The following is a 57,671-nucleotide window of genomic DNA, read 5'->3' on the forward strand; positions in this document are numbered from 1 at the left end:
TTACAGAATCAAAAAATCAACGTTAATTTTGTGCAAATTTCCGGGAAAGATATCAAAAAGAAAATTACGCCTACTCAAACCGAATTGGAAGATTATCTGAAGCGTAACAGCAATCTATTTCGTGTCGCTGAACAGATGAAGATTAAATATATATTTTTCGCGGGAAATTCTTTTCCTGTGGATATCAATGATGCCGACATCAGAAGCTATTACAGCAGCTACAAAGATAAATATAAGACTAAAGACGGCAAACAATTATCATTGGACAATGTTAAGGGAGATATAGTTAAGGAATTAAAGCAGTCAAGGGGTACGCAAAAAGCTTATGTAGAGGCGAAAAAGGCCCATGACATTATTTATCAAGAAGATAATATGGAGGCCTACGGTAATAAAAATAATATTAAAGTCAGCAATGTAGACTTTTTCCCGATTAACAAGACACCTCAGGAACTTGCATCTATTAAAAATTTTGCCACTATAGTTCTGGATTTGCAGAAAGGCGATATCAGCAAGGTTATCCAGACTGAAAACGGTTGTTATCTTTTGCAAGTTGTTGACAAGAAATCCTCTTACGTGCCGAAACTAAGCACCATAGAAAACGAAGTCAGGAACCGCTACATAGAAAACGAAGCGCAAATTCTTGCCGGAAAAGAAGCGCAGTTAATTTTAGAGAAAATAAAGTCAGGAGAAACTCTGGATAAAATCGCCAAAGAAAATGGTTTGAAAGTTAACGAAACAGGATTCTTCCAGCCCGGCAATACTATTCCCAAGTTGGGATCTAGCGAAAATGCGGCTGATGTTCTTTTTCAGCTCTCCGCCCAAAAACCCTATGCGGAAAAGCCGCTTCTCATCAACAATGCCTATGTAATATTAAAACTTAAGGATGTGAGCAAGCTGGACGAGAAAGATTTTGAAACAAAAAAAATTATGTACCAAAAAATACTGATTTCCATCAAAAGAGAAGAGGCCATACAGACGTGGCTGGAAGGCAATAAAACAGCCATGATCAAGGAAAAAAGGATTAAGATTAAAAAACAAATAGAAGATTTATAATGTAAAAAGGGGATGATTTTCACCAAACCATCCCCTTTAATTTTTTGGTGGAGCTGAGGAGGATCGAACTCCTGACCTCTTGAATGCCATTCAAGCGCTCTCCCAGCTGAGCTACAACCCCAGTAAACTATTGACTAATTGTGTAGCCCATTAACACAGGCCATAATTGATTGTCAACAGATTTTAACTTGACATTTTGTATCCCGTCTATATAATCGCGCCCGTGCCGGAGTGGTGAAACTGGTAGACGCAGGGGACTCAAAATCCCCCGTTCGCAAGGACATCTCGGTTCGATTCCGAGCTCCGGCACCAATTTAAAATACCATAACCAGAGAAATTATCCCTTTTATTTTCCCGCGGATTAATAATTATTTCAAGAACATGAAGAAAAGAATTTTTTTTAATCTACTCATCCCGTTGCTTCTTTGCAATTACAAGACTTGTATTTAAATGATTCACTTGTTGTTTAAGTTCATTAATTTGCTTTTGTAAATCACTAATTTGCTCCTGACATAATTGTAATGCCTGACCAGTTTCCAACGCTGTGGCGAATTGTTGAATGTTCATGTACAAAGCAACTGACAGAGATGTACCTGCATTTAAAACTTTATAAGCTTTGCCTATTGCTTCCTCAATATTTATTTTTTGCGTATCCGAGCCATAGGAATCCATAGCTTCACATACCACACCTGGTTCTGTCGGGCCGCAGATTTCCTCATACATTTTACGCGCTCCCCGGAATGGTTCACCTTGACCGGAAAGAAACCAAGCCTCACTGAAATCAAAGTGATTGCAAAACACTTTCATAAATTCAGCGCTGGGACGTATTCTTTTAGCTCGATATTGACTAATATTACTGGTGTTTATCTTTAAAAGACCACTCAAAGACTCGTTAGTTAACTTATCCATTTGGCAAACATAATTTATTGCCCATCTAGTGCGATTTTTTAATTCATCATCTACCATAGATTACCTAAATTTTCCATTATTTTGCTGTAATAAAACTGTTAATCTACTTTATTTTAAATATTTTCAATAACTTATATTTAACAAAACACACTCACAAAAATATTTAACTGTTAAGCTTAAAATTTACTTGACTTAATTAAATATTCTATTTATAATCACATTCAATATTGTAATTTTTAAGTCAAAAAAAGGAGTTTTTAACAATGAAAAAAATTCCCCCAAACATGAAACCCAACGATATCCGGAAGGCTTTGTTGGATGCCAACGTCAAGCAAGCATCTATTGCCCGCGACCTCGGAGTATCCAATGAAACTGTTTATAGCGTAATTGAGGGTCGCGCATCTCATCGCGTCCGGGAACACATCGCCAAAAAAATTGGAATTGACATTAAACGCATTTGGCCAAACCCTTATCTTTTGGGCGGTCCACGCAAAGCAGGAAGACCCTTTTGCCAAGGCCATCGCAAGGAAACATAAACCAATTCTTAAGAATTGCGTTTTCATGACCACTTTATAACTTAATCAAAAAGGCTTTTCAATGACTAAAAACAGAAAACCAGACTGATCAGCGCAAACGACTATTTTTAAAGAGATGGAGGACCTGGTTATGAATGAGAATCTAAACTTTGCAATTGAGTTAGTAGAGGGAAAGAAAAGAGAATACAATAATATGAAAAGAAATTCAGAGGGGTTTTGTACGGGAGTAAAAGAAGCCATTAATGCGCAAATTCAGAAATGCGACACTTGTCTTGAGTATCTAAAATCAATTAACGAAAGCATAACGACGTGAATACAAACTCACAATCAAGCATCCAAATGTCTGCCGCTGGCAAAAAAACTTTCCTTAAATCTTAGCAAAAGACCATAATCGATGGAGAAGATTTCGTGGAAAATTGCATATAACCATGTCTTGAATCAGCAGTCCTCAAGATCTGTCTTCCCGATATCACTCATTTGAATTTCTTCTCATTTAATATTCTAAGCTGTCAATTCCTCCTTCTTTTCTGAATGCTGAAAGGATGGATGCGATCGCTTCCTTCTTTGATTGAAGGCGACAATGATTGCTTCAGTTGCTCCTTCTATTGATATTCTCTCCGTATTGATGACCATATCATAGTGTGCGGGATCGGTGAGATCGGCATTAAAATACTTTCTTACGAACGCCCTGCGGTTACTCTCAGTTTTAACGATATATTGTTCCGCCTCGGCTTTTGTATATCCTCTGTCATCCATAAAATGTCTGATTCTTAATTCTATAGGAGCAATTATTCTGACCTTGAATGTCCTTTCCCGAGGCAAAACATAACTTGCTCCCCTGCCGACCATAATTACATTGCCGAATGCTCCAATAGTTCCCACTACTTTAGTCAGATGCTGCAAATATTCCCCCGGCCATGGACGATTTTCTCCAAATAAAGACGACAGAAGCGTTTCCCTGAATGTTACTTCTCTTTCATCAAGAGATTGTATTACCTTCCTGCTCATCTTGGCACTATCAGCAACGTGTTGGATAATCTGGCCGCCTATCAGATCCAAGCTTAGAGCCTTAGATAGTCTTCTGGCAATCTCACTTCCACCGCTTCCCGGTTCCCTCGATATAGTAATTACCGGTCCACCTTTGAAATTCTCTATCTTGACTCCCTGTTTTAAGACTTTGTCCAGCAGTTTACGCCACTTATCCAATTGCTGCGAAACCATCTGGTCCATGATTGTTTTTTTATCTTCCCCTTCATCAGAAACCTTTGTTTTAATAGATAAGTCCCTTGTGTAATCGGGACAATGGCTTCCAATCAAGGAGTCCTTTTCTAATTTAAACCTTTTTTGACACTCCCTGCGCCAGGCGCAAATACCGCAAATGTGCATTTCTACTGTCATGGCGATCACCTTCCTTCTTGTCGACAATAGCTTTTCGTTTGTTAACTCAATGCCTCAAAGCCAGCAACAATATCCAGCAGTTCTTCGGTAATTGTCATCTGACGCGTACGGTGAAACTGCACGTGCAGATCCATCATTTGTTCTTCAATATTCTTTTCCGCGTTCTGCATCGAAGCCAGGCGACTGGCATTCTCACTGGCCAGTGATTCGGCAAACGCGCGGTAAAGCGAAACGAAAAGATACTCTCTGATCAGCGAAGAAAAAATTTTATCGCCGTCCATACGGTAAATGGGCAAGCTCTTGGAATCCCATTTTTTACGGGCTATCTCTTTAAGCCAATCGCGATTTACAGGCAGAAGTTGAACTTTGTAAGGACGATAGTTGGAGCCGCTGATATAATCGTTGTAGAACAACATAAAATGATCAACATTCTGCTTAAAATGCCACTCTTCAATAATCATGATAATTTCCTGAACCAGCGGTGTTATGCCCGCCGTGGAACTGGGAGTGGCCAGTAATTCATCTATAGGTTGTCCGGCATCCTCTACATAATCCGCCACGCGCGCACCCACAGCCAGCACTTTGCGGTTTTCTTTTTTCACACCTGCTTCTTTGATGTTATCCAGCGCGAAAACGGAAATCTGTTCGTTTAGTTGTCCGCACAAACCCTGATCGGAACCGAAAACTATGGCGCCCATGCGCTTAACAACCGCGTCCTTGCTTTGCATCATAGCGCCCATGCGTTCCTTGAGCACTATTTGCAGCCCCATCTCTACAGCCCGATTATAGTCCTCAAGAGACTCCACCGCTTTTTGATATTGCCGGATACTCACGGCGGCCAGGGCTTTCATCGTTTTGACCACCGATAAAAGATCACCAGCGCTTTTAATCCTTCTTTTCAGGGACTCAGTTGTTTGCATTTGCTTCCTCAGCCTCTTCAAACGGCGCTATAGTCGGTTTGATTTTATTCATAATACTGTCGCGATCAGCCAGTTCCAGTTTTTTGCCAGCTTCAATGCGCCCGCACAATTCCGGCAATTGTTCATTGACGGTTTGCAACAGGTGATTCTCAACTTCGCGGACATTCTCTGTCGGCACCTTATCCAACGCTCCACCGGTCACGGAAAGCAAAGAGGCGATCTGTTCGGAGGCGCGCAGAGGCTTGTATTGACCCTGTTTGAGAATTTCACGCACACGCCAACCTCTCTCCAGGATTCGCTTCGTGCTTTCGTCAAGCCTGGTGCCGAAACGGGAAAATGATTCCAACTCTTCAAATTGCGAGTAGGAGAGCCTCAAGTCGCCCGCAACTGATCGATAAGCGGGCAACTGTGTTTTGCCGCCGACGCGCGAAACGGATTTTCCTACATCCACCGCCGGTAGAATACCTTTGCTGAAAAGAACCGGCGACAGGTAAATCTGACCATCCGTAATGGAAATCAGATTAGTCGGAATGTAAGACGACATGTCCTGCGCTTCCGTTTCCACAATAGGCAGAGAGGTGAGAGACCCGCCGCCTAATTCCGGCCGCATATGTGTGGAACGTTCCAACAGACGGGAATGGATATAGAATATATCTCCGGGGAAGGCTTCGCGTCCGGGCGGCCGCCTCAACAGAAGCGACACTTCCCTGTAAGCACGGGCATGCGATGTCAGATCGTCATAGATAATCAAAACATCACGTCCCTGTTCAACAAAATACTCTCCCATGCTCGTTGCTGCGTAAGGCGCGATAAACTGCAGGCCCGGCGTGTCTTCACCGGTAGCCACGACGACAATACATGACCCCATTACGCCGTGATCGCGCAGATCGGCAATCACTTTAGCCACATCGGCACTTTTTTTGCCTACGGCGCAGTAAATGGAAATAATCCCCGTTTCTTTTTGATTGATGATTGTATCAACGGCAATGGCAGTTTTGCCGGTCATTCTGTCGCCTAAGATAAGTTCGCGCTGGCCGCGTCCAATGGGAATAAGTGCGTCAACCACCTTCAGGCCGGTCTGCAGAGGAACTGTCACCGGTGAGCGATCCATAACTGCCGGCGCTGGTCTTTCCACCGGAAGGCGCATGACTGTATTGACCTCGCCCAAACCATCAAGCGGACGCCCAAGGGGATCGACCACCCGTCCCAGAAGCCCGTCTCCCACCGGCACATCCAGAACGCGCTTGGTGCGGTGCACCTCCGATCCCACCTGCAGGTTTTCACTGGGGTCCAGAAGGATGACACCGATTTCCGTCAGGTCTATATTAAAAACAAGGCCCATATAGTTTCCCGCAAAGCGAACCAGTTCTTCCGCGCGGATATGCGGCAGACCCCCGACTCTGGCAATATCGCGGCCGACAAATTGCACCGTGCCGATTTCTAATTGTCTCAGTTCAGGATTCTGCTCGTCCAGAACCTTTTCCATGGTATCAAATGTATCATCCAGGAAAGTTTTTAATTCCTTACTTTCCAATGGGCTAGACTCTTGATTCATTCTTCGCCTCCTGACCTCTTTGCCATTCTATGGATTCCCGCCTACGCGGGAATGACAGGGGAGAGATTTCTGCACCCTCCGCCATCCCCATGCTGTTAACCTTGAACTTAGAACTTTGAACGATGTTTTTCTCTTCACTCTTCACCATTCACATTCTTTACGCCGCGTGTGCCTCTTTCTGGAGCGTTTCCGTTAAACTTTCCACCAGCGTCTCCAGATACTCATTTAGACTCCAGGCGATCTTATGTCCGTTCACCCGTAATTCAATGCCCGAGACAATCTCCGGCTGCCTGATATACCGCAAAGTAAATCCGTTGGTTATCTGCTTTTTCAGAACCTCTTCAATTTGAGCCTGCCGGGACGCGGAAATGCTGAAAGCACTCTGGATGATAACTTTATTGCCGCCGCCTCTGATGGCATTGCGTATCTGAATGCTTTTTTCCTCATCGAGCGCTTTAACCCGGCGGATGAATTCGTCCACAATCCGTTCCTCCAGATCGGCGTCCGCCAGATCGCTCAAGGCTTTACGCGCCGTGGCATATAATTGCTTGGCCGCGCGCTGGCGCAAATCATAGAAAAAAGCGTCCTGTTCGCGAACCAGCATATCCTGCCAACGTGCTTTGACCTGATCAACTTCCACACGGACTTTTTCCATCAGTTCTTTTCGCTTGGCATCAGCGGCCATTGTCGCCTCATTGAGCATCTTTTCTTTTGCTTCGTTGAGCAACTGGTTGCGCTTTTCATAAAGCCCGGCAGCCTCGGTTGCCTTGACTTTCAACTCTTCGGCTTCGGCAAACCGCGCAGCAATCTTCGCTTCTCTATCGTCCATCGCTTTGATAATCCGCCCGAAAAGAAATCGCTTCAGCAGATAGACAAGCAAAAGAAAATTGAAGATCTGGCAAAATAAAACAAACCAGTCGATATGCATAAATTATCCCCCTGCCTTTACAAAATGACCCCAGAAAGGATTGGCAAAGATCAGAATCATGGAGATAACGAAGCAGTAAATAGCGATAGATTCAATCATGGCCAGTCCGACAAAAAGCGTCCGGGTCAGAGAATTTCTTTCATCCGGCTGCTGCGCGATAGCGGCCAAAGCCTGCGCGATGGCCTGTCCCATGCCCAGAGCCGGTCCGATAGATCCGATCCCCATTGCCAATCCCGCGGCGAATATTGATGCCAACGCGACGATGCTTACACTATCCATAAAAACTCCTCCTTTATAAAAAAGTTTTTTAAACTGTTGTAACGCTTTGTTGTTTTACTTCAACATGAGCATGATGTTCATCTTCCGCCAGAGCTGACGCGATATAAACCATGGAAAGAATCGCGAAAATATAAGCCTGAATTACGCCGATTAAGAGCCCCAGCGCCTGCATAACAACCGGAAACAAAAGCGGAGTAACGGCCAGTAGAATGCCGATGACTTTTTCATGGCTCATAATGTTGCCGAAAAGTCGAACCGTCAGCGCAAGAGTCCTGGATAGTTCCCCCATTACGTGGAAAGGGAAAAATATGAAATTAGGCTGAAAATATTCCTTCAAATAATGGAAAAGACCATTGCGCGAAATGCCGAAATAAGGAACAGCGATGAATACACACAGCGCCAGAGAAGCGGTAGTAGTAATGGAAGACGTCGGCGCGACAAATCCCGGCACGATAACCAGCACGTTGGAAGTGCAGATGAATAAGAAGAGCGTCCCGATAAGGGGCACGTAATTATCCGCTCCTTTTTTCGTCATCTCGGATATTTCACCGCGAACGACAGAGATAACTACTTCCAGAAAATGCTGCCATCTGGACACATTCATTTCCGAAGAAAGGTTGCGGGTAGCCAGCCAGGAAATGACCATCAGGATAGCCATCACCAGCCACGTATAGAGAATTGTCACGTTCAGCTTGATAAATCCCCAGGTAAAGATAATTACCTGATCGGGGCTGATCTGATTAAGAGATACAATTTCCATATAGAATCCTTTGCCTGTGTTCTTATCTATCTGCCCAAGTTTATGCAGCTAATTTCCTCACCTACTTTTTGTGGCCCCAAAAGGTACGTGAGAATTTTTCTCATGATAATAAAACCCAACATGGCCGCGGCCAGCCTCTCCCAATGTTCTCCACCCATAATCAAATAAAATCCAGCCAGCACCACCGCCATACGCAGAACAAAACTGACCAGCATTAGGCGCGCGGGTCCATGAGCTGCCGGCAAGCGCTGAACGGTATGCCACAACGCTATAAAATAAAACGCTCCCAGGGCCAGACCTGCAGCAAATGCCGCAACCATAACAAATATAAAATTCGCATCAAGACTGCGGTTCATCATCTTCATCTTCCTCAATAATTCTACTGCGGACTTTTCTCACCCAATACGCGGCGTTAATACATCCTACAAGCACTCCGAAAATAAGAAACATCAGCGCCCACGAGTACTGGCTGGGCCAAGTGCGGTCAATCCAAAGACCAATAGCTATTCCAACCAGAGTGGGAATGGCTACCGCCCAGCCGACAATTCCGAACATGCCCAGACCGAACCAGACTGTCTCGTCCTTGTGTCGAAGCGCCTTCCGCCGCAAAGCTTCTTTTTTGGCCACCTGCTCGGTGAAATGATTCGCCATTTTCCGGCGGCGCGTACTGGGTGTTCGTCTTATTTCAACCATATTCAATCCTTTTAAGTTCAACGTTCTAAAAAACCTGTGAATGGTGAATAGAAAAGTCTCTTTTTTGTTTTACACTTCACTCTTCACCTTTCACCCTTCACTACTTAAGCTCCACAAAACGTCTTATTAGACTCGCTTCCAACCTGGCCGACGCGGATCGAACCATTTTTTCCCGCTCATCCAGAACGTCATATTGCTGCACAACGACCTCTTTTAGTTTTCCCAGGTCGGGCGCACGCACGGCGTTGCGCGTGGATACCAGAACATCCGGCCCTTTTTTCACCAGCGTACCCACATCCATCGCCAGTAATTCCTGCCCGCCGCCGATCGGCTCATACGTAAAAATGCCGGGGGCAAGGGTGGCCACAAAATCAATATGATTCGGCATCAGACAGAAAGATCCGTTTTCCGCCTCGGCGATAATCTTTTTTACTTCCTGCTTCAGCATTACTTCCGCCGGTAATAAAATTTTAAGCATCATGGGAAATCTTCGCCTCATCAATTGAACCGATCATATAAAGAGCGCGTTCCGGATACTCGGCAAACTCATCGTTGAGTATCCGCTCGCAACCGATTAACGTTTCTTCACGCGTGACCATCTTACCCGCCGTTCCTGTAAACTGCTCCGTCACAAAGAAAGGCTGAGTAAAAAATCTCTCCAGTCGGCGGGCACGGAATACTGTACGCTGGTCCTCGCGGGAGAGCTCGGAAATACCGAGCATGGCAATAATATCCTTGAGATCTTCATAAATCGCGAGCGTCTTGCGAATTTCCTGCGCGATTTTGTAATGACGTTCGCCGGCAATGTTCGGCATCAGCATTTTGGAGCCGGACTGAAGGAGGTCAATCGCCGGATACAAACCTTCGCTGGCCCGCTTTCTAGACAACGCGATGGTCGCGGAAAGATGTCCAAACGTATGCACGGCGGAAGGATCGGTAAAATCGTCCGCGGGAACATAGACAGCTTGAATGGAGGTAATAGCGCCGGTCTTGGTATTACATATACGTTCTTCAAGCTCGGCCAGTTCCGTGGCCAGTGTCGGCTGATAACCAAGACGTGATGGCAGTTGTCCCAGAAGACCGGAAACTTCCATGCCCGCTTGAATAAAACGGAAAATGTTGTCAATCATAAGGAGCACATCCTGTTTGGCGTCATCGCGGAAATATTCCGCCATCGTTAGTGCCGAGTGGCCGACGCGAAAACGCGCACCCGGCGGCTCGTTCATCTGACCGAAAACCATCACGGTATTGCCCAAAACTCCGCTTTCTTCCATTTCACGGTAAAGTTCCTCACCTTCGCGGCAGCGCTCGCCGATACCGCAGAAGATGCTCATGCCTTCATGCGCGCTAACTGTGTTGTGAATCATTTCCGTAATCAAAACTGTCTTGCCAACGCCCGCTCCACCGAAGAGGCCCGCTTTGCCTCCTCTCTCCAACGGAGCCAGAACGTCAATAGCCTTGATGCCCGTTTCAAAAATTTCAGACACGGTGGATTGATCACGTAGAGGAATCGGCTCACGATGAATGGAGCGTATTTCTCCAGCTTCAACCTTACCTTTCTTATCAATTGTTTGACCGAAAACATTGAAAACCCTTCCCAGAAGCTCTTTGCCCACAGGAACCTCAAATGGTTTGCCTGTGTCAATTACCTTAGAACCTCTGGCGAGACCCTGGGTGGGCGTCAGGGCGACACCCCGAACAGTATTGTTGTCGAGTTGGGTAAAAACTTCGATGATTACCTGTTCGTTATCGCCGGCCTTGAGAACATTGCGGATCGCAGGCGCCGTCGGAAAGTGGACATCAACAACGCTGCTGCGGACGGATAAAACCTTTCCCTGATTGATTTGCTCGCTTTCCACGTTAATCTCCTCTTTTATTCTGTAAAAATTAATACATCTCTTCCACTTTTCTAATGCCTTCCATTAACCAACCGATAACACTGCCTATAACAATAAACATACCCGCCCGAATAACATCGGCTGATATGTTCATTCCCGTCAGGAAGAGCAGATGACTGGCTAAAATCAGAACACTCAGGAAAATTGCTACAAAAATTCCTCTTTTACCCCACCATATCGATGCTAAAATGATCGGAATGTAGAAGAGGTGGGTGAAAAGCCCTTCCGTTTTAAGGGTTGCATGATTATGATAGGTGAGAATACAGGCGAGAAGGATAAAGATAGCCATCAATCCGAATTTATAGATATTCTTTTTAGCGCCGATTGGCCCCTTCATCATCAGTGTTTTTATAGCGCCAATCCTTCTTTCCACACTGCCAATGATTAAATCCTGATATCTTTCTATGACCTGGTAGGATACATAATCGAACATCAATATAGTTCTGTTCAGACTTTCCACTGCCTGCGTTTTTTCCAAGGCAGTCACGAAAGTCCCCTGAAATTCAGCGTAAAGCCAGAGATGCCGTCTCATTAACATCAGCGCGTAAACGGCTTCCTGAAGAGGTATTTTTTTTCTGTAGAGTTCTTCGGCATATTTCCAAGAAAATGATTTTGCTTCCTCATAAGAATTTTCGGCCAACGACATCCGGCGAAAGAGCCTGTAAAAATCGGTCCCCTGCTCTATGACCATTTCTTTAGGCAGACGGTGATAGGAGGGCGTTCTGTTATGTTTCATAACATCATCAGCCCATTGTCTGGCAATATTCTCAGCCTTGCTTTCTATAAGATCAATAAGTTTCGCGGCATAAGCTTGCATTTTTCATCTCTCTTTTAATAAAGTTGTTATGTTAAAAAATTGACTTGCTTATATTCACCCCGCCAAATTACTTTGTTTTGTTTGTCTTCGATCCCTCCAGTTTCATCATCTCCCAGAATTTTCTGGCAACAACATATATAATGTAATCGAACATAAGAATTGTCCGGCTAAGACTTCCCACTGCCTGCTGATGCTCTACTTCGGTATTAAATAAGGATTGAAATTCCGCATACAACCACATGTGTCTTCTCATCAAGATCAGGGCATACAACGCTTCATGCAAAGGAATTCCTTCTTTATATCTTTCTTCCGCATAATTTTCGAAAATTTCCTTAGCCTGTTCATATGGTGACTCATTAAAAAACATCAGTTGAAAATTATTGTAGAAATATTTTGCCTGAAGGATGATTTCTTCTTCGGATGCGTTATGGTAGGTATAGGTTTTTAGGTTAGTTTTAATATCCTTAGCCCACTGCCGGGCGATTGTATCCGCGTTTTTCTGGGTCAAATCGACAAGTTTTGCGGTAAAAGCTTTCATGAAGGCTCCTTCCCTTAACTAAGAGGAAAGAGCAATGGCCATGCCATAAAAATAATTTTTGTATTTTAGTTCCTTCCGGCATCTTAATAAAATATAATTTAGTTTCCATCTGTCATTCCCGCGAAGGCGGTAATCCAGTTTTTTTAAATGGTTATGGATTTCAATTTACAGGGAATGATTCAATTAAAAAATGAACAAAGCCATTTTTTATTATCGGACAATCACGAATTATCAAGAGAGGAAATAAACGGAAATATGAAGTAAACGTCACTGTAAAAGTCACACAAAAAGATTTGCGGACATTAAAAATAATAATAGGCTTTAAATATATAGGTTTACGAATGGAGACATTTATGTCACCCCTGATGACCTAAATGTCGCGTAAAATTTCTTCCCATTGAGGATTTTTCTTCATGGCGGCGATTTTACGCTGCAGCTGCCGAACAGTTATTCCCAAAACTTGCGCAACCTTGCCGCGATCACCATTTACATTCTTTAAAACATACACCAGATGCGCTTCATCGTTTTCCTTTAATGTGCATAATTGCCGCGATAGGGGGGAATGATTAGTTGACGCCATACCGAGATGGCCAGGTAAAATAATATTGGAATCGGTCATAAGAACGGCGTTTTCAACAATTTGAGCCAATTCACGAACATTGCCGGGATAATCTTTGCTGTTTAACAAACTCATTGCTTCCTGACTGAAACCGGTGATTTTTTTCTTATGATTATCGCACGATTTACGAAGGAAATGGGACGCAAGTAGTGGAATGTCACCTGTTCTTTCCTTGAGCGGTGGCAGATGAATATGAACCGATTTCAAACGGTAGAGAAGATCCAGTCTGAAGTTTCCTTCTTGACATGCCCGTTCGATATCTCTGTTGGAAGCCGATATAACTCTGACATCAACCCATACCGGTTTTGACGAACCCAGAGGATAAAAAGATTTTTCTTCGAGCACCCGCAGCAGTTTTGTCTGGAGACCAAGCGGCAATTCTCCTATTTCATCAAGAAATAGAGTTCCTCCGTCCGCCTGTTCAAAATAACCCAGATGCGGCGCCTCCGCCCCGGTAAACGCTCCTTTGGCATGACCAAAAAACTGGCTTTCAAACATAGTAGCCGGAATAGCGCTGACATTAACGGCAATGAATGGACCATTAGGCATCGGTCCCGCTTTATGAACACCTTTAGCGACCAGTTCCTTTCCTGTCCCTGATTCTCCGGTAACCATTACGGGATTACCGCTTCCGGCCATCACCTGAGCATATGATAATATGGAGCACATCTGAGGACATTGAGTGACAATTTCAGAAAAAGCCGGAGAAATTTTGCTTTTATTATCTCCGGCGGTAGTTGATAAACCGATAAGCAATCCTCTGTGTTCATAGGCTCTTTTTATGGCCAGAAAAAGCAGGTCGTTATCCACCGGCTTAACAAGATAATCATAAGCGCCCAGACGAATCGCCTTGACTGTGGTAGGAATATCATCAATAGCAGTGAAAATGATGAACTCCGTATGCGGACGATAGGGTTTTGTCGATTCCAGAATCTGCAAACCGTCAACTTCCGGCATAAGCAAATCCAGAAGCACTATATCAAAATCAGTTTCCTTAATTTTGGCAACGGCATCCCGGCCATTATTACATGTATCAACATTTCTAATTCCTCGCCATTTCAGCAAACGCTTTATGGAATTCAGGGCGACTTCTTCATCATCAACAATCAGGATTCTCATAGTCTCTGCCTTCCGATTTCACGAATTATATTTTGTAAATGTGTCATGCTGAAAGGTTTTTTAAGTAAATAATCAGGTTTGCCGTTTGTTTTACCTTCCGGCTTTCCTGCACTTATGTCCGATGAATAAAGAATTAAGGCAAGAAGCGGAAAACGTTCTCTGACTTTTTTCAGTAGTTCCCACCCGTTTATTGCCGGCAAATTTATTTCCGAAATAACAATATCCACTTCAGGATGCGACTCCAGGTAAGCGATGACATCATCGCAAGTATCATCAGGTCCGCATTGCCATTCAAGAACATCGGCGATACTTATTTTGATTTCATTGAGATAAGAAGCATCGCTGTCACAGCAAAGAATGGTCGGACGAATACTTATCTGTTTTTTGGCATCAAGGGGAAGGTAAATGGAAAACCGGCTTCCTATATTGTGACGGGAAAGAACTCCGATTACGCCATGATGCTCTTTGATTAATCCATAAGAGATAGAAAGCCCCAGCCCTGTTCCTTCCATGTCGCGGCGAGTTGTAAAAAAAGGTTCAAAGATATGATTAAGTACCTCTTTTCCCATGCCGATTCCGTTATCTTCAATTTCGATCAAAATAGCGTTTAGTCTTTCAATGTTTCTGGCTGTGATAATTATTTTGCCCTTTCTGTCGGGTGTAATGGCTTGATGCGCGTTAATAAGCAGGTTGGCTATTACCTGCTCGATTTTCTGGAATTGCCCCTGAACAGGCGGCAGATCGCTGTCTATATAAAGATCAATGCGGGAAACGGTTTTGCGGACCTGGGCACCGACAATGATCAGTACTCCATGAATGACTTCTTCAATTTTAACCGGTTTCTTCTGCACTGTTTCATCCGTTCGGGCAAATTCTTTCAATCCCGCAATAACACGCTTGATTCGCTGAGAAGCAATTTTGAACTCCTCTATGATTTCTTTCATGTTCGTGCAAACTTCCACATAACCGATGCCCTTGTCGCTCCAATCCGGATGGGATGCTCCGTCGCTGGCCAGAATCGGTTCAACGGCATTCCACATTTCCTCCAGCATGGTAATGTTATTGGCGATAAAACTAACCGGATTGTTTATTTCGTGAGCAACGCCAGTCACAACTTCACCCAGAGCTTTTAATTTATGAGATTGAATCATCTGCTGCAGGCGGATTTCTCCTTCCTGACGGATTCTTTTATCTTCCGTAATGTCTTGCCACGCTCCAACCATGTAACTTCGGGAACGACCCGGTTTTATCAGGCGACGATGATCAGAAAACCAGCGATAAGAGCCATCTGCTGTCTGGAAGCGATATTCAAACTGATGCGTTACTTTTTTCGTAGCCGATTTTAATTTTTTTAGAATGTTTATTTGATCTTCCGGATGGATATGCTCCTGCCAGAAAAGATGATTGTCCGTAAACTGGGCAGGCGTATATCCGGTAATTTCTCTGACGCGTTTGCTGACAAAAGTAATCGTAAAGTTTTCATCCGCGTTGCAGGTGTAAGAAACAATGGGAAGGAATTCCAATATAAGGGACAAATGATCTGTCGTTTCTTTCAGTGCCTTATTGGCTCTCGCCAGCTTATGCGTGCGTTCCTTCACCTTGATTTCCAACTCTTCATGAGCCTTCAGCAAGGCTTCTTCCGCCCTTTTCGCCTGCGTTATATCTTCAAGTGTTTCCACTGCTCCGATGACGGCGCCTCTGGAGTTATGAATAACGGCGGCGGTAAAGCGCAGCCACTTTCCTCTTTTGCCTAATTCCGGGAAAAAATCAGTCGCTTCATAGGCACCGGTGATTAATTTTGATTTGATGTATTTGCCGGGATACCATTGAGGAATCTTTTTCTGGTATCTATCAACAAGCAAGTCGGCCATGCACGGTCTCGCTGTCTTATAAAACGCCCGCCACTGTTGACCTGTACCCACAACCTCTTTCGCCTTGATCCCGCTCAGTTCTTCCAGCGCTTTATTCCAGTAGATTATCAAATGATCTTTGCCGATGATAAAGGCAGGGATGGGAGAGCTTCCAATGATGCTTTGTAGTGATTGCTGGCCGTTGCTGAAAACTTCCCGTGCCCATACGCTTTCGCTGCGTTTGGTGTTTGTTTGGACTTTCTTCGGGGAGCTTTTAGTTTTCATCTTCTAGTACCAAAAAATCAAATACAGTCTTGAACAAACAACGAGATTCTGAATTTTGTCATTTCGAGGAGTCCCGATGTATCGGGACGACGAGAAATCTTAATTATTTTATTTAAGCTAAAAAGATTTCTCCCTCCGGTCGAAATGACACCGTTTGAATATTTTTCAAAGGTCCATAATAAATACTAACTGAAGCACTTCGCAGTGTTAAAGATGATTAAATTGTGATGATTTTTATGTTTTGATTATATTGAACTAGACACACATGTGTCAAGGGAATTAAAAAATAATTGTTGTTTACTTTTTCAGTCGGCGAGTGTTCTGACGCTTTCTATATCAACCTTGCCCGCAAGACTGGTCATAATGTTATTTTTCACATCAAGATGAATCATTAAACAAACACCGCAATCCGAACTAATATGTTTAGGCACGGGAATCAGCTTGTGCGGTAGTCCTTCCTTCTTGAGAATTTTTTCCGCTTTCAAAGCGTAGCTCACCGCTTTGAACAAAATTACATCATATGATTTCTTATCTTTCATGGTACAAGTAACCGTCCTGCACTGCTCATGGTTTCTACGATGTCGTACATATTGGAGACAACACCGGCGGCCAGCTTATCCTTGACCTCGAAATAATTGAGGCAGGTGCCGCAAACAAGAAGCTGAACGCCTTCACCCTCCAGTTGTTTTAAATCCTCCAGAACTTCGGAACCCTGCACTGTCAACTTGACACCGGTATTATAGAAAATCATCACGTCCGGTTTTTGAGTCTGTCCAGCGAGTGTATGCATAAAGGCTTTTATTAAAACGGCGCCCAGTTCAGCATTTCCCCGTCCCATTTTATCTTCATTCACAACGATAACAAAAGGACCGGACTTAATTGTATCTGCCATATTACTTTCTCCTCTTACTTATTTTTTTTATTGCTTCCACTGCTTTGGCCACTTGCTCCTGAGTGTTGAAATAGCTGAAGCTGAAGCGCACCGTACCCATCGGATAAGTGCCGATAGATTTATGCGCGGACGGCGCGCAATGCAAACCGGAACGTGACATGATTTTATAGCGCTCATCCAGTTCCAAAGCAATTCCGGCCGGATCAATGCCGGCAATGTTGAACGAAACAACCGGTATGCGCTGCTCAGTAACACCCGGTACGTAAATAATAATTCCGGGCAAATCGCTGATGCCTTCAATAAACGTTTTGACCAGACTTGATTCTTTGCTTTGAATTTGATCAACACCCTCGGTCAAAACAAAATCAACACCCGCATGCAATCCGGCGATGCCGACCGTGTTGGGCGTACCTGCTTCATATCGGTCAGGCATAAAGTCAGGCTGCTCTTCAACTTCCGAGCGGCTTCCTGTCCCGCCGATACAAATCGGCTCAATTCTTTTTTCCAGACCTTCGCGCATGAAGAGCCCGCCGGTACCTGAAGGTCCAAATAAAGATTTGTGACCGGTAAAAGCCAACAGGTCAATATTCATTTCTTCTACATCAATGGGACAACTGCCCGCCGTCTGGGCGGCATCAACACAAAAAACCAGACCGTGTTCTCGCGCGATACGGCCTATATCGAAAACAGGCATGATAGCGCCGGTAACATTAGAGGCGTGCGTTATAAATATCGCGTTGGTATTCTTTTTGATTGCAGCGGAAATTTGTGCCGGATCAATCATCCCTGAATTATCGCAGGGAACAACAGTCAAGCTGACATCTTTGCGCTCCATTGCTCTGAGCGGTCGCATCATGGAATTGTGTTCCATACTCGACGTGATGACATGATCACCCGGTTTTAGAAAACCCGATATCGCAATATTCAGCGCCTCGGTCGCGTTTTTGGTTAGAACTATCCGGAGAGGATCGAAAACGTTGAACAACAGCGCCAGTTTTTCACGGGCATCATAAATTATCCGAGCCGCTTCAATAGATAAACGATGCCCGGAACGGCCGGGATTGGCGCCGGTTTTCCGCATGTATTTTTGCATGGCCGCATTGACTTCCGGCGGCTTAGGCCAGGACGTGGCGGCATTGTCAAAATAAATTATCCCCATATTATTTCTAATCATTTCAACTAAAAGACCTTATTAACGCGGTTAAGAATTATATTGTTTATGCGAATATATCCAATAAATAAAAGTTATAATAGACAAGGCAATATTTCTTTTATTTATCGGTTAATTTGTCGTCTGGTTCAAGCTTATAGCCCCAATTAATATTCTCTGGAGCAAGCAACATGCTCTAATAAAAAAATAGTCATTCCCGCGAAGGCGGGAATCCAGGCGTCGTCCCCGCGTAAGCGGGGAACCAGTTCCTTATAATAGTGGATTACCCGGTCTACCAGGCATGCGCCGGTCTGCGAGCCGGGTAATGACAAATGGGATTCCCCTGAACAGTCCTCAACTGGTTATCGCTTGCGGAAAGCGCTCCTCGATATGTTTAAGATTCAACAGGCGCGTATCGTTTGATGAAATTGATGAACGTTTTATGAAACGGGCGGAATTCGAATTGGCGTTTGTAAATCAAATAAAAATGTCTTTCCATCGAATATCCCTGAAGGGGGATTTCACAAAGCAATCCCTGCGAAAGCTCGCGCGAAACAGCATGAATGGAAATAACAGACACCCCCCATCCGGCGATGACCGCTTCTTTAATTGCCTCGGAACTTCCCAACTCGCCGCAGATATTGAATTGAGCAAGACTTATTGATTTTGATTTTTTTAGATATGATTCAAACAGATCCCTCGTTGCTGAACCTTTTTCCCTGACAACAAAGGGTTCTTTTAACAATTCCGGCAAGGATACTGATTTCTTTTTGCACCAGGCATGATCTTTGGAAACAACCAGAATAAGACGATCTTTCCATAGGGTTTCCGCTGTAAGCTTTTTGTTAAGAGGTTTCTTGCCGATAAAACCCATTTCCACTTCATTATCCAAAACCATGTTCATCGCTTCTTCGCTGTCCGCGGTTTTTATATTGATGTGAATATCGGCATTTGTTTTGTTAAAATCACTCAAGGCGCGCGGGAGAATATAGGTGGCAGGAATCGTGCTGGCGCTTAAATAAACATTACCACCAGCCTCTTTGCGCAAGGCAAGAATTTTCCCCTTCGCTTCATCACGAAGCCTGACCATGCGACGCGCATAGTCGAATAAAATCTTTCCTTCCGGTGTAAGAGAAATACCGGCACTGCTGCGGTTAGCCAATCGCGCGCCAAGACAATCCTCCGCATTCTTGATATTTTTTGTCAATGCAGGCTGGGTCAAAAGCATTCTCTTGGCGGCACGGCTGAAACTTCCCTCTTCCACGAGACAGATAATTGCTTCCATCTGCTGAATTGTAATGTTCTTGAAACGATCCATAGACATGTGGAGCTTATAGCACAATATCATGATTAATTAAAAGTAAATTATAACTATTATAAATACATTATATTCCAAAAACTCATAAGCAAAATGAAACTCCATGCCTTAACTTCAGTAACATACTTACAATGCTGTCATTTCGAATCCCTATTCAAAGCCGGGCGCATGCCCGGTAATCGGGACGAGAAATCTTAATGAATTCAATATAAAGTAAAGATATCTCCCGTTGGTCGATATGACAATATTTTACTGATCTATATCATTAGAACGAATAATCGCCATTGCAATATTACTTTTATGAATTTGCTTTTTGGATTTTCAATTACTATAAGCAACCGGAATGTTTTTTTGATTTTAAATCCTGACCGGTTATGTCGGATGGTTCCGGCCGCGGGCTTCAACCCCGTCGAGCAAACAATGAAATGTTTTCTTCAGTTCGATTCTGAAACCGGTCTCGAATTACATCACGCAGAAATCAGCCGGAGCGTAGCGATCGACTGGATTGACTTGTTAAAAATTTATTTGAATATTTGGAGGACGAAACCGACACCCATTATAAGAAGCCCAATTCTAAAACTTTTTGGACGTAAAAAAGATGCTAAATAGATGGGTTTCCCCTTTTTATCATTTTGATATGCGCCACCTAAATTTTCGCCGAAGGAGATAGCAACCATGAAAGAACCAATTGCATTTAAAATTAAACCTAAATTGGTAAGTGTTATGAAACTCATAGACCCCCCAGAAGGTTGTTTATATTCAAAAAGAGAATTGGTATTGTGGGCATTGTTAATATTTATGTCCGTATTTTATAATTTATTTTTTTAACATTGTTTATATGGATCGGCATAATATCGAACCTCGTAAATCACTGGACCTTTTTTATATACGTTATAACTTAATAGAATAAGTACCGGTTACATATTTCTTTTATGAATTTGCTTTTACAATTCCCGGCTGTTAGAAACTGATGAAATTATTAAGGGGGTTTTGTTCATGAAAAGCATTTTTTTCTCGCGCGCTGGAATTATCATTGTCGGCGCAATCATCGGCATCGGTGCCGCCCTGTTACAGTATTTCGGCAATCCGCCGAACATGGGCATTTGCGTGGCCTGCTTTGAACGGGATATTGCCGGAGCATTGGGTTTGCACCGGGCGGATGTCGTCCAATATCTGAGACCGGAAATCATAGGATTTGTTCTGGGCGCGTTTCTCATGGCGGCTTTTGCCGGTGAATTCAGACCGCGCGGCGGGTCATCGCCTTTAATCCGCTTCTTTCTGGGATTGTTTGCTATGATCGGCGCGCTTGTTTTCCTGGGCTGTCCGTGGCGTGCGCTGCTTCGTTTGGCCGGTGGTGATGGAAATGCCATTCTGGGACTATTGGGATTAACAACAGGAATTTTTGTCGGCATTTTATTTTTGAAAAAAGGTTTCAACCTTGGACGTTCCTATTCACAGGCAACTGGCAGCGGCTGGCTTATGCCCGCTTTGATGCTGGGGCTTCTGTTTTTACTGACATTTCAGGTATCTTTCGCTCCGGGTGGACCGATATTTTTCAGCGCCAAAGGTCCCGGCTCCATGCACGCGCCACTTCTCATCAGTATTGCGGCAGGCCTTATCATTGGCGCGCTGGCTCAGCGCAGCCGGTTCTGCACCATGGGAGCTATTCGGGATGTCATGCTGACCAGAGACTTTCATTTACTCGGCGGTGTGATTGCTCTGGTGGTTTTCGCTTTTGCCACAAATATTATCCTTGGACAATTCAAGCCCGGCTTTGAAGGCCAGCCCATCGCCCATTCAAATCATTTGTGGAATTTTTTGGGAATGTCTCTGGCTGGTCTTGCTTTCGCTTTAGCCGGCGGCTGCCCCGGTAGGCAGCTTTTTCTTTCCGGTGAAGGCGATGCCGACGCGGGAGTATTTGTGCTGGGAATGATTACCGGCGCCGCTGTTTCACATAATTTTGCCATAGCCAGTTCCCCCAAAGGTGTTGCCGCTTTCGGGCCAATTGCTGTCATCTTTGGAATTGTCTTTTGTCTGATTGTCGGTTTCACTATGATAGAAAAGTCAAAGTAACATGACGCACTAATACAATTAAATATTTAAGGATGGAAATTATGACAGAAATAGACGCAAGAGGATTAAGTTGTCCGATCCCTGTTGCCAAAACAAAACAGGCTATGGAAAAGAATCCCAAAGAAGAAATCGTTGTTTTGGTAGATAGCAATGTCGCCAAAGAAAATGTCACCAGACTTGCGGGATCAAAAAAATATTCTGTGAATGTCCAGACGGTTAATAACGACGAATGTAAACTGATTTTGAAACCTGCCGACTGACAAATTTAAAGACATTTATAATAAGAAAGCCCCTGAACATTTTCTACAACGCTCAGGGGCAAATAAATTTATTATTCTAATTGACTACAATAATGTCATTTCGAATTCCGATTTATCGGGATGAGAAATCTTAATTAACTTAATATACAATAAAGATATCTCCCGTTGGTCGATATGACAATTTTATATATCCACGACACTAAAATTTGACCTTGACTGCTTCTTTTGCTTCTTTGGGAGCGTCAAAGAATGCGCCATCTTTAAAACCGTACATTCCGGCAAGCAAATTTGCAGGGAATGATTTAATTGCCTGATTATATACCTTGACCGCCTCGTTGTATCTCATTCTTTCAACGGCGATTCTGTTTTCCGTTCCCGCCAGTTCATCCTGCAGATGCATAAAATTCTGATTTGATTTCAGATCGGGATATTTTTCCACAACTAATAACATTCTGCTCAAAGCACCGGAGAGTTCGTTATTAGCAGCGATTTTATCAGAAATAGGTGCATTAGCGGTACCGCCGACTTTGGAACGGGCGTTGGTTACTTCTATCATAACATCTTTTTCCTGCTTGGCGTAACCTTTGACGGTTTCCACCAGATTGGGAATCAAATCAAATCGCCGTTGTAGTTGATTTTCCACCTGTGCCCAAGAGCTTTTGACAGCCTGATCCAATCTGACAAATTTATTGTAATTGCCCGCGAAAAAAGAATAAGCCGCGATAGCCAGAAACACAATTACTGCCACTACAATGATTAAAGTTTTCTTTTTTGAATCCATTTTTACCTCCTGCATTATGTAATGAGACTTAATTTTTATAATCCATCAACTATGTTGCAAATCTTTTCGATTTCGTGCAAATATTTTTTAAAAACGTCCGCTACTTCTTCGCCGGATAGTTTATCCAAGCCTTCTTTAATATCGACGCAACTTAAGAATACTTGTACATCAATCGTAAAAAGTTTAGCCACTTCTTTTATTGTATCACGTCTCTTATGCGGAACCGGTACCTGCTTTAAATAAAGCAAGGCATTGAATATGGAAATAAATGCCGTAAAGGAACGGCTGATAAGTTGTTTCAACTGCCGCGCGTTTCCTGCCGCTTCCAGATAACCATTGCGCAGCAGGATTAATTTCCCTTTCAGTTCCCTTTCAATTTGCAGGCGTAAATCTTCCGGTTTGAATTTTAATTGCTCCAGAACATTTTCGCCGTAAATTAAAATATGGTTATTCTTCATATTCAGAAATTCTATCGGATAAGAATCGAGAGAACTTTCCATAAAAGCTTTTGTCATAATCAGCGGCACGGCTACGCTGCGTTTTTGCCAATGCTTAACCGTATCGAAAGCATTTTCCAATTTGTTGATGACCTCCGGCGTGACAATAATCAACAAATTAATGTCTGATTTTCCCTTTACATAAGAACCGCCGGCCGCGCTTCCATAAAGAATAAGAGAAATCAGATCTTTACCAAATACTTTCTTATAATCCTCAGTTAAAGGAACAAAAACATCCTGTGGTTTATCCGGTATTTTTGACATTTTATTCACCCTGAAATTATATTAAAAACCACGGCCGGCTCCGCCGCCGCCGCTCATTCCTCCGCCGAAACCGCCAAATCCTCCACCGAAACCGCCGCCACCACCACCGCGGCCGCCACTCAAGAATAAAAGCAATATCCAGGGAAGCATTTCCCTGCCTTTTCTTGTACCTAAAAGCAGAACCGCCGCGATGAAGAAAAAAATAAGCCCGAAAACGTTAACGCCTTTTTGCTGCGCGCGGTTGTGCGGACGATACGGCATGGGAGAGCCACTCAATTGAACTTTGGCATCTTTGGCGATATATGCCGAACAGGCATACATCGCATTATAAAGCCCTTTACCGTAATTGCCCTCTTTAAGAAACGGAACAACATATTTATCGAGTATTTCACCGACTAAACCGTCGGGTAAAATTCCTTCCACGCCGTAACCTGTTTCGATACGGATTTTTCTTTCTTTTACAGTAAGAAAAATTAAAACACCTTTATCTTCGCCTTTTTTACCAATACCCCACGCCTGATAAAGACCATTGGCATACATGGTGTAATCTTCATTTTCTCCGATTGACGGCACGATTGCCACGACAATCGCCGTGCCAGTTTTTTCCAAAACTTCACGCGCAAGCGCATCCATTTTAGTGGCGTTTTCCGCATCAATGACATTGGCAAAATCATTGACTGTACCCTGCGGTGCCGGATATTTTTCGGCGGAAAAAACATTGCCAGCCGTCAGCAGCATCAATAGTGCAACAGCCAACAAACTTATTTTTTTTAATTTATTACCAAAAGATTTAATCTTCACGAATTACCAGAGTCTGAATTCTTTTTTAAACTATGCAGCCAACATAATCATTTATTAAGAAAAAGCAAGGCCACAGGCAAAAGCAACCTTTCAGCATCGTTGATCAATGTAGTTTCATTGATTATTTTAATTCTTTTTATTGAAAAAATAACGTCCGCTTTTATACCCGATGACTATTGCGTAAAGATCAACGGCTGTCAAGCAGCAAAAATGCACTGCAAAATTGGCCTTGCGCAGGCAAGAATTAGATATTAAAGGAATATCAGACAAATAAAAATACTTAGATTAATAAATAATCCATGCCCTTAAAAATAATTCTAATCCACCCGCCGCTGGCCAAATGTTCAGAACCGCCCGCCGGCATTGCCAGGTTATCCGCGTGCCTGACTGCAAACAGTATTCAACACGAGATTATCGACGCCAATATGGAAGGTATTCTCTATCTGCTGGAGCACACCGCAGCAAACAACTCTAAAACAGACAAATGGACAATGCGCGCGACAAAAAATATGAAAGGCAATCTTGGGGCCTTACGAAACTCAGAAACTTATCAAAATCCTAGCCGCTATCAGCGGGCGGTTATGGATATCAACCATATTTTAAATATGGCTGGAAAATCATGGCATGTTGATCTGTCGCTTGCCGATTATCAGGATAAACATCTGTCACCGGTTAAGAGCGCAAACTTAATATCCGCGGCAGAAAAACCACAAAACAATCCTTTCTATCCTTATTTTCAACATCGTCTGATGAAAGCTTTGGAAAAGAATCCTGATTTTATCGGTTTTTCCTTAAACTATTTGAGTCAGGCTCTCTGCACTTTGGCCATGATCGGTTTTATCAAGCAAATCCATCCCCAACAAAAAATTATTTTAGGTGGATCGCTTGTCACATCATGGATAAAGCTCGGAGCGAACAAAAATACTTTCAGTGGTCTCGCAGATGAAATAGTGGAAGGCGCGGGAGAACAAAAATTACTGGAGATTTTGGAAGTTAAAGATGGCAATATCAACTGCCCGCCCGACTACGATTGTTTTCCAAATGAACAATATTTATCACCCGGCCCGATCCTGCCTTACAGCAGTGCGCAAGGTTGTTACTGGCACAAATGCGCATTCTGTCCGGAAAATGCGGAGCGCAATGCTTACATGTCTCTGGAAATATCCCAAGTAACGTATGATTTACAAAGTCTGACAAGGAAGATGAATCCTTCTTTGATTCATATTTTGGACAGCTCCATATCTCCGTCACTGCTTGCGGCTATGACCAAAGACCCTCCTGGCGCGCCATGGTATGGTTTCACAAGAGTCACTAAACATTTGGCGAATGATGATTTTTGTTCATCTTTAAAACGTAGCGGCTGTGCAATGCTCAAACTGGGTATTGAATCCGGCGATCAGGACGTGCTTGATCAATTAAACAAGGGTATTGATTTGTCGATGGCTTCCGCCGTTTTAAAAAAAATCAAAAAAGCGGGCATTGCCACCTATTGCTATTTTCTTTTCGGCACGCCGCCGGAAAATGAGAAAAGTGCGGAAAAAACGCTGGATTTTGTTTGTCAGCATTACGATTGCATCGACTTTTTGAATCTGGCGATCTTCAATTTACCAGCCCGCAGCGTCGAGGCACAAAATCTGGCCACGCATGATTTTTATGAAGGCGATCTGTCTTTGTACAAGAATTTTCAGCACCCCTTCGGCTGGCAAAGGCCTGCCGTGCGTAATTTTTTAGAAAAAACTTTCAAAAAGCATCCGGTAATAGCGCCGATACTCAGACGCACACCGGAATTTTTCACTTCCAATCATGCACCGTTTTTTGTTCGTGAAACTCCAATTTAGTGAGTCCCAAGTTTCAGAAGCGTAGCGCACTGAAATTTGCTGGACGAACTATCCCAGGAGCGAAGCGACGTGGGACTATTGTATGAACGACCATAGGTTGCTTTTTGGTTTATACCCGTGATTTTAAATAAACCTTAATTCTTTTGTTTTCAGCGACATAGGAGCGGCAGAGATTCATTGACAAAAGGTCATTAATATTATAGACATTTTACACAATCCATTTAACTAATGTTTTTCTTAATTCAGAACACTAAACTTCAGGTTACAGGCAGAACTTTAACATTAATCTTAAAGATGTGATAAATATATCCAATGACATTTAATAATGTAACAGTTTCTCAAATAATCATCCTTTTTACAATTTACTCTTTTATGGGATGGGTCATCGAAGTCGTATATCGGTCCATTTCTCAACGACAGTTCATCAATGCCGGTTTTTTATTCGGTCCGTTTCTCCCCATTTACGGATTCGGCGCCGCGTTTATCATTGGTCTGCAATCTTTAATTCATCCCTGGCCTCTGCTCATGGAATTGATCGTTTACAGTCTTGTTTTAACCCTGATAGAATATTTCACCGGATTAGCCTTCGAAAAAATATTCAAATTAAAACTGTGGGACTATTCGGATTATAAATTTAATTTTCAGGGAAGAGTATGTCTGCTTTTCTCGACATTCTGGACGATAATGGCTCTGGCTTTTGTGACCTTCATCCATCCGGTTGTTTTGCGTTACGTGCGCTCCTTTGACGAATCCTTACTCCGTATTTTTCCCATTGTTATTGTGGTTTACGGCATCACAGATTTTGTTTTTTCCATCGCTTCACTTGCCGCGTTTAAAAGAAAGATCACCTATCTGTATTCCGAATATTTCAATATGACCGACGCTGAGATTGAAAAGATATTAAGCTCCTTTAAACGACTTCGTACTGCATATCCTGACCTGAGAAGATATATCAATAACAACATCAACACAGGGATTAAGAACAGGATGAGCACGTTTATGAAATCTATTCAGGAAAAAATTGTTCTGCACATGGAGGGAAGGAAGGCTTTTGAACATGAATTTTACGATATAATTAGCGATATTCAGGCCCATGACGAATTCCTGAAGCTTAAGCTGCATCATCATCATAATTCCTCAATTTATGATCACGTTATGGATGTATCTTATTTCTCATACAGAGCATGCAAGTTTATGAAACTTGATTACCGATCTGCCGCCCGCGGTGCGCTCCTTCATGACTTTTTCCTATATGACTGGAGGAATCATGACGTTCCGGATCTTCCTGCGGAAAAAAATCACGGCATCGAACATCCCAAGATCGCCCTTGCCAATGCCAGAAAACATTTTACTTTGAATGAAATAGAAGAAGATATCATCAGAAAACACATGTGGCCCCTTACACTTGTCCCGCCGAAATACAAAGAGTCCTTCATTGTATCTTTCGCAGATACTTATCTCGCTTCAAAGGAATTTGTTAACAATTTTAAGCGCAATAAAGCCCTTAAGCGTGAGAAGAAACAGGCTGACAAACATAGGCCCAGGAAGAAACGTGGACACTGATTTGTATTAATCATAATACCATGGCGTCAGGAAGAGTAAGACTTTCTTACCTTGCCTGCATCTTCGATAAAACATTTACTCAGATAGGCCGGGTTGTTTGGATTCGAGCATTGCTCTTTCTAACAGAATAATATCACGCCGTTGATATGACGACATGAGTTCCGCGCAAAATAAAAATATCAAAGCGACATAAAATGCCCAAATAACCACAATAACCATGGTTCCCAACGTACCAAAAATTATATCATAACGTGTATAATTGGCTATGTACCAGGTGAAGAACTGCTTGGCAACTTCCATAAGCAGAGCAAACAAAGCGCTACCGACCAAGGCAACGCGGGACCGAATTTTATCCGCGGGGATAACACGATAAAGGAAGTAAAAGAAAATCACTGTAATAAAATATGGAACAGCATAGCGCAACAAAGCTCCGGATATAACACCGAGAGAGATATTAAATCCCTCGGCTATTTCCACGGATTGCTTGACCAGTAGAGTGGCGACATCGCTTATTACCAAACTGACACTGCCGACAATCCATCCTATGGGGATCATCGAAAGAGCCAATAATTTGGAAACAAAATAATTTCGTTTCTTCCGGGAACGAAAAATAATATTCAGCGCTGTTTCCATGGAATTAAAGATCATGGATGAAAGACCTATGAGTCCCAGCACTCCCGCCCACCCGAGCAAATGTTTTTTTCTTTCAATCTGTGCAAGCTGAGTCAGAAGCTTTTCGGAAAAGTAAGGATGAAATGCTCTGATAGCGCCTATTATATCTTCTGAAATATTCGGATAAGAACTGAAAAAATATCCAGCGGCAATAATCGTGAGAATAAAAAGAGGAATTATTGATAGAATTGTATAAAGAGCCATTGCGGCCGCTTGATTGACATCACCGTTAATTCTATAATTTTTCGCCGCATCAACTAAAATATCCCAAATGCCGGTGGCTTTTATTCTAAACGATTCGGAAAACCGGGCGAAGAATGATTTATTTTTCTTTTCTTTAGCCATAAAAATAGTCCAATTTTTTTATATTACAACTTGTAAAATTTTATTGCAATGGTTTGATTACTGCGCTAATTTCCTCCCATGCGTGCATTTCGTGTTTTGTCCATTATATCTCTGATCATCATATCTTTAACCGCCTGCGATAGAAAACCTTCGGCAGATAAAGTTCAACCTTTATCCGACAAACCACCTGCTTATGGCGATATACTGGTCAGAGGTGAAATCGGCGATGCCAGCAACCTGATTCCGCTTCTGGCTTCCGATTCGGCTTCCCATAATATTTCCGGCATGGTTTTCAACGGCCTCGTCAAATACGACAAGGATATGAACATCGTTGGTGATCTGGCTGAATCATGGGACATAACTGACAAAGGCCTGGTTATTACTTTTCATCTGCGCAAAGGTGTAAAATGGCATGACGGTAAACCATTTACCGCCGTTGATGTTCTCTACACTTATCAGGTCACTGTTGACCCGAAAACGCCCACGGCTTATGCGGAAGATTTTAAAATGGTAAAAAAGGCTGAGGCTCTTGACGATTACACTTTCCGTGTAACTTATGGGAAACCTTTCGCTCCGGCACTGATCAGTTGGGGCAGTTCGATCTTGCCCCGACATTTACTATGGGGAAAAGATATTACCAAAAGTCCGCTGGCACGTCATCCTATCGGCACGGGGCCTTACAAATTCAAGGAATGGGTTGCCGGACAGAAAATCGTTCTTGTTTCCAATCCCGATTACTTTGAAGGGCGTCCCTATATCGACGGTCAGATCACGCGGATTATTCCCGATACCGCCACAATGTTTCTGGAATTGCGTGCCCAGAACCTCGGCATGATGGGACTGACACCTCTGCAATACACACGGCAGACAGAAAACAATTTGTTTAAAAATAATTTTAACAAGTATCGCTACCTTAATTTTGCGTATACTTACCTTGGCTACAATCTGAAAAATCCGCTTTTTATCGATAAGCGAGTGCGGCAGGCAATTTCGTATGCCATTAACAAGGATGAAATTATCAGCGGCGTACTGCTGGGACTGGGTAAACCGGCAACCGGCCCTTACAAACATGGCACATGGGCTTACAATGATAACGTTAAAAAATACAATTACGATCCGCAAAAGGCGCGTGAACTGTTGCGTGAGGCAGGGTGGACGAAGTTAAATAGTGAAGGCGTTTTGGAAAAAGACGGCAAACCCTTCGTTTTTGAAATAGTTACCAATCAGGGCAATGAGACAAGGCAGAAATGCGCGGAAATTATTCAGCGGCAGCTTAAGGAAGTCGGCATCACAGTAAAAATCCGTATACTTGAATGGTCGGCCTTTGTGACAGACTTTATCAACAAGCGTCGTTTTGATTCAGTGATTATGGGCTGGACAATTCCGCTTGATCCTGATGCCTATGATGTCTGGCACTCCAGCAAAACAAAGCCGGAAGAACTGAATTTTATCTCCTACAATAATCCGGAAGTGGACAGAATACTGGAAAAGGGACGCACCACCTTCGACCAGAGCCAAAGAAAAAAATATTATGACCGCTTTCAGGAAATTCTAGCGGAGGATCAGCCCTACACGTTTCTCTACGTTCCTGATGCATTGATCATCACACACAACCGTTTTCGGGGCATTGAACCCGCACCCATTGGACTGGAATACAATTTCATCAAATGGTACGTCCCCAAAGATGAACAGAAATACACCATGACCAGATAAGAACTCTCCATGAGGCACTTATTATCAATTATTTTTGTGTCATCTCAAACAAGTGAAACAGGATGATGGATAATTTTGGAAATTTGAATGAAAAACATGAAAAATAAAACCCCCATAGTCATAATTAGCGGCTTTCTCGGAAGTGGAAAAACTACTCTCTTAAAGAGGTTCATCGATTGGGAGTTTGTACGGGGTAATCAACCACAGGTTATAATGAGCGAATTTGGTGATTTTGATATCGATAGCAAAATTATTGCCGACGAACGACTGCAAGTAACTTCAGTTATTGGCGGATGTATTTGCTGCAGTAACCGAGATGAATTATTGGTATCATTACAACGTATAATAGCACAAAACCCCGGAGCACCAGTTTATATTGAAACCACAGGTATTGGTGACCCGGCCGGAGTATTACAGAGTATTAGTTCTGTTCTAAATTCTAATGTTTTAATCAACAAGATTATTGTTGTTTATGACACCAGCCGGCACGGCAACAATCATAGGGACTATGTTCTTATAGAAAAACAACTTATGACTGCTGATATAATTGTTTTAAACAAAACAGACATAGCTTCAATGGATGTGAAAAAAACAGAAACCGATATCGCAACAATTAATCCCACCGCTCAACTGATTAGTGCGGTTGATTGTGACATCGATCTTAATTCTGTGTTAAAAGGCGCCACCTGTTGTTTTGCAGGAAGCAAAGAAACGGTTAACACGGATAATTACCACTCTTTTGCCTTTAAAATAGAAACCAGAATTCTCCGCGATAAATTCGAACAATGGCTTAAGTCGTTACCTGAAGATATAATAAGGCTCAAAGGATTTGTTAGATTTCAATCTGAAAATGGGCTTTTCGAGGTACATTATAGTAGAGGTAACTACCGAATAAAGATTTTTGAAAATACAGAGTGGATGGATGCTACGCTAAGCATCATCAGCCATCCCATTTCTTCAAATGAAATCTTAAAAGGCTTTAAGTCCTGTATCCTGGATTGAGAGGATTCCTGATCACTTTTTTGGTAAAAAATTCTGATGACTGTTTATAAAATAAATTTTCAGTCCATTGGACGCCACAGTGAGTATCTCAACATAGAAATAATCGCCTCAGTCAAGAACTAGAAATTCAGCGCCGCGATGAACTCTCGTTCGAAATCGGGATGACGCACAAGATCGACCTCTTGAATTTTGTCACGCAACAGATAGGAATTGGTTATGAATTCTTTATCAAGACAGGCCCCTTCGGCAGCCTTCAAACTGGTATTGCCTAAAAAATGATATTGTGCCGAGAGAAAATCAGGAATAAATTTCAAACGGCGGAGATTACCTGGTTCAATATTTTGACCAAAAGTGCCGGCAACTATAACGTGTTCAATATCTTCTGGTAAACAACCTACCTCTCTCAATAAAATATTAGCCGCGGCAAGGCTTGCACCTTTGGCCAATTGAACGCTTCTAATATCTGCCTGGGTCAATGCTATATTTCCCCATAAATTAATCTGTTTGCCCTTCGCAGTGTGTTCATATCGCATCGGAGCAGGAAGGATTCTGGTTTCGATCTGGGGATGAAATGATCCACTCGAGGTCAGATGACCAGTCTCAAGGAGAACGGAGAGAAGATCGATGACGGCTGTGCCTGTTATTCCGACAGGCGATCCATTAGGGATCATTTCATATTCCAAGATATCTTGATTCAGCCGAATGTGAATAATGGCTCCTGAATCAGCCGTCATACCACAACTGATATTCATGCCCTCCAGAGCCGGTCCCATGGCACAGGAGGCGGCCGCAATTTGACCCGAGGAATTAATCAGGAACATCTCACCATTGGTTCCCATATCGATAAAAAAAGTATTCCTGCAAAATCCTTCTGTATGGCACAGGGTAAGTCCTCCGACTAAATCGCTGCCCAGGAAAGCGGAAGCAGCCGGCAGAGCCAGCACTTGAGCGTTGGGAAAGATATTATGACTATCGATATCTTCCGGTTTGAATCCATGAAAATCGAGGCGTTGAGCCTGATAGGGATAAATACCCATGGAAGTCACATCCAGGCCGAAAAGAAAATGCAGCATCGTGGTATTGCCCGCTATGATCAATTGCCGTATTCTCTGCGGCGAAAGGTTGACAGACTTGAGGATGTCTACCATGGATGCATAAATGCGTTTGCGTATGATCCGGATTAAATCTCGGAAAACACGCGGCTCATGCGCTGCTGCAATTCTTGAAATGACATCATGACCATATCTTCTTTGGGGGTTAAAAAAACTGTCCAGCAGGTAGCTTTTTTGGTGCAAGGGATCAACCAGCGCGACCTGAATAGTTGTAGTACCAATATCAACTGCCATACCATAATCGGCATGAACATCAAGAGAAGGGCAATGTGCAATGGTAACAGGCGGCTTCTCTTGGACATGAACGCGCGCATTTCCGGTAATCATGGTCTGACAAGCCAGACGATAGCCCGGCTGATCGTGGAGCACTTTTGCTTCCATATCAGTTTTTCCCGAAAGCCGCCCTTCTACTTTAACCTTGCATTTCCCGCAGACTCCTTTACCGCCGCACGGCATAATAAGAGGAACACCTTCATCCACCAAGGCATCTGCCAAGAGCGTGTCCTCGGAAATGTTTACCCTTGTTGCGTCAGGTAGAAGAGTGAGAGTATATGCTTTCATTTCATAATCATCCTTCTTCAATTTTTGATCCCATCATGATTAAGAAGAGCATGCGAGATTTAGTTTTTCGATGCCTGCCGGTCGTATTCATCAACAGCGGCAAAGAAAGCTTCTATACTACTCGTCGGCGTCCCGGGTGGTATATCACAGCCTGAAGACAGCACAAAATTACGGTATTCGGACATACACTCAAGTAGCGCTCTTGTTTTGTCCTTAATTTCTTCGGGAGTTCCTTGTTTGAAAACCGTTGCCGGGTCAAGATTTCCAAAAGCCAGGATGTGTTGCGGAATTTGGGGCATAATATCCGTCATGTTTACGGCATTTCCGAAGTGGAAGCCCTGCGCCCCGGTGGAAAGCATGGTGGGAACGAGTTTTTTCGTATTGCCGCAATTATGAAGAACAACTGTGAAGTTCTCATCTTGTACCGCTGCTACAATTCGGCTGACATAACGCGATGAAAATTCCTCGCACTGCGACGGGGATATGAGGCCCGCGGCCGGTTCAGCAATGAATATGCCTTGAGTGCCGGCAGCCTTATAAGCGTTGGCATAGCTAATCAGAAACTGGGTGCACTTCTCCAGCACTATATGCACCATACCGGGGTTGCTTAAGAGGTTCATAAATATTTTGCTCATTTCTCCCAATCGCCCAGCCAAAGAGAAAGGACCGATATGGCAGCCAAAAACAGGCCTGTCAAGAATGGCTGCAGCAGCGCGCTTTGCCGCATCCAGGTAGACTGCTGTTCGGCCGGCACCTACGTCCGGTATCGTGAGAGCCAATGCTGAGGATTGATCGGATACGAGTTGTCCAATCACCGTGGGAGTTTCGTTCTCGGCATATTTCACCTGAGCGCCAAAGGCCTCGGCCTCGACCGACAGGTCCATGATGGTGACAAAGCCAGCCGAAGGGTAGCGGTCTGCCAGGGCTTGCATGCAGTGCGATTGTTTCTCGCCGTCCTTGACCACATCCAAAACGTTCATGCCTGTCAAGGACAAGCCAACATAAGTCATGATCGGGAAGGCGAGTCTTTTATCGGACCGGATTATGTTTTTCCTCCATTGTTCCATGTTTGTTTTCAATCTATTCCTCCTTATTTAACCGTTTGCCAGTTTGGGTCTGCCGATGGCGGTAGCCTTGATCTCTGTGCCTAAAAAAAATCCTCCACTAGGGACACCATTACCTGAATCAATGATCTGATCCTTACGACTGATATGAACTTGAACAGCGGACGCTCCGGCATACCGTGCATGCTCATCAGCTAAGCTACGTGCTTCTTCAGTAGCATAGGCAATGGCCTCTTCAAAGTTGTCAAAGTCCTGAATGCCGACAGGCAGGTGAACACGAAATCTTTCCGGAGCAAGAGGTTTAATGAAAGCACGTAAGGTTTGCATAACGCTGCCAGCCACGGCACCAACGGCATTAGCGACTTCAGCATGGTCGGGGATAATAAGCTGCGTATGCATCTTTTCGGCAACAGCCGGGAAATAAGTACGTACGGGAGCTCCGATCGCCACCAATGGCCGACGTAAGGTTAAACTCACCCCCATCAAGGTATCGAGATCATCCTGGCCAGCCAATGCTTGATCAACCAGAAGGCGGCCAAGCGAATTTTTACCATTCATGTTCATGTGATACCCTTCGGCCAGGGCGGTAGACACAATTGCCTTCCCTGCTTGTACGGTTATTTGATGTACTACCTTTTGGCAAAGGTCGCGGATCTGCATGATCGACACTGAAGTGCACTTTCCTGCTTGTCGCGCCATGAGTTCGGCTCCCAAATTCGCTCCTTCTAACGACCATTCTTGAATGTACCCCAAGGCGTGCGCGGCATCTGTGGGTGTGAATCCGCTGATCACCACCAGGCCATGCTCAACTAACCGTTCCAAGGCATATGACTTAAGCATGGTCACCTCAGACTCAAGTAGCAAATCCAAAGCTACAGGACCATCTGCCAAAGCTTCCCACACCATAGTCTGAAACGGCGTAAGGTTTTCCCGAGCAACATCCAATGGTCTTTGGCGCAGGGCAAACTGCCCGTCATGAAGCTTGAATGATGCTTGAGACACTTGTTGACGTAAGGCAGCGAGGACTGCCGGATATTGATGGGCCAAAAGACTCAAGGGAACCATGCGGGTAGGACCGAGAAACATATCTCCGGATTTATCCCAGGTAATCTGGCTGTCGCCGCCCAATCCGGACGTGTGCACCGACACAGCCTCCACCATGGTTTTCCATCCGCCGATGATTGCCCCTTCTTCATTAAGTATGGGTTTACCTGCACGGAGGATGGCGATGTCGGTCGTGGTACCTCCCATGTCCGCCACAAAGACATCTTCCATTTTCGATAAGTACCGCGCCCCAACCACGCTCGCGGCCGGACCGGATAGAATTGTCTCCACCGGGTGTTCCAACGCTACGCTAGCCTTTATAAGGGAACCGTCTCCCTTAACTACCATGAGGGGCGCATGGATAGCCTTCTCAGACAACATGTCCTGCACCGCCTGTATGAGTTGTTGCAGTAATGGAATGAGACGGGCATTCAAGACGGTTGTGAGCGCCCGGCGTGGTGCGTTGAGGTTTGAAGTTAGTTCGTGTCCGCAGGTAACCGGCAAACCGGTCAGTTCACGCACCATATTGCGCACGGCCAGTTCATGGCTGGGATTATAGACACCTAAATAACCCGACACGGCAAAAGCTGCCGTATGGCCGGCATGCATAGTAATCGCCTGACGTGCCGCATTCAGATCAAGAGGCCTCTGCTCTTCACCCGTGATGGTATGCCCACCATCTATGAAAACCACCGGGTCGCTTCCCAAGGCCTGGCTAAGTCCCTCACGATCCAAGGCATCCGGTGGATACCCCAGAAGTAACAGGCAGACAGGACATCCTCGTCCTTCAACCACGGCATTAGTTGCTAATGTCGTTGAAAGAGAGACCAGATTGATTTCGGGGGGTGGATCAGGCAAGGCCGCTTCCACAGCGGAACGGATGCCGAGATAGAGATTATGTTTGGTCGTCAGAGACTTACCAAAACCGATAACTCCTTTTTCATCATCAAGCAGGGCGGCATCGGTATAGGTGCCGCCGGTATCAATACCAAGAAGAATAGCCATACACTCTTTGTCTCCGGTTGAATCTATGCATCACACTCTTTGTGATCAGCTGAATGTGCCAGCGATTTTTGATATGGAGCTCTACGACCCGGACATTTTTCCAGGGGACATAATTGACAGTTGACAAACCCTTCATCAGAAGCAAAGAAGATCCCTGACATGGATTTAAGCGGTTTCATCATGAGACCTTCCGTAAGAGTGACCCCAATCTTAACAGCATCGTCTCCGAACAGATGAAACAGATTCTGCTGTTCCTGAATCGGCCAATCAGTCAATGATCCGGGATTCATTGCGGATAGATTCCGGGGTTGATAGCGTTGCTTAATTGATGTTTCCAAGGCATGTATTGCACTACCGAGAGCAAAGTCTTGAATCGTATTTACCCAATACTTCTGAACAATATCGGTAAACTGCTGCGACCATTCTTCCATCTCTGTGCCGCAAGTACACAGGAAGGGGAGCACGATGTCAGACTTGCCCAGATTGTTTTTTAAGAGACGGCTATGCAATAAAATTGCATCAATCTCTACTACATCCTCGTCGGGATATTTAGCTAATGCAATTTTATATAAAGCTTTCGGTCTGCCAATTCGCATGGCATCGGTCGCCAGCTTGGTTACAGTATCAATTGCAGAAGGATTATTTTGCAGTCGCAAGCTATTTACCAATAGATTCACATCAAGTACGAATGGGATTTCATCTATGATAACTTTATCCATAACCGTTACATCCTTTACATCGCAGCTATTAATAGTATCCGTATTTGTATACAGAATTAATCAAAGCCTTAAGGTTTTCCGGACGGGAATTGGCTGGAATTTCACACCCGCCAGCCAGAATAAATCCTCCGCCTTTGCCTACCTCTTCAATCAGGCGATGACAATATTCATCCACTTCCTGAGGACTGCCCATCACCAGTCGCGAGGCGGATACGTCACCGAAAATACACATGCGATCTCCGATCTCTTCCTTGGCACGGAAAATATCGGTCATACCATCCATTTGCAGGATGCATTTCTTAGCAGGCAGGCGGCGCATGATCTTGAGGTTCTTCAGCCAATCGCCGTCGCAATGGAGTATCGGTGTGATTCCGGCATCGATCAGCCGATTGATAATAATCTCCATACTGGGGAAAGCCAGATTTTCGAAATGCCGCGGAGATATGAAGCTATTAGATGTACGGTGCAGGTATAATTGTACCCTTGGTATACCCATCAGCTTGGCCGTGAGGATCGCGAACGCCGCATACCCGTCTGCAAGTTTGGTAGCCGCTTTTCCGATCTTATCAGGTACATTGAAGAGGTCTTTGGAAAAGTTTATTACATTTCTGCCTTGAGAAAAAGTATCAAACGGCATTTCAGCCTGATAGCCCATTTGCACCGCCAGTCCCTGCTTCTCCCACCACTTGAAGTCGCGCCTCCAGAACACAACCTGGCCAAGGAGGCCTGTAAGCACTTTCATAGATAATCGGGGAAGACCATATCCCTCAACGTCCAGACTGAAACGCGGAAGCATCTTCAAGCGAAAAATGAGGTCACCCCAATACTTAGCGCCCCAGGATGTATCGTTCAAAATCTCATCATAATCTTCCGGCCGCATGTACTCAATTTCTTCGGTCTGCACAACATCATCGAGGGGAAGATCCACCCCCGGCCACAGCGATCGCATCATCATCACAAAAGTATACACGAGGCGTGAGTAAGGATTGATATTGTAGTAAATATCCCAGGGTCCAAGATCCGCATAAACCTTATGCATCACTTGCTTGTATGTCTCAGGATTTCTCAGGTATTCGCCCATGCTCGTACCGGTATGGTAGGGTGCATAATAGTAAATCATCATGGAAACCGGCACGCGATCCGGTTTTTCACACTTAATAACCTTTTCAAGCCGCTCATCGGCGGTCATCGAATCTTTATCATAGAGCTTCTTTTTCTGCATACGGCCTCCTCATACACATTTATTAGTATTGAGATATACTCAAACGTTATCTTATATTTTGCAGATGGCTAGGCGCCGGCAAATGATTGAATAATGCGAATACCTTCATAACCATCCCAGGTTTGCGCATCTGCCCCTATTTTTTCCGCCAGGTCTTTTGAGGTCGCGCCTCCGCCAATAATTACCTTGACACCTTCACGCAACCCATTTTCTTTGAGCAGTTCGACTACCTGGGCCATATATGGATAGGCGGTAGTGATCAAAGCTGACATACCGAGGATTGTCGCACCGGTTGCTTTTACTTTATCGATAAAACTTTCAGGAGGAACATCTTCGCCTAGGTTATAAACTGTAAAACCAGCTGCTTCAGCCAGGATACAAAAAATATCTTTTCCCAGGGCATGGATATCTCCCTTAGGGGTTCCGATGACAATTGTTCCCAGATTCCTTTGACCATCGCCGAGCTTCAAGTGCGGTTTAATCATGGAGCTAATCTGCTTGAATATTTCTCCGGCCATGACCAGTTCGGGCAGGTAATAGTCGCCGGCTTCAAACTTCTTTCCGACCTCTTCCATGCACTGCTGGCATGCACGCAGGAAATCATGGGGCAAACAGCCTGACTCAAGCAGTCTCTCCGCCTCTTTAGTTATTGAATCCAGATGAAAAGAAAAAAACTTCTCCTGAAAAACATCGAAAGCATCCTTGTCACTCGCCATTGCCTCTCCTCCTTATTCAATTCAAAGATATTTTATTAAAATTCATCCAGTACATTCTGGAATGATAAACCAAAAGAATAATTAACTTTTTTTTCTGGATATTTTTCTCTTTTTCAGACTATCTATAATTTCTGCTTTTACCTTGCCCGGCAGGAGATATCTTGCCATATTTTCAATCAATACCTGTTCTATGGGCATCCTCTTCTCCAGCATTGACATGTAAATGTAACCTTCCACAGAGAGGAGAAGTAAAAGAGCCAAAGAAGATTCTTCAAGTTCGGCATTTAGATATCCGGAGTCCTTGCCTTGTCGAATAAGCGCCTCAAGTTGACGGAGTACTTGTTGGTAATAGCCGTTTACTCTATCCTTGAAATTTTCGAGTGGTTTATTAGTGTTGTTATGCAGCGAACCGAAGTGAACAAGCCGGTTCAATAGATTTTGTTGATTGAATAAAGCGACAAATTTCCGCATGTATTGGAATAGTTTTTCTTCAAAGGGATCATTGGAATCCAGCGTAGCCTGTAAGAGTTCACAATACGGAACCATGCAGCGGTCAATAAGTTCGTTAAAAAGTGCCGCTTTATTGTCCCAATACCAATAAATTAATGCCTTACTGTATCCGGTATCGGCAGCAAGATCGTTCATGCTGGAATGATCATATCCTTTGATAGAAAAGACCTTTAACGCAGAATTAATAATTTCCTCCCGGCGCTGAGTTTCTTTGAGATTTCTCCTCAGACCCATGGTTTTCTGTTTCATATAAAATCCTCCGCAGGAATAATATAGCCAACTATTATACTGAACGTTCAGTATAATAGTTTTTGTAGGATACAGAAGACATGTATATTTGTCAATAAAAAAATAAACCTAAATAATAACTGAAAAAACAACATATTTTTTATGCTAAATAACAGATTTTATAACGTTTTTAATATATTGCTAATCGAAAAAAAATATTCCTTGACTTGTAGACGACCGGTCCAATATGTTGATAAATATGTCAAAAGCATAATTACCATTCATGGATTTTTACAAAGGTACATCCGTTGATGGTGACAAACGTAAAGTCAATTGATGAGATACTGCGTATACCTTTAACGGCGGAAAAGGTATAATTGAAACGGTTGATCTTCAACTTCTTACTATGTGTTAAACCCGTAGAAAAATTCTATATAAAAGGAGCTTGATTATGGGACATCTAGTTGGAAAAGACATTTATAAAAAACTGGGAGAGAAGATTGATAATTTAACGGTCAAGGCACCCTGGAATGATGCCGTTTACAACATTTTTAAAACTCTCTACACACAGGATGAAGCCGAAGTTATTGTAAAGATGCCTTATGTTTTATCAAGTTTCAACCGTATTCAAAAAATAACAAAAATTGAGCCCACAAAATTACGAAAGATACTGGAGAGCCTATGCGTCAAAGGTCTGGTTATCGATATCTGGGCCAACAATACCTACAATTATATGATTTCGCCAATGCTCATCGGCGTATTCGAATTCACAATGATGAGAAATAATCCTGATCTTAATTCCAAGGAATGGGCTAAATTATTTCATCAATATCTCCAAGGTGATGGCGGACCTTTATATGCAGAAAACAGCAAAGAAGGACATAAGATATCCTTTGCCCGGACACTCCCTCATGAAGGCACTATTCCGGATGAAGACCATGTCGAAGTTCTGGATTACGAAAAGGCCACATCAATTATTAAATCGTTTAATAAATTTTCAATCGGGCTGTGTTCCTGCCGGCACGAAAAACATCATATTGATGAAAAAAAATGCGATATCCCTCTGGATACATGCACTTCATTTGGTTTTGGAGCGGACTATCTCATCCGGAACAATCTGGCAAAAGAAGTTTCTAAAACACAAATGCTTGAGCACTTTGCCCGGTCAAAAGAATTGGGCCTGGTTTTTAATGCGGACAATGTGCAGAAAAATATAACCTTTATCTGCCACTGTTGCGGCTGTTGCTGTAACATATTGCTGGGTATTTCCAAATTTGGCTATCCTAATTTCGTCGTAACATCCAATTACATCGCCGAAATCGATGAAAAATTATGCAATGGCTGCGGTAAATGCGCTAAAGCCTGTAAGATCGACGCCATTCAAATGGTTACCATTGAGAAGCCCCTAACCAAAAAGAAGAAGGATGCCAAAATTAATAAGGAGTTCTGTATTGGCTGCGGAGTATGTGCTCTTGCCTGCCCCACAAAAGCAATGAAACTTGTGAAACGCGACAAGCGTGTTATTACGCCGGAAACTGTCTTCGAAAGAATTATCCTGCAATCATTTAAAGCCGGTAATCTACAAAATCACATTTTCGATAATCCTCAGAGCAAAACACAGGATTTCATGCGTGGTTTTGTGGGAGGATTCCTCAAAATACCATCTGTTAAAAAGGCTCTCCTAAGCGATGCCCTGCGTTCCACCTTTCTGGCCACGATGAAAATAGGCATACACTTACAAGGGAAAGGATGGATAACAAAATTATAATCAAACCATTAAGCACCAACGTTGTCCGTGTACTTTTTGACATGAGATGATCTTGGGATTTTTTTTATTTATGACAACAGAAGTCCGCTTTTCGGGTAGCCAACACCTCATCGAGGTGATTGACCGATAAGGAATCTATTAACAATAAAGCCAAAACGCCCGTAAAAAGCAAGATTGTCTTCTTTTGAGTTTTCCAGATAGGCCCAACACTTTTCACGGTCACAAATATGTAGTGTCGGCATCATCAATGCCATGCCTGCACTCTTGCCATGATATTTAGAAACCACCACAATGAACTGTAAATAATAATGCCTTTCCTTGGGATGGCATCTTTCAAGCTTATCCATTACAGATAACAGACGTAACAATTCCTTCCAGCTTACTGCATGAATCATTTTGGACGAAAGGTCAATTGCTTTACATAGCTGACCTTCGATGCCCCCAGCGGATACCATAATGCCGCTCCGGTGAGATCTTTTGTCGTAAGCACCTTTTCATGCTGCAGGCACAAATCTGATATTCATGTATGAAACAAGAGCTCTGGCCCTCGAGTTTTTTTTCATCCTTACGGATTATCCAGTTGACGATAGGATCATCATCAAACGCCATCACAAGAGACGCAACTAAGCGATCGGTGCTGCGCAAAAGGCCTTTCTAATCTTGTCATTCAATGCATTCATTTCTTTGAAAACCTATTATTCAACGATTTCATAACTGTCTATTCGCCGAGCCATGAATGCAAATGCCCCAATCACGCAAAGAAGACCGCCTAGAAATAACGTGTGCGGGGTTCCCAGTTTGGCGGACAGCACACCGGCCAGATAACTTCCCACAGTGGCTGCACCCGTAAATATCATGGTATAGCAACTCATGATTCTTCCCCGTTTGCTTTCTTCGATGATGGTTTGTATGAATGAGATAGTGGCTGCCATAAGCATCATCATGCAGGCACCTATAACCGCCGCCACAACCATTGACAGGATCAGATTTCTGGAAAATGAAAGCGCAATGATGCCTATGCCGAATAAGGCGGTTGTAAAAGCGATCACTATATCCATCCCCGAATTATTTTTCTTGGAACCGAGGAATATGGCTCCAATGAGCGCGCCCGCTCCGGATGCCATCATGAGCATCGAAAAAGTATGGGCGTCACCCCGCAACAGATCTCTGGCTATTACCGGCATGAGAACCGTATATGGCCATCCCGATAGGCAGACCAGCCCGTAAAGAAGCAATACGTTTTTGACAGGTTGGAATCCGAACGCATACGCAAAGCCTTCCTTCATCTCGCGGAATAATCCGGTATTTTTAGTTCTTTTACTTGTGGATATGGTTTTCATCATAACAAGCGAAGCAATTACGGCAATATAACTCATCCCATTGATTAAGAAGCAGAGCGCCTCTCCACTGTAGGTAATAATTATTCCGGCAATAGACGGGCCGATCAATCTCGCACTATTGACAATTGTGGAATTGATTGCCATAGCGTTGCAATAATTAGTTTTATCGCCAATAAGTTCCGGCAGAAAAGCCTGGCGGGCGGGCATTTCGAAAGCGTTAATGACACCGAGAAATACATTGAGGAGAATGATAATACCAACGGAGATATTTTCCGTATAACAACAATACGCAAGCATCAGAGCTTGAATAAGGCTGAGAATTTGCGTAGCCATCACTATACGATAGCGATTCCATCGATCAATGAGCACTCCGGCAACCGGGGCTATGATAAAAGACGGGGCAAGTCCGGCAAAGACAACCAGCCCCAACAATAATGTAGATCCGCTCCTCTGATACACCAGCCAGGGAAGGGCAATTCTCTGTATCCAGGTTCCAATGAGCGATATGCCCTCCCCGAAAAAAAAGAGCCTGAAATTCCTGCAACCGAGAGTTCGGAAAATAGCTTTTATTGCATTATCCCTTGCCATAATACATCTACCAGCGGCTGTCGTTTTTTTGTTGAAACACCAGCAAACCTAACATGTACCGCCTTCTATTGATTCACACCCTATAACCGGTTTTCGCACATATTTACTCTAATTAAAGTGTATACCGGGTTTTTCAACCCGGCATATAAATAGAAATAAAAAATTATCTTCACAGCCAGTAAAGGACTTTGATCCAATTCCAAACATTATGCGTTCCACGATAAATAGGCGTGATTTCCTTGTTCACATGGAGGAGTTTATACACGGCTGTCTGTGCTGTCTTTGTGGAATAGGAAACCATGAAGACCGTATCCTCCGGCATTTCGGTGAATTCACCGATCAATGCCAAATTCGTGGACCGATCCGGTATGACTGGGGGACGGTCGTACTGATTCCTCGGCAGGAACATGCTGGTAACATAGGGAAGCATGAATGGGATACATTCCGAGGATTTCAATATCTCCGGCAATTCATTCATAAAGCCGAACTGATAGCACATTTCAGTCAATAACTCTTCTCCAGTGCATTCCCCCATCTTCTTCTTCACATATTCGCCCTCGTTATCTCCCTTGAGCGCATACGCCATGATGATGGTCGTGTCCTTATCCTGATTTCTCACAAAGGGCTGCCACGGAATATGCACGATCAGGTTCCATGGCGACTCGGGAAAAATAACCATGTGCTGTTCCCCAAATCTTTTATTTTTAGTGAACTTCATGATCAAGTCTTCCAGCAATTTACCTTTGGTGGTGACGTTGAAGACCACGAATTTCGAGTGGTCGATACTATTGGTAAAATGCAATGGATTTCCCAAGCCGGGCTGTTTCTTGGCCATGTTTTCCCAGAGCGTCCAGGCACCATCAACCTTGTTTTTCTCCAATATCGGAGCGATATGCATGGAGCCTTCCCGTGAATCAGCGGTCTTCGAACCGATACTGATAAACACAAAATCGTTGTAATTAACCATAATATCCTTTTGCACGCCATTTTGTATATAATGGATTTTTTGTACCGTCTTTTCGTCGATGGTCGGCTTGAAATCCACATCCGTGACCTTACAGCCCATGTCGAAATTTACCCCCCGTGTGCGTAGCCACTTCACGGTCGGCACCACTACTGCATCATAACTATTATACTCTGCATTCATGCCGGTCTTTTTTAAGTCTGAGAGGGTATCAAGAGATTGAAAAAAGTTTCTCACATAACGCCTCATTTCAGTCAAACTGTGCCATTGCTGAAATCCGAAGACGGAAGAGAACATGTACCAAAAATTTGATTTGAAGAAGGATGGCTGAAAATATTCGCCAATTCTTTTATCATGGTATTTGTCCTCAGGGGATGAGATCAATACGAGTAAATCCCATTTATCGCCCATCGACAATCCGAACTTAAAATGGTCGATCCTCCGCTGGTCTTTCCCCACCAGCCTCGTGATGGAATTGAGTTTATGGGTGGCCCAAAAATCGTCTAATTCATCAGAAAGTGTCTTTTTGACTTTATAATTCTTTAGCGCTTCACCATCACCCCCTAGTTTTTCCATCGCCTGCTGATCGGCCAGAGAGGGAATTCTGGTGAGCCAGGCCCGATAAGCCCGATGAGCTTCGGGATCTAGGAGCCTTGCGCCGCGGGCGGCATATGGTACATTATGGGTACCTCCTTTTGAATCCAAGGCTCCACCCGCTACATTTAATTCTTCTAATATATGGATGTTTTTGCCAGGGATATTTGCATCCTGAATGGCGTACACCGCAGCAGCTAATCCAGCTAGGCCACCGCCAACAATATAGATCTGACTATTCGCAGTTACTGGGGCTTGGGTAACTTGAGTAACTGGGTGGTGGGTGCCAAAATATCCTTTAACTGAGAAAAACACAATTATGATCCCTATTAGGAGACATAATAAAATTATCCCTGTTTTCTTCATACAAACCTCCTATTTTCTTTATTAGTTACAATGTAACGAAATTGAGATTCTTCTTTACGCTTAGGTATGACCTGCATGGTGACCTTGGCAATGCCTGTCCGCTGAATGCAAAGTATAAGTCCCAGAATGTACTCAGGAAATATATCTGAGTACAGGTTTCATTCTTCATGTGATCAATCTCCACCTAAACCCAGTATTTTATCCAGGATGCCTCGTGAGTACAGAAATGCATTGACATTGAAGAATGTGTTCGGTGCCATCCTCTTCATGAACCAAAGAAACTTTGCATCCGGTTGAGGAAGAACGTACAATTTATTTTTTTTTATGGCCTTGAGAGTGGAGGCGCATATACTTTCTACTTTGCCGAAGGAGAATTTGTTGAAAAAAGCCTTTGCCATCTTTAACTGGCGTTCATCAGCACATCTCGCCTGATCCATGAGGTTTGACTTAAAGAATGTCGGGCATACAACAGTGACCCCTATATTACTTTTCCTCAGCTCAATGCGTAGGGTCTCTGATATAGATATAACCCCTGCCTTTGCCGCGCTGTATGGGGACATTTCGGGCAAAGAGACAATCCCAGCGGACGAGGCTACATTCACAATATGCCCCCATCCTTGTTTCTTGAAGATGGGGATAAATGTCCTGCACCCGTAGATGACGCTCATAAGCATTATATCGATCTCGAAATTCCAGTCTTCCAGAGGAACCTTCTCCATGAAACCTACAACCGGGACACCAGCATTGTTAATGATGATGTCTATCGTACCCCACGTAGAAATCACAATATCGGACAAGGCCTGCACTTTTTCTGGTTTTGTGACATCGCACTCGACGGCAAGGCCATTTCCCTTTCCGTTCATGAGTCGTACAGTTTCATTGGCAGTTTCAAGATTTATATCGCTGACAGCAACCCTCCAGCCTAGCTTGGAAAAATCGAGTGCGAGCCCGCGGCCTAACCCACTGCCGGCGCCTGTAATAACAACTGTCTTTGTTTTGAACCGATCCATGAAAACTCCTTTTAAGTGTGTTTCTTCGTGCGCAGATCAGCGGTTATAGATTTTTAAACGTTGCGTTTTTGACCTGTTTGTAAAAAATATACTATTGTAATATCCATAAAATGCTCTCCTATAATAAATAAAAATTAGGGCAGAAAGCTTCATTTTCCCCAAAACACCAGAGACGGCGATAATAAAAACATTCTGGAGTCACCAAGGGCTCCATTACTTTACAACAATCTCCTTCACTGTAACGGACGCATTTATTAACAAGACACTTATGATTTTCTTGATCTTGTCCACGGCCTTTTCCGGATTATTGGTTGCGTCCACGATCAAAGGCCTGAGAATTGCTTCAAGGAAAGCTATTTGTTTGTTGTATTCGTCGGGTTCATCAAATGCCAGAAGCATGCTGTTTTCATAAAGTTCGTCGTGTTTTTTCCAGTAATTCACAGTCATGTCAAAAAGATCGCTGATGCTTTCAGTAGAACTGGTCCGGCGGAGATACTCAGCCACGTTTTCATCGCCGATCCAGGCAATCATATGGGTGAGCATGTCTTCTTTGGAGGAAAAATAATGGTAGAGCGCTCCGGTAGATACGCCGCTCTTGGCGGCAATTTCTTTCATACTTATATTATGATAACACTTGCGGGTGAATAAACGTAAACTTTTTCCCAGCATCTCTTGCCGGTGTTCATCATGATTAAAGATGTTCGGCATAGGTAATCCTTTATATTTTATATTGAACGTTCAATATAAATAGTTATAGCCCATACAAAAATTGTTTGTCAAGAGGTATTTTAATTTTTAAAAAATCTTATCTTACTGATGGGAAACCGGATATTAAGAAAATCAATCCATTCACTTTGAAAATGCCGCACAACAACTATTGGGACGTGGGAAATTGTATCGGGAAAATATAGAATATCGAGGAAAAGATAAAACAAAAGGATAAAAATGCAGAACTATAAATATATTGTCAAGCGGATTTACCACTAGGCACATCGCATGGCTTGACATTGCACCTTCCAAATCGTAAGTCACGGAGTCAAGACTTTTTAAAATCGTTTCTTTGTTGGTATTACTGTACAAAACTGTTTTCCAGCGCGCTGATATCCACAGCTCCTTTATCGTTTACATTGTTTTTGAATTGCTGAATGCCTAACGAAACTTCTTGAAGATGGGTCCCGGATGTTACTATACAACAAGCCATGTTGGAGATTCTTTCTACATCTTCTGATAGAAAATCAAAGATTCCGGTAACCATTGCTTCCACAATATTCGCAGTGACAAGACCGGTTCGATCTTCCCCGCAAATTTCGAAAGCAAAGCTATGTCTGGACATTCCATAAACGGATTCCGCAATGAGATAAGCGGCATTATAAATTTTATCGTAACTTATATCATGACTATTTCCTAAGCCAAAGAGAAGCAGCATTTCGGCGCCAATGCGCTTAGGAAATGGAATTACAATCTTTTCCTTAAATTCTCCGCTGATGTTTCCCTGCTTTATTTCTCTGGAAATCATGCCATTGAGACGCCAATCAATAAAACCACTTGTGCCACGAGGCGGTTTTTCATCAGCGAAAAGGCCCAGCACAAGGCATTCATGTTTGGGAAGGTCAGGCTTTTCTGTCGAGATGGTTAGTTGCATTTTTATTATTTAATTGCAGATTAAGGGCATCCAATATGCCGTTAATAAAAGAACCGGAGTTTTCCGAACCAAAAGTTTTTCCCAGATCGACAGCTTCATTCAAAGTAACTTTCGGGGGGATATCATCACAATAGAGAAATTCAAAAACTGCCAGACGTAAAATATTTATATCTACTCTGGACATGCGCCCTAGAGACCAGTTATCCGAACAACCGGCAATAAGTTTATCCAGTTCCTCCTTATGTTCGCATATGCCTTGAACCAGAAATGCCGCAAATTCTTTAGCCGTTTTTGGAGCAACAAAGTTACCCCAGAAAAGATCTAAAGCCTCTTGCACATCAACATTCACAAAATTAAGACCGTAAAGAACCTGTAAGGCAATTTCCCTTGCCTTTCTCCGCCCACGCATTTATTCCATAAACCTCAAAGAACCATTATTCCAATTCTAAATCAACGCGCTATCTTTGTCAGCATTGTCGTCGGCTTCCTCAACGTATTAGTAATACGCCTCGTCACCTCATCCTTGCCGCCCCGATATCATCCTTGATTAGAAATGGCATTAGATTACCACATTCTCATGGTGGCAATTCAACATTAAATCTTTTTAAATAAGTCAACTATTTCAATTGCCGTCATAGCCGCATCGGCGCCTTTATTTCCAGCTTTAGTACCCGCTCGCTCAATCGCCTGTTCAATTGTATCTGTCGTCAATACGCCAAAAATAACAGGGACTCCCGTTTCTAAACCGACACTGGCAATACCTTTGGATACCTCGGCGCTTATATATTCGAAATGTGGAGTTGCGCCGCGAATTATGGCACCCAGACAAATTATGGCATCAAAACGACCGCTCTTTGCCAGTTTTTTCGCCGTCAACGGCAATTCAAAAGAACCCGGAACCTTATAAATAGAAATGTCTTTTTCTTCTGTGCCGGCTCTCACCAAAGCATCAATGGTTCCTTCAATTAATCTACTGCAAATAAAATCGTTAAAACGGCTGGCCACGATGCCAAACTTCATTCCCTTGGCGACGATTTTTCCTTCAATTATTTTCGGCATTGTTTATTACCATCCTTTATTAAATTTCTTAACAGTCCGGGTTTATATTTTCAAAAGATGCCCCATCTTTTTTTGCTTTGTTTTCATGTAATGTATGTTTTTCTCGTTAGGATCTATCTCTATTGGAACGCGTTTGGTGATTTCAATCCCATATCCTTCCAATCCGACTATTTTTTTAGGATTATTGGTTAATAAACGCATCTTGCGCACTCCCAAATCAACAAGAATTTGTGCTCCAATTCCATATTCCCTTAAATCCGGTTTAAATCCAAGCTCTATATTGGCCTCAACCGTATCCTTGCCTTCTTCCTGCAGAGCATAAGCTTTAATTTTATTAGCCAGACCAATTCCTCTACCTTCCTGACGCATGTAAACTATAACGCCTTTTCCTTCTTTTTCCACCATGCTCATGGCGCGATGGAGTTGATCGGCACAATCGCATCTTTGAGAACCAAAAATATCTCCGGTAAGGCATTCCGAGTGAACTCGTACGAGAACCTCATCTTCTTCTTTAATATCTCCTTTAACTAAAGCTATGTGCTGACCCTCATCAACGTCGTTTTCATAAACGATAATTTTAAAGTCACCTCCGAAACGGGTGGGAATTGTAGCCTCTGCCATTCGCCTGATAAGTGATTCGTTCTGCATTCGATAATCAATGAGATCGGCAATGGTAACGATTTTTAACTTATGTTCCCGGGCAAATACTTCCAGATCAGACATTCGGGCCATCGTACCGTCATCTTTCATTATTTCGCAAATCACACCGGCAGGTGTCAAACCGGCCAGACGGCATAAATCAACTGACCCTTCCGTCTGCCCTGTACGCACTAACACGCCACCCTCTTTGGCTGTGATGGGAAAAACATGTCCGGGACTGACCAAATCTTCCGGCTTGGCCTGTGGATTTACAGCGGCCTGAATTGTTGTTGCCCTATCAGCCGCAGATATACCTGTTGTCACACCGTGCTTCGCTTCAATAGAAATGGTAAACGCTGTCCCGAAGCGAGCCTGATTATCCTGAACCATTTGCTTTAGATGGAGTTTATCTGCAGTTTCTTCATTTAGGGTTAAACATATTAGACCCCGGCCATAACGAGCCATGAAATTGATTGTCTTTGCCGTAGCAAATTGCGCTGCCATGCAAATATCGCCTTCATTTTCCCTGTCTTCATCATCAACAAGAATAATCATCTTCCCGTTTTTGATATCTTCAATTGCTTCCTGAATAGTGCTTATTGCCATTTTATTACCTTTGCTTATTTAAAATCCATGTTGCGTTAAAAAATTTTTATCTATTCCCTGCGGAGTTTGTAATAATTTTTCAACATATTTGCCTAAAATATCTGTTTCAATATTGACCAAATCGGCTTCTTTTTTTATCACTAAAGTGGTGTTAGCCGCCGTGTGGGGAATTATATTAACATAAAACCGGCTTTTTTCAAGTTTGTTCACGGTAAGACTAATTCCATCTAATGCTACAGATCCTTTTTCCACAATATAACGGGAGACATTTTCATTCATTTCCACAGCCATAATCAGCGAACCGGACTTCTGCATAAGGGAAAGAATCCTGCCTGTGGCGTCAACATGACCCAAAACAAAATGACCACCGACAAAACCGCCCACGCGCAGTGATTTTTCCAGATTAACCTTATGCCCCGCTTGTAATAATTTAAGGGTTGTTCTGGAGAGTGTTTCCGCCGAAACATCTGTCTGAAAAATCTGCTGATTTTTTGATGTGACGGTAAGACAGGCACCATTGACGGCAATACTGTCGCCGATGGAAACTTCAGCAAGATTTATTCCTGTTTCAATTTCCAAAATAGCATCGGCGCCTTTCATTATCAGACGCTTTACCTTGCCCAATCCCTCCACGATACCCGTAAACATAATCTATTTTTTACCTTTGCTTAATAAATCCTTCAATTCGGACATGAATTCACCGACATCGCGAAATTGACGGTAAACCGAAGCAAACCGTACATAGGCAACGCCATCAAAAACTTTGAGCTCATTCATTATCTTTTCTCCAATAAGCGTCGACGAAATTTCTTCTAACTGCATTTCCTGACAGGCCTGTTCCACATTTTCAACAACTTTATCTATCGAGTCCATGCTGATCGGACGTTTTTCGCAGGCTTTTTTGATGCCATTCAATATTTTTTGCCGATCGAATTGTTCGCGGCGGCCGTCTTTTTTTACGACCATCGGCAGAACGTCTTCTACATATTCATACGTGGTAAAGCGCTTTGTACAACCCAGACATTCCCGGCGGCGTCGGACAGCCTTACCATCCTTGCTTATTCGCGAATCAATAACCTTATTTTCCGTATGACCACAAAATGGACACTTCATTGTTTTACTTATCTTACTTTTTTCTCGAGTTTAGATTTGCTTGACGCTTATTCCCGCTTCTTTAAGCATCTGAGCGGCCAGTTTATCATGATAGCCGTCGCGAATAACTATGCGTAAAATCCCGGCATTGATAATCATTTTAGCGCAGATAACACAGGGATGATTGGTGCAGTACAAAGTTGACCCCTTGGTGCTAACTCCATGCAGCGCCGCTTGAATGATTGCGTTTTGTTCCGCATGCAGTCCACGACACAATTCATGACGTTCACCAGAAGGGACTTTAAGCTGCTCGCGCAGACAACCGATATCAAGGCAATGCTGCAACTTGGAGGGAGCGCCGTTATAACCGGTAGCCAGAATCCTACTGTCGCTCACCAGCCCGGCCCCTACTGCTCTACGACAACAGGTACTGCGTTTCGATACAAGTTCGACAATATCCAGAAAGTAATTGTCCCAACTGGGCCTTTTTTTATTTTTCTGAGGTGAACCGTCCGGAGGTAATTTTTTAGTGGCCATAATTGCACTTTTTATCAGAACTTATTTCCCAAATCTTTTTATAGGCTTTTAATTCTCTGCTGATAAAGAGGAAACCGATCGCAAAGAATTTTTACCTTTTCAGCAACAGCTTTAATTTTAGGCTCATTATTAATGTCTTTAATCACATCAGCCATGTAGGAAGCAATCAAACGCATCTCGTTTTCCTTCATGCCTCTGGTTGTCACTGCAGGAGTGCCGACTCTTATTCCACTAGTTACCTGAGGCCCCTTGGTATCAAAAGGAATGCCATTTTTGTTAACAGTTATTGAGGCGCGGTCGAGCGCATCCTGCGCGTCCTTGCCGCTGACATCCTTATCGGTTAAATCGACCAGCATCAGATGATTATCCGTTCCGCCGGAAACAAGCCTGAATCCCTGATTTTTTAATTCATCCGCCATTGCCTGTGCGTTTTTGATTATCTGCCTCTGATATTCCTTGAATTCCGGTTGAAGCGCTTCTTTGAAAGCGACAGCCTTAGCAGCAATCACATGCATCAACGGGCCGCCCTGCATGCCGGGAAAAACCCTGCTGTTGAGAGTCTTCGCGTACGCCTCCTTGCACATCACCACACCACCGCGCGGACCGCGCAAAGTTTTATGAGTTGTGGTTGTGACATATTCGCAAACAGGAACAGGAGATGGATGCAATCCCGTGCAGACAAGTCCGGCGATATGCGCTATATCAGCCATAATTACTGCGCCGACTTCATCGGCGATTTTGCGGAATTTTATAAAATCAATCGTCCGCGGATAAGCGCTGGCGCCGACAATAATCATTTTGGGTTTATGTTCCCTGGCTAATTTTTCTACTTCATCGAAATCAATTGTCTCTGTCTCCCTGCTGACTCCGTAGGGAACAATCTTATAAAATTTGCCTGAAAAATTGGCCGGGCTGCCATGAGACAAATGCCCGCCATGAGACAGATTCATTCCCAGAATCGTATCTCCCGGCTGCGCTACGGCAAAATATACGGCCATATTCGCCTGCGTTCCCGAATGCGGTTGAACGTTGACATGATCGGCCCCGAACAGCTGTTTACAACGATCAATGGCAAGACTTTCCGCGATATCCACGTATTCACAGCCACCATAATAACGTTTCCCCGGATAACCCTCCGCGTACTTGTTGGTCATAACGGAGCCCTGCGCTTCCAATACCGCTTCACTGACAAAATTCTCTGAAGCAATCAGTTCAATTTTTCCTGCCTGCCGATTGGTTTCCAGATCGATGGCACGGCTTATTTCCAAATCAACCTTTTCTAAAAAAGACATGAAAAGTATTCTCTCTTTCGCTTTTAATTTCTAAAATGAAATATTATCATCTCAGCCGATATACTTCTTAAATAATAAAACTCCATTTACACCGCCAAAGCCAAAAGTGTTGGACATGGCTGTATTTATTGCTTTGCGTCGGGCGACTTTAGGCACGTAATCAAGATCACATCCTTCACCGGGATTATCCAGATTTATCGTGGGCGGAATGATGCCCTCCTGAAGAGCTTTGATCGCAAAAATGGCTTCCACTCCTCCCGTAGCTCCCAGCATGTGACCGGTCATGGATTTCGTAGAACTGACCATGAGCTTTTTGGCGTGCTCTCCAAAGAGAAAGTTTATGGCTTGAGTTTCATATAAATCATTGAGCGGTGTTGATGTACCGTGAGCATTGATATAATCGATGTCTTCAGGATTTAAACCGGCGTCTTTTATCGCAATCCGCATACTGCGCGCAGCACCCTCATGACCGGGCGGTGGAGCAGCCACGTGAAAAGCATCGGATGTGCACCCATAACCGGCAAGCTCCGCGTAAATATGAGCGCCTCTATTGAGAGCAACAGATAATTCCTCCAGAATAATTATACCGCAACCCTCTCCGATGACAAAACCGTCACGGTCTTTATCAAATGGACGGCTGGCTTTCTGCGGCTCATCATTTCTCTGCGAGAGTGCCCGCATAGCGGCAAAGCCACCTACAGCTAATTTTGTTATGGCTGCTTCGACGCCGCCGGTAATCATTATATCGGCATCTCCATGGGCAATGGTTTTATAAGCATCGCCAATAGCCGATGTTCCAGCGGCACAGGCAGTGACGGCACAATTGATGGGACCTTTGGCTCCAAATCGAATAGAAACATGACCGGATGCTAAATTGGCAAGAATTGCCGGAACTATAAAAGGAGGAATTTTGCGGGGATTATTATGACTAAGTAAGATTTGAAATTCTTCTTCTAACGTTGACAGACCGCCGATAGCAGAACCGATTATTACACCGGTACGCACCGAAAGTTCCGGGCTGATCGTCAATTTCGCGTCAGCCATAGCCATTTCCGAAGACGCTACAGCATAAAGAATAAAGTTATCGTAGCGGCGGATTTCCTGCTTATTAACAAATTGCGACGGATCGAAATTTTTTATTTCGCCGGCGATTCTGGATTTATAAGAACTACTATCAAACTTGGTGATCGGGCCGATACCGGATTTACCCGTAACTGCGCCATCCCATGATTCACTGACTGAGTTTCCCAAAGGAGTCAGCGCCCCAAGACCTGTTACAACAACACGCCTTTTCATTGGTTAAAATCCTGCACGGCAAACTAATTGATGCCTTTTTGTTTAAGAAAATCAATTACATCTTTAATTGTAACAATTTTTTCCAGCTCTTCGTCAGCTATCTCCACACCAAAGGCTTCTTCCATCTCCATAAGTAGCTCAACAATATCTAAAGAGTCTGCGCCCAAATCATCAATAAAAGAAGCTTCTAAAACGCATTGCTCCTTTGTTACATCCAGTTGATCGATAACAAGTTTAATGACTTTTTCTTCTAATGTCATGCAAAATCCTCCTCCAGCCTATTATTCGTAAAACTCCAATTCTGAAAAAGACCGCGAACATTTTTTATCACAAAAAACATCCGGCTTACAGTTGGGAATAACCGGCGCGGCCTAAAAAATTTCTTCAAATCGTAAATTCCGGCAATGAGTAACTGCCGATACCTGCAATACCGTATATTCCGCCTTGTAACACACGCGCCACCTTAAAGATATTGTTATTCTTTTTTATAAGACTAGGCATTCTTTTCTGCTTTTTTGTATTCCCTGCCCTTATAAGTTTCACATGTCGGGCAAACGCGATGAGGCAGTTTCGGCTCATTGCATTGCGGGCATAAAGACAATGAAGGTGATTTTAAAAAATCATGAGCTCTTCTTTGATTACGCCTGGTTTTGGAATGTCTCTTTACCGGATTTGGCATAAATTATCCTTCTTTATAGTTAATTTTTTACTCTAAAATTTTTTAACACAGCCATACGATTATTAACAACATTCAGATGGCAATTACAAGAAGAAGTGTTCAAGTTAGTGCCGCAGTGCAGACATAAACCTTTACATTCTTCACTACAAAGTGCCTTCATTGGTATCTGCAAAATTATCTGTTCACAGATAATAGGCGCAAGATCAATAAAATCACCTTGATAATAACTTATTTCCAGTTCTTCCGGCGTCAGCTCTAAATCTTCCCTTGTTTCAGCTTTCGCGGGAGTCAACGTATAAGCGAAATCGCTGCCAATGGGCAGGCTTGCACGCTCCAGACAACGGCTGCAACAAATATCAATAAGCGCGGAAAAGAAACCCTTAATAAAAATAGTGCCCGAAGTCATTGTTATCAGACAATTTACGTCAACCTTTTCCAAGACGAAATCAGGCTTTTCGCTATCCTTGAAACAACTTTGAAGCCAGGCGTCTCCTTCGGAAAATACGAAGCGCTGCCCTTCTTCCGGAATGAGAAACACGTTAATTTTCAAAGAATTAGCCATCTAAAGTCTGCTGCCTTGTAAATACTTTGTCCGATTAATTAATCGAGGAAGTAAATTATAATTTTCCCACCTTGTCAAGTATAATTTGCTAATTTTACCGAGAGATTAAATAGAAAAAGTTTAAATTGTTTTAATCATCTGCATCATCTTTCGGCTTCATAAGCCTGCAAATGTTCAAGATAAAAGCCTCTTTTTGTATTTTAGAGGCAATAGAGAATTCCATTTATTAACAAAATTAACGGATTGGTAAAAAAATCATGTTACTTGACAAAAGGTCAATCTAAATCCTATAAGGCTACAAAAAGTAAGGAAAATAAAATGATGGAAAAAATCAGAACCCGTTTCGCACCTTCGCCAACCGGTTATTTGCATATCGGCGGAGCGCGAACAGCTCTTTTTAACTGGCTTTATACCCGCCATCACGGCGGAGAATTTGTTTTGAGGATTGAAGATACTGACCAGCAGCGTTCCACTGACGAATCAACAAAGGCGATTCTTGATGCTATGACATGGTTGGGTCTAAACTGGGATGAGGGACCACATTTTCAGGCACAGCGTGTCGATATGCATCGCGACATGGTGCAAAAGCTCATCAATGAGGGAAATGCTTACTATTGTACTTGTACTTCTGAAGAGTTGGAAGAAAAAAGAAAACAAGCCCTGGCGACAGGTAAAAAACCGAAATATGACGGTACCTGCCGCGACAAGAATTTAAAAAAATCTCCCGGTAGTGTTGTACGCTTCCGAGGTGAGCAAACAGGCGTAACTATTGTTGAAGACCTCATCAAAGGCGATATAAGTTTTAATAATGATGAGCTGGATGATTTGATTATAGAACGTGGCGACGGGTATCCCACCTACAACTTTGCGGTCGTTGTCGACGACGCACTTATGAAGATTACACATGTAATCCGTGGCGATGACCATGTTAACAATACACCTCGCCAGATTTTGATGTATAAGGCGCTTGGTTTTGATGTACCAAAATTCGCTCATGTCCCCATGATTCTGGGATCGGATAAAGCACGCCTGAGCAAGCGCCACGGCGCAACTTCGGTGATGGCCTATAAAGAAATGGGTTATCTGCCGGAGGCGCTGGTCAATTATCTGGTACGCCTGGGCTGGGCTCACGGGGATCAGGAAATATTTTCGCAAAGAGATCTGATCGAATTCTTCGATCTGGACGCCGTCGGCAAATCACCTGCTGTTTTCAATCCTGAAAAACTTCTCTGGTTGAACGCACACTATATAAAGGAAGCGCCTACTGAAAGATTAAGCGAAGAAATGAAACCTTTATGGCCTGCCGGAATTGATACAGGCGATGCCGACTTTACTCGGAAAGTAATCACCGATTTACAGCCACGGGTAAAAACTCTGGTGGAACTGGCCAATATGGCTGATTTCTATTTTACCGCTGAAATTAAATATGAAGAACAGGCAGCTAAAAAATTCCTGACATCCGATGTCTCGCCCTATTTGAAGGCATTGGTCGAAACGATTCCTTCCATGCAGAATTTCAGCAAAGAAGGTCTTGAAGAATTTTTAACTAATTTCACATCAGAGAGAAACATAAAGTTTAAAATAATTGCTCAACCACTGCGGGTAGCATTGACCGGAAAAACAGTAAGCCCCGGCATTGACGAAGTAATGGTTACTTTAGGAAAAGAATGTGTATGCAGAAGAATTCAAAACGCAATAAATTATATCGAAACGCACAATTAAATTTTTGTATTTTACAGATATACTGATAAAGTCAAGGCTTTCCCAATTTTACCTTGACTTTTGTTCTTCGATTAACTAGATATTCACGCTCAAACTTTGCGGGGAAATAATCTGACGACAAACTTAAGACTCTCAAAATTACCATCTGCTGTCAGTTAAGTTCCATCAAACAAAATGGTCCCATCGTCTAGTGGTTAGGACGCTGGCCTCTCACGCCGGAAACCGGGGTTCAACTCCCCGTGGGACTACCACTAGAAAATCAATAACTTATAAAGAGATTTCAATTTTCTAATCATCCACAAAATATATTCCCCCTATACTATCCCCTACAAAGAGAACAAAAAAGGTGGTTTTTAGACTAATAAAACAGACCCGGGGGACACCAGATAGTAAGAGTTCTCTTTTTTC

59 protein-coding genes and 3 tRNA genes (1 of these 62 only partly in view) are annotated in these 57,671 nt (G+C 43.3%); 14 read left to right on the top strand and 48 right to left on the bottom strand.

Annotated features, from left to right (window positions below; genetic code table 11):
• On the top strand, window positions 1-1,053 hold the 3' portion of the coding sequence (locus CVU62_02000; GenBank protein ID PKN38996.1) for a hypothetical protein. It extends 543 nt beyond the left edge of the window; 1,053 of the gene's 1,596 nt are visible here — the last part of the coding sequence; its start codon lies off the left edge, out of view; the stop codon is at window positions 1,051-1,053.
• 45 nt (window positions 1,054-1,098) lie between these two features.
• On the opposite strand, the gene CVU62_02005 is transcribed toward CVU62_02000, so the two are convergent.
• Window positions 1,099-1,174: transfer RNA gene (locus CVU62_02005), tRNA-Ala, on the bottom strand.
• Between the two features lie 104 nt (window positions 1,175-1,278).
• On the opposite strand from CVU62_02005, the gene CVU62_02010 reads away from it, so the two are divergent.
• A tRNA-Leu gene (locus tag CVU62_02010) sits at window positions 1,279-1,365 on the top strand.
• A gap of 93 nt (window positions 1,366-1,458) precedes the next feature.
• Here the strand turns inward: CVU62_02010 and CVU62_02015 are convergent.
• Window positions 1,459-2,019, bottom strand: a complete 561-nt coding sequence (locus CVU62_02015) for a hypothetical protein (protein PKN38997.1) — start codon at window positions 2,017-2,019, stop codon at window positions 1,459-1,461.
• 206 nt (window positions 2,020-2,225) lie between these two features.
• Between CVU62_02015 and CVU62_02020 the strand changes: the two genes are divergently transcribed.
• Together CVU62_02020 and CVU62_02025 are read left to right on the top strand one after the other, a co-directional pair.
• On the top strand, window positions 2,226-2,498 hold the full coding sequence (locus tag CVU62_02020; GenBank protein PKN38998.1) for a hypothetical protein: 273 nt from the start codon (window positions 2,226-2,228) through the stop codon (window positions 2,496-2,498).
• A 130-nt stretch (window positions 2,499-2,628) separates the two neighbouring features.
• On the top strand, window positions 2,629-2,811 hold the full coding sequence (locus CVU62_02025) for a hypothetical protein (protein ID PKN38999.1): 183 nt from the start codon (window positions 2,629-2,631) through the stop codon (window positions 2,809-2,811).
• A 188-nt stretch (window positions 2,812-2,999) separates the two neighbouring features.
• Here CVU62_02025 and CVU62_02030 read toward each other — a convergent pair whose 3' ends face one another.
• The 18 genes from CVU62_02030 to CVU62_02115 form a co-directional block, all read right to left on the bottom strand.
• On the bottom strand, window positions 3,000-3,896 hold the full coding sequence (locus tag CVU62_02030) for a hypothetical protein (protein ID PKN39000.1): 897 nt from the start codon (window positions 3,894-3,896) through the stop codon (window positions 3,000-3,002).
• Window positions 3,897-3,937: 41 nt separating this feature from the next.
• Complete coding sequence (locus CVU62_02035; protein PKN39001.1) at window positions 3,938-4,816, bottom strand: F0F1 ATP synthase subunit gamma; 879 nt, start codon at window positions 4,814-4,816, stop codon at window positions 3,938-3,940.
• Complete coding sequence (locus CVU62_02040; protein ID PKN39002.1) at window positions 4,803-6,371, bottom strand: F0F1 ATP synthase subunit alpha; 1,569 nt, start codon at window positions 6,369-6,371, stop codon at window positions 4,803-4,805. Before CVU62_02040 ends, CVU62_02035 begins: the two co-directional genes overlap by 14 nt.
• Before the next feature lie 157 nt (window positions 6,372-6,528).
• Window positions 6,529-7,299: a hypothetical protein gene (locus tag CVU62_02045; GenBank protein PKN39003.1), complete on the bottom strand. Its 771-nt coding sequence runs from the start codon at window positions 7,297-7,299 to the stop codon at window positions 6,529-6,531.
• 3 nt (window positions 7,300-7,302) lie between these two features.
• Entirely contained in the window at window positions 7,303-7,578 is a 276-nt protein-coding gene (gene atpE, locus CVU62_02050) for an ATP synthase F0 subunit C (GenBank protein PKN39004.1), read from the bottom strand.
• A 28-nt stretch (window positions 7,579-7,606) separates the two neighbouring features.
• Window positions 7,607-8,338 carry a F0F1 ATP synthase subunit A gene (locus tag CVU62_02055; protein ID PKN39005.1) on the bottom strand — a complete coding sequence of 244 codons (732 nt, stop codon included), beginning with the start codon at window positions 8,336-8,338 and terminating at the stop codon, window positions 7,607-7,609.
• A gap of 26 nt (window positions 8,339-8,364) precedes the next feature.
• On the bottom strand, window positions 8,365-8,658 hold the full coding sequence (locus CVU62_02060; protein ID PKN39444.1) for an ATP synthase subunit I: 294 nt from the start codon (window positions 8,656-8,658) through the stop codon (window positions 8,365-8,367).
• A 19-nt stretch (window positions 8,659-8,677) separates the two neighbouring features.
• Complete coding sequence (locus tag CVU62_02065; protein PKN39006.1) at window positions 8,678-9,031, bottom strand: ATPase F0F1; 354 nt, start codon at window positions 9,029-9,031, stop codon at window positions 8,678-8,680.
• A gap of 100 nt (window positions 9,032-9,131) precedes the next feature.
• Window positions 9,132-9,512: a F0F1 ATP synthase subunit epsilon gene (locus CVU62_02070; protein ID PKN39007.1), complete on the bottom strand. Its 381-nt coding sequence runs from the start codon at window positions 9,510-9,512 to the stop codon at window positions 9,132-9,134.
• Window positions 9,502-10,896, bottom strand: a complete 1,395-nt coding sequence (locus CVU62_02075; GenBank protein PKN39008.1) for a F0F1 ATP synthase subunit beta — start codon at window positions 10,894-10,896, stop codon at window positions 9,502-9,504. The genes CVU62_02070 and CVU62_02075 overlap by 11 nt, the downstream gene beginning before the upstream one ends.
• A 22-nt stretch (window positions 10,897-10,918) precedes the next feature.
• Window positions 10,919-11,746, bottom strand: coding sequence for a hypothetical protein (locus CVU62_02080; GenBank protein PKN39009.1), 828 nt, complete (start codon window positions 11,744-11,746; stop codon window positions 10,919-10,921).
• A 67-nt stretch (window positions 11,747-11,813) separates the two neighbouring features.
• On the bottom strand, window positions 11,814-12,284 hold the full coding sequence (locus CVU62_02085; GenBank protein ID PKN39010.1) for a hypothetical protein: 471 nt from the start codon (window positions 12,282-12,284) through the stop codon (window positions 11,814-11,816).
• 370 nt (window positions 12,285-12,654) lie between these two features.
• Complete coding sequence (locus tag CVU62_02090; protein PKN39011.1) at window positions 12,655-14,022, bottom strand: hypothetical protein; 1,368 nt, start codon at window positions 14,020-14,022, stop codon at window positions 12,655-12,657.
• A complete protein-coding gene (locus CVU62_02095; protein ID PKN39012.1) occupies window positions 14,019-16,157 on the bottom strand; it encodes a hypothetical protein in 2,139 nt (712 codons plus the stop codon). Before CVU62_02095 ends, CVU62_02090 begins: the two co-directional genes overlap by 4 nt.
• Window positions 16,158-16,462: 305 nt before the next feature.
• Window positions 16,463-16,696: a hypothetical protein gene (locus tag CVU62_02100; GenBank protein ID PKN39013.1), complete on the bottom strand. Its 234-nt coding sequence runs from the start codon at window positions 16,694-16,696 to the stop codon at window positions 16,463-16,465.
• Window positions 16,693-17,049 carry a sulfurtransferase-like selenium metabolism protein YedF gene (gene yedF, locus CVU62_02105; protein PKN39014.1) on the bottom strand — a complete coding sequence of 119 codons (357 nt, stop codon included), beginning with the start codon at window positions 17,047-17,049 and terminating at the stop codon, window positions 16,693-16,695. The genes CVU62_02100 and yedF overlap by 4 nt, the downstream gene beginning before the upstream one ends.
• 1 nt (window position 17,050) lies before the next feature.
• Entirely contained in the window at window positions 17,051-18,202 is a 1,152-nt protein-coding gene (locus CVU62_02110; protein ID PKN39445.1) for a cysteine desulfurase, read from the bottom strand.
• Window positions 18,203-18,593: 391 nt separating this feature from the next.
• Window positions 18,594-19,547: a hypothetical protein gene (locus CVU62_02115; protein ID PKN39015.1), complete on the bottom strand. Its 954-nt coding sequence runs from the start codon at window positions 19,545-19,547 to the stop codon at window positions 18,594-18,596.
• Between the two features lie 270 nt (window positions 19,548-19,817).
• Here CVU62_02115 and CVU62_02120 point away from each other — a divergent pair, with 270 nt between their 5' ends.
• The 3 genes from CVU62_02120 to CVU62_02130 all read left to right on the top strand — a co-directional run bounded on the left by CVU62_02120 (window position 19,818) and on the right by CVU62_02130 (window position 21,850).
• Window positions 19,818-20,126 carry a hypothetical protein gene (locus tag CVU62_02120; protein PKN39016.1) on the top strand — a complete coding sequence of 103 codons (309 nt, stop codon included), beginning with the start codon at window positions 19,818-19,820 and terminating at the stop codon, window positions 20,124-20,126.
• Between the two features lie 387 nt (window positions 20,127-20,513).
• Window positions 20,514-21,590, top strand: coding sequence for a YedE-related selenium metabolism membrane protein (locus CVU62_02125; protein ID PKN39017.1), 1,077 nt, complete (start codon window positions 20,514-20,516; stop codon window positions 21,588-21,590).
• A 41-nt stretch (window positions 21,591-21,631) separates the two neighbouring features.
• Complete coding sequence (locus CVU62_02130; GenBank protein ID PKN39018.1) at window positions 21,632-21,850, top strand: SirA family protein; 219 nt, start codon at window positions 21,632-21,634, stop codon at window positions 21,848-21,850.
• Between the two features lie 199 nt (window positions 21,851-22,049).
• Here the strand turns inward: CVU62_02130 and CVU62_02135 are convergent, their stop codons facing one another.
• Genes CVU62_02135 through CVU62_02145 form a run of 3 tightly spaced genes read right to left on the bottom strand, consistent with a single transcriptional unit; the run spans window position 22,050 to window position 24,193 of the window.
• The gene (locus CVU62_02135) at window positions 22,050-22,631 is read right to left on the bottom strand and encodes a LemA family protein (protein PKN39019.1); all 582 of its coding nucleotides are present in this window, start codon (window positions 22,629-22,631) and stop codon (window positions 22,050-22,052) included.
• 35 nt (window positions 22,632-22,666) lie between these two features.
• Entirely contained in the window at window positions 22,667-23,392 is a 726-nt protein-coding gene (locus tag CVU62_02140) for a hypothetical protein (protein PKN39020.1), read from the bottom strand.
• A gap of 21 nt (window positions 23,393-23,413) precedes the next feature.
• A complete protein-coding gene (locus CVU62_02145) occupies window positions 23,414-24,193 on the bottom strand; it encodes a hypothetical protein (GenBank protein ID PKN39021.1) in 780 nt (259 codons plus the stop codon).
• A 311-nt stretch (window positions 24,194-24,504) separates the two neighbouring features.
• Here CVU62_02145 and CVU62_02150 point away from each other — a divergent pair, with 311 nt between their 5' ends.
• Window positions 24,505-26,031, top strand: coding sequence for a radical SAM protein (locus tag CVU62_02150; protein ID PKN39446.1), 1,527 nt, complete (start codon window positions 24,505-24,507; stop codon window positions 26,029-26,031).
• Between the two features lie 312 nt (window positions 26,032-26,343).
• Window positions 26,344-27,594: a hypothetical protein gene (locus CVU62_02155; protein ID PKN39022.1), complete on the top strand. Its 1,251-nt coding sequence runs from the start codon at window positions 26,344-26,346 to the stop codon at window positions 27,592-27,594.
• Window positions 27,595-27,669: 75 nt separating this feature from the next.
• On the opposite strand, the gene CVU62_02160 is transcribed toward CVU62_02155, so the two are convergent.
• On the bottom strand, window positions 27,670-28,611 hold the full coding sequence (locus tag CVU62_02160; protein PKN39023.1) for a hypothetical protein: 942 nt from the start codon (window positions 28,609-28,611) through the stop codon (window positions 27,670-27,672).
• A 78-nt stretch (window positions 28,612-28,689) separates the two neighbouring features.
• Here CVU62_02160 and CVU62_02165 point away from each other — a divergent pair, with 78 nt between their 5' ends.
• Together CVU62_02165 and CVU62_02170 are read left to right on the top strand one after the other, a co-directional pair.
• On the top strand, window positions 28,690-30,324 hold the full coding sequence (locus CVU62_02165; GenBank protein ID PKN39024.1) for a peptide-binding protein: 1,635 nt from the start codon (window positions 28,690-28,692) through the stop codon (window positions 30,322-30,324).
• Between the two features lie 87 nt (window positions 30,325-30,411).
• Window positions 30,412-31,326 carry a hypothetical protein gene (locus CVU62_02170; protein ID PKN39025.1) on the top strand — a complete coding sequence of 305 codons (915 nt, stop codon included), beginning with the start codon at window positions 30,412-30,414 and terminating at the stop codon, window positions 31,324-31,326.
• 119 nt (window positions 31,327-31,445) lie between these two features.
• On the opposite strand, the gene CVU62_02175 is transcribed toward CVU62_02170, so the two are convergent.
• The 7 genes from CVU62_02175 to CVU62_02205 form a co-directional block, all read right to left on the bottom strand.
• Complete coding sequence (locus tag CVU62_02175) at window positions 31,446-32,999, bottom strand: hypothetical protein (GenBank protein PKN39026.1); 1,554 nt, start codon at window positions 32,997-32,999, stop codon at window positions 31,446-31,448.
• Window positions 33,000-33,058: 59 nt separating this feature from the next.
• A complete protein-coding gene (locus CVU62_02180) occupies window positions 33,059-34,066 on the bottom strand; it encodes a methyltransferase (protein ID PKN39447.1) in 1,008 nt (335 codons plus the stop codon).
• A gap of 27 nt (window positions 34,067-34,093) precedes the next feature.
• Window positions 34,094-36,112: a hypothetical protein gene (locus CVU62_02185; GenBank protein ID PKN39027.1), complete on the bottom strand. Its 2,019-nt coding sequence runs from the start codon at window positions 36,110-36,112 to the stop codon at window positions 34,094-34,096.
• 23 nt (window positions 36,113-36,135) lie between these two features.
• Complete coding sequence (locus CVU62_02190) at window positions 36,136-36,831, bottom strand: vitamin B12 dependent methionine synthase (protein PKN39028.1); 696 nt, start codon at window positions 36,829-36,831, stop codon at window positions 36,136-36,138.
• Between the two features lie 28 nt (window positions 36,832-36,859).
• Window positions 36,860-38,053, bottom strand: coding sequence for a hypothetical protein (locus tag CVU62_02195; GenBank protein PKN39029.1), 1,194 nt, complete (start codon window positions 38,051-38,053; stop codon window positions 36,860-36,862).
• Between the two features lie 68 nt (window positions 38,054-38,121).
• A complete protein-coding gene (locus tag CVU62_02200; GenBank protein ID PKN39030.1) occupies window positions 38,122-38,769 on the bottom strand; it encodes a cobalamin-binding protein in 648 nt (215 codons plus the stop codon).
• 81 nt (window positions 38,770-38,850) lie between these two features.
• Entirely contained in the window at window positions 38,851-39,528 is a 678-nt protein-coding gene (locus CVU62_02205; protein ID PKN39031.1) for a hypothetical protein, read from the bottom strand.
• Window positions 39,529-39,958: 430 nt separating this feature from the next.
• Here CVU62_02205 and CVU62_02210 point away from each other — a divergent pair, with 430 nt between their 5' ends.
• Entirely contained in the window at window positions 39,959-41,275 is a 1,317-nt protein-coding gene (locus CVU62_02210) for a 4Fe-4S ferredoxin (GenBank protein ID PKN39032.1), read from the top strand.
• Window positions 41,276-41,382: 107 nt separating this feature from the next.
• On the opposite strand, the gene CVU62_02215 is transcribed toward CVU62_02210, so the two are convergent.
• The 17 genes from CVU62_02215 to CVU62_02295 all read right to left on the bottom strand — a co-directional run bounded on the left by CVU62_02215 (window position 41,383) and on the right by CVU62_02295 (window position 55,541).
• On the bottom strand, window positions 41,383-41,730 hold the full coding sequence (locus CVU62_02215) for a hypothetical protein (GenBank protein ID PKN39033.1): 348 nt from the start codon (window positions 41,728-41,730) through the stop codon (window positions 41,383-41,385).
• 240 nt (window positions 41,731-41,970) lie between these two features.
• Window positions 41,971-43,203, bottom strand: a complete 1,233-nt coding sequence (locus CVU62_02220; GenBank protein PKN39034.1) for an MFS transporter — start codon at window positions 43,201-43,203, stop codon at window positions 41,971-41,973.
• A 169-nt stretch (window positions 43,204-43,372) separates the two neighbouring features.
• The gene (locus tag CVU62_02225; protein ID PKN39035.1) at window positions 43,373-45,127 is read right to left on the bottom strand and encodes an oleate hydratase; all 1,755 of its coding nucleotides are present in this window, start codon (window positions 45,125-45,127) and stop codon (window positions 43,373-43,375) included.
• 173 nt (window positions 45,128-45,300) lie between these two features.
• Window positions 45,301-46,137: a short chain dehydrogenase gene (locus CVU62_02230; GenBank protein PKN39036.1), complete on the bottom strand. Its 837-nt coding sequence runs from the start codon at window positions 46,135-46,137 to the stop codon at window positions 45,301-45,303.
• Window positions 46,138-46,350: 213 nt separating this feature from the next.
• Window positions 46,351-46,845 (bottom strand): hypothetical protein, encoded by a 495-nt coding sequence (locus tag CVU62_02235; GenBank protein ID PKN39037.1) that lies wholly within the window; start codon window positions 46,843-46,845, stop codon window positions 46,351-46,353.
• A 361-nt stretch (window positions 46,846-47,206) separates the two neighbouring features.
• Entirely contained in the window at window positions 47,207-47,779 is a 573-nt protein-coding gene (locus CVU62_02240; protein ID PKN39038.1) for a hypothetical protein, read from the bottom strand.
• Window positions 47,748-48,188: a transcription antitermination factor NusB gene (nusB, locus tag CVU62_02245; GenBank protein PKN39039.1), complete on the bottom strand. Its 441-nt coding sequence runs from the start codon at window positions 48,186-48,188 to the stop codon at window positions 47,748-47,750. The genes CVU62_02240 and nusB overlap by 32 nt, the downstream gene beginning before the upstream one ends.
• Before the next feature lie 185 nt (window positions 48,189-48,373).
• Window positions 48,374-48,838: a 6,7-dimethyl-8-ribityllumazine synthase gene (locus CVU62_02250; GenBank protein ID PKN39040.1), complete on the bottom strand. Its 465-nt coding sequence runs from the start codon at window positions 48,836-48,838 to the stop codon at window positions 48,374-48,376.
• 42 nt (window positions 48,839-48,880) lie between these two features.
• A complete protein-coding gene (locus CVU62_02255; GenBank protein PKN39041.1) occupies window positions 48,881-50,083 on the bottom strand; it encodes a bifunctional 3,4-dihydroxy-2-butanone-4-phosphate synthase/GTP cyclohydrolase II in 1,203 nt (400 codons plus the stop codon).
• 18 nt (window positions 50,084-50,101) lie between these two features.
• Window positions 50,102-50,731: a riboflavin synthase gene (locus CVU62_02260; GenBank protein ID PKN39042.1), complete on the bottom strand. Its 630-nt coding sequence runs from the start codon at window positions 50,729-50,731 to the stop codon at window positions 50,102-50,104.
• 3 nt (window positions 50,732-50,734) lie between these two features.
• On the bottom strand, window positions 50,735-51,196 hold the full coding sequence (locus CVU62_02265) for a transcriptional regulator NrdR (GenBank protein PKN39043.1): 462 nt from the start codon (window positions 51,194-51,196) through the stop codon (window positions 50,735-50,737).
• Window positions 51,197-51,226: 30 nt separating this feature from the next.
• Window positions 51,227-51,712 (bottom strand): cytidine deaminase, encoded by a 486-nt coding sequence (locus CVU62_02270; GenBank protein PKN39044.1) that lies wholly within the window; start codon window positions 51,710-51,712, stop codon window positions 51,227-51,229.
• A 38-nt stretch (window positions 51,713-51,750) separates the two neighbouring features.
• Entirely contained in the window at window positions 51,751-53,004 is a 1,254-nt protein-coding gene (gene glyA / locus CVU62_02275) for a serine hydroxymethyltransferase (GenBank protein ID PKN39045.1), read from the bottom strand.
• A gap of 51 nt (window positions 53,005-53,055) precedes the next feature.
• Entirely contained in the window at window positions 53,056-54,300 is a 1,245-nt protein-coding gene (gene fabF / locus CVU62_02280; protein PKN39046.1) for a beta-ketoacyl-[acyl-carrier-protein] synthase II, read from the bottom strand.
• A 23-nt stretch (window positions 54,301-54,323) separates the two neighbouring features.
• Window positions 54,324-54,560, bottom strand: a complete 237-nt coding sequence (acpP, locus tag CVU62_02285) for an acyl carrier protein (protein PKN39047.1) — start codon at window positions 54,558-54,560, stop codon at window positions 54,324-54,326.
• Window positions 54,561-54,793: 233 nt separating this feature from the next.
• The gene (locus CVU62_02290; GenBank protein PKN39048.1) at window positions 54,794-54,979 is read right to left on the bottom strand and encodes a 50S ribosomal protein L32; all 186 of its coding nucleotides are present in this window, start codon (window positions 54,977-54,979) and stop codon (window positions 54,794-54,796) included.
• A 19-nt stretch (window positions 54,980-54,998) separates the two neighbouring features.
• A complete protein-coding gene (locus CVU62_02295) occupies window positions 54,999-55,541 on the bottom strand; it encodes a hypothetical protein (GenBank protein ID PKN39049.1) in 543 nt (180 codons plus the stop codon).
• A gap of 321 nt (window positions 55,542-55,862) precedes the next feature.
• On the opposite strand from CVU62_02295, the gene CVU62_02300 reads away from it, so the two are divergent.
• Window positions 55,863-57,263 (top strand): glutamate--tRNA ligase, encoded by a 1,401-nt coding sequence (locus CVU62_02300; protein PKN39448.1) that lies wholly within the window; start codon window positions 55,863-55,865, stop codon window positions 57,261-57,263.
• A gap of 176 nt (window positions 57,264-57,439) precedes the next feature.
• A tRNA-Glu gene (locus CVU62_02305) sits at window positions 57,440-57,514 on the top strand.
• Window positions 57,515-57,671 lie beyond the last annotated feature (157 nt).

This window comes from Deltaproteobacteria bacterium HGW-Deltaproteobacteria-2 (assembly GCA_002840505.1).
In the GTDB taxonomy this organism is placed as follows: Bacteria; Desulfobacterota; Syntrophia; order Syntrophales; family Smithellaceae; genus Smithella.

Bases quoted from the DNA above. Each gene is read 5' to 3' on its own strand.
- CVU62_02015 (PKN38997.1), bottom strand. From the start codon at position 2,019: ATGGTAGATGATGAATTAAAAAATCGCACTAGATGGGCAATAAATTAT.
- CVU62_02020 (PKN38998.1), top strand. From the start codon at position 2,226: ATGAAAAAAATTCCCCCAAACATGAAACCCAACGATATCCGGAAGGCT.
- CVU62_02025 (PKN38999.1), top strand. From the start codon at position 2,629: ATGAATGAGAATCTAAACTTTGCAATTGAGTTAGTAGAGGGAAAGAAA.
- CVU62_02030 (PKN39000.1), bottom strand. From the start codon at position 3,896: ATGACAGTAGAAATGCACATTTGCGGTATTTGCGCCTGGCGCAGGGAG.
- CVU62_02035 (PKN39001.1), bottom strand. From the start codon at position 4,816: ATGCAAACAACTGAGTCCCTGAAAAGAAGGATTAAAAGCGCTGGTGAT.
- CVU62_02040 (PKN39002.1), bottom strand. From the start codon at position 6,371: ATGAATCAAGAGTCTAGCCCATTGGAAAGTAAGGAATTAAAAACTTTC.
- CVU62_02045 (PKN39003.1), bottom strand. From the start codon at position 7,299: ATGCATATCGACTGGTTTGTTTTATTTTGCCAGATCTTCAATTTTCTT.
- atpE (PKN39004.1), bottom strand. From the start codon at position 7,578: ATGGATAGTGTAAGCATCGTCGCGTTGGCATCAATATTCGCCGCGGGA.
- CVU62_02055 (PKN39005.1), bottom strand. From the start codon at position 8,338: ATGGAAATTGTATCTCTTAATCAGATCAGCCCCGATCAGGTAATTATC.
- CVU62_02060 (PKN39444.1), bottom strand. From the start codon at position 8,658: ATGGTTGCGGCATTTGCTGCAGGTCTGGCCCTGGGAGCGTTTTATTTT.
- CVU62_02065 (PKN39006.1), bottom strand. From the start codon at position 9,031: ATGGTTGAAATAAGACGAACACCCAGTACGCGCCGCCGGAAAATGGCG.
- CVU62_02070 (PKN39007.1), bottom strand. From the start codon at position 9,512: ATGATGCTTAAAATTTTATTACCGGCGGAAGTAATGCTGAAGCAGGAA.
- CVU62_02080 (PKN39009.1), bottom strand. From the start codon at position 11,746: ATGCAAGCTTATGCCGCGAAACTTATTGATCTTATAGAAAGCAAGGCT.
- CVU62_02085 (PKN39010.1), bottom strand. From the start codon at position 12,284: ATGAAAGCTTTTACCGCAAAACTTGTCGATTTGACCCAGAAAAACGCG.
- CVU62_02090 (PKN39011.1), bottom strand. From the start codon at position 14,022: ATGAGAATCCTGATTGTTGATGATGAAGAAGTCGCCCTGAATTCCATA.
- CVU62_02095 (PKN39012.1), bottom strand. From the start codon at position 16,157: ATGAAAACTAAAAGCTCCCCGAAGAAAGTCCAAACAAACACCAAACGC.
- CVU62_02100 (PKN39013.1), bottom strand. From the start codon at position 16,696: ATGAAAGATAAGAAATCATATGATGTAATTTTGTTCAAAGCGGTGAGC.
- yedF (PKN39014.1), bottom strand. From the start codon at position 17,049: ATGGCAGATACAATTAAGTCCGGTCCTTTTGTTATCGTTGTGAATGAA.
- CVU62_02115 (PKN39015.1), bottom strand. From the start codon at position 19,547: ATGATATTGTGCTATAAGCTCCACATGTCTATGGATCGTTTCAAGAAC.
- CVU62_02120 (PKN39016.1), top strand. From the start codon at position 19,818: ATGAATTTGCTTTTTGGATTTTCAATTACTATAAGCAACCGGAATGTT.
- CVU62_02125 (PKN39017.1), top strand. From the start codon at position 20,514: ATGAAAAGCATTTTTTTCTCGCGCGCTGGAATTATCATTGTCGGCGCA.
- CVU62_02130 (PKN39018.1), top strand. From the start codon at position 21,632: ATGACAGAAATAGACGCAAGAGGATTAAGTTGTCCGATCCCTGTTGCC.
- CVU62_02135 (PKN39019.1), bottom strand. From the start codon at position 22,631: ATGGATTCAAAAAAGAAAACTTTAATCATTGTAGTGGCAGTAATTGTG.
- CVU62_02140 (PKN39020.1), bottom strand. From the start codon at position 23,392: ATGTCAAAAATACCGGATAAACCACAGGATGTTTTTGTTCCTTTAACT.
- CVU62_02155 (PKN39022.1), top strand. From the start codon at position 26,344: ATGACATTTAATAATGTAACAGTTTCTCAAATAATCATCCTTTTTACA.
- CVU62_02160 (PKN39023.1), bottom strand. From the start codon at position 28,611: ATGGCTAAAGAAAAGAAAAATAAATCATTCTTCGCCCGGTTTTCCGAA.
- CVU62_02165 (PKN39024.1), top strand. From the start codon at position 28,690: ATGCGTGCATTTCGTGTTTTGTCCATTATATCTCTGATCATCATATCT.
- CVU62_02170 (PKN39025.1), top strand. From the start codon at position 30,412: ATGAAAAACATGAAAAATAAAACCCCCATAGTCATAATTAGCGGCTTT.
- CVU62_02175 (PKN39026.1), bottom strand. From the start codon at position 32,999: ATGAAAGCATATACTCTCACTCTTCTACCTGACGCAACAAGGGTAAAC.
- CVU62_02180 (PKN39447.1), bottom strand. From the start codon at position 34,066: ATGGAACAATGGAGGAAAAACATAATCCGGTCCGATAAAAGACTCGCC.
- CVU62_02185 (PKN39027.1), bottom strand. From the start codon at position 36,112: ATGGCTATTCTTCTTGGTATTGATACCGGCGGCACCTATACCGATGCC.
- CVU62_02190 (PKN39028.1), bottom strand. From the start codon at position 36,831: ATGGATAAAGTTATCATAGATGAAATCCCATTCGTACTTGATGTGAAT.
- CVU62_02195 (PKN39029.1), bottom strand. From the start codon at position 38,053: ATGCAGAAAAAGAAGCTCTATGATAAAGATTCGATGACCGCCGATGAG.
- CVU62_02200 (PKN39030.1), bottom strand. From the start codon at position 38,769: ATGGCGAGTGACAAGGATGCTTTCGATGTTTTTCAGGAGAAGTTTTTT.
- CVU62_02205 (PKN39031.1), bottom strand. From the start codon at position 39,528: ATGAAACAGAAAACCATGGGTCTGAGGAGAAATCTCAAAGAAACTCAG.
- CVU62_02210 (PKN39032.1), top strand. From the start codon at position 39,959: ATGGGACATCTAGTTGGAAAAGACATTTATAAAAAACTGGGAGAGAAG.
- CVU62_02215 (PKN39033.1), bottom strand. From the start codon at position 41,730: ATGGTATCCGCTGGGGGCATCGAAGGTCAGCTATGTAAAGCAATTGAC.
- CVU62_02220 (PKN39034.1), bottom strand. From the start codon at position 43,203: ATGGCAAGGGATAATGCAATAAAAGCTATTTTCCGAACTCTCGGTTGC.
- CVU62_02225 (PKN39035.1), bottom strand. From the start codon at position 45,127: ATGAAGAAAACAGGGATAATTTTATTATGTCTCCTAATAGGGATCATA.
- CVU62_02230 (PKN39036.1), bottom strand. From the start codon at position 46,137: ATGGATCGGTTCAAAACAAAGACAGTTGTTATTACAGGCGCCGGCAGT.
- CVU62_02235 (PKN39037.1), bottom strand. From the start codon at position 46,845: ATGCCGAACATCTTTAATCATGATGAACACCGGCAAGAGATGCTGGGA.
- CVU62_02240 (PKN39038.1), bottom strand. From the start codon at position 47,779: ATGCAACTAACCATCTCGACAGAAAAGCCTGACCTTCCCAAACATGAA.
- nusB (PKN39039.1), bottom strand. From the start codon at position 48,188: ATGCGTGGGCGGAGAAAGGCAAGGGAAATTGCCTTACAGGTTCTTTAC.
- CVU62_02250 (PKN39040.1), bottom strand. From the start codon at position 48,838: ATGCCGAAAATAATTGAAGGAAAAATCGTCGCCAAGGGAATGAAGTTT.
- CVU62_02255 (PKN39041.1), bottom strand. From the start codon at position 50,083: ATGGCAATAAGCACTATTCAGGAAGCAATTGAAGATATCAAAAACGGG.
- CVU62_02260 (PKN39042.1), bottom strand. From the start codon at position 50,731: ATGTTTACGGGTATCGTGGAGGGATTGGGCAAGGTAAAGCGTCTGATA.
- CVU62_02265 (PKN39043.1), bottom strand. From the start codon at position 51,196: ATGAAGTGTCCATTTTGTGGTCATACGGAAAATAAGGTTATTGATTCG.
- CVU62_02270 (PKN39044.1), bottom strand. From the start codon at position 51,712: ATGGCCACTAAAAAATTACCTCCGGACGGTTCACCTCAGAAAAATAAA.
- glyA (PKN39045.1), bottom strand. From the start codon at position 53,004: ATGTCTTTTTTAGAAAAGGTTGATTTGGAAATAAGCCGTGCCATCGAT.
- fabF (PKN39046.1), bottom strand. From the start codon at position 54,300: ATGAAAAGGCGTGTTGTTGTAACAGGTCTTGGGGCGCTGACTCCTTTG.
- acpP (PKN39047.1), bottom strand. From the start codon at position 54,560: ATGACATTAGAAGAAAAAGTCATTAAACTTGTTATCGATCAACTGGAT.
- CVU62_02290 (PKN39048.1), bottom strand. From the start codon at position 54,979: ATGCCAAATCCGGTAAAGAGACATTCCAAAACCAGGCGTAATCAAAGA.
- CVU62_02295 (PKN39049.1), bottom strand. From the start codon at position 55,541: ATGGCTAATTCTTTGAAAATTAACGTGTTTCTCATTCCGGAAGAAGGG.
- CVU62_02300 (PKN39448.1), top strand. From the start codon at position 55,863: ATGGAAAAAATCAGAACCCGTTTCGCACCTTCGCCAACCGGTTATTTG.